Below are 41,034 nucleotides of genomic sequence, written 5' to 3'. Positions count from 1 at the left end.
AGAGGGTGAGCAGCGGAAGCCGCCACCACCAGCCGAGGGCACGCGGCGGGGCCGCCAGCGAGGCGCTCGGCGGCACGACCGAGCCAGGCGACGGGACGACCGCGCCGGGCGACAGGACGACCGCGCCGGGCGACGGGACGACCGAGCCAGGCGACGGGACGACCGCGCCGGGCGACGGGACGACCGAGCCAGGCGACGGGACGACCGAGCCAGGCGACGGGACGACCGAGCCAGGCGACGGGACGACCGAGCCAGGCGACGGGACGACCGAGGCAGGCGCCGGGCGGGATGGTGGGGCGACCGTGGCCGCGGGCGGGGTGGCGGTCAGCAGGCGGGCGGATTTTGACCAGGCCAGGAAGGCGTCGCCTATCGGGAGCAGGCCCAGGGCGTAGCGGCGGGTGTGCCAGGTGTCGATCGGGACGCCGGCCACCTCGCCGAAGTTGGCCAGGCCGGCAGCCAGGGAGCTGTCGCCCTCTACTCGGGCCGCGCCGAGAGTTACCACCGTGGCGGAGAGGGAGATGCCCAGTGGGAGTGGGCCCGAGTCGACGTCGGCGGGGCCGTCGGTGCCATGCGGGTACTCGCGGATGGCGGGACCCAGGCCCAGCGGGCGGGCCAGGAAGTGGGAGCGGAAGGCCAGATACTGCCCGCGGGCGAAATCCGGGTCGATCTCCGGCAGGAAGCGCTCGATGATGCTCTGGGACGAGCCCCTTGCGCCCGAGGTGGGGGCGCCGGTGTCTACGTCGGTGGTGTGCGGGATCAAACCCGTCGCCGGGTCGAGGTTGACTCGGGCGCCGGCGAGCCAGCGGGTGATCGTGGCGCCATAGCGCGGGGTGGAGAGCTTGTCGTGCAGGGACAGGGAGGCTATGGCCACGGTCGAGTCGACGGGCCACGCCTGGCCGGGGTAGGCGGGCAGGAAGGGCACTGGTGACTGATCGAAGGCGGCGGCCAGCTCGGCCGAGTCGCGCTCGAAGGCCGGGTCGTGGGTGCCGGGCGGCTCCAGCGAAAGGATTCCGCCGCGCAGCCAGTTGAGCCAACCCCGATAGAAGATGCCGTACGCGGGGGACAGCTCGGCGGCGAAGGGAGCGCGGGCCTCGGCCGACTCCAGGAAACCGAGCGCCCAGCGTGCCTCGTCGGCCTCACCCAGGTTGACCGCGGTCAGACCGTACAGGGCGTACAGGAAGAAATACCCCTCGGGGAACTGACTTTGCGCCTCCGCGGCGGCGCCGTCGTTCAGCTCGGAGCGCAGGAACGTCAGCTGACGTCGTACGGACGACGGGGTTTGTGCGGGACCGACCAGCCGGACGGCGCCGATCAGCGCAAGCACGCTGATCATCACGGCGGCGGTGAGCCGCGCCACCCGGCGCATGCGTCGATCTTAGGAAGTACGCCCCACCAGCCTCAGAGCCAGCATCGGGCAGCGGCTCACGGCGTGCGCGGCCGCGTTCTCCAGCGGCGCCGGGACGGCCGGCTCGGCGGAACCGTCGCGGGCCAGCGGGAAGCCCCAGTCGTCCTCGGCCAGCATCTCCTCGAGCAGCTCGGTGCAGAGACCGCGACCGTCGCAGAGCGTCCAGTCGATGTGCAAGCGGGTCATCGCCTACCTCCCGTGGCCAGGCAGCGGCCCGCCAGGTGGGCCGCGACGTCCGCTTCGAAAGTGCGCATGGCGCTGACGATCAGGCGGGCCGTGCCGTCCGGATGCCGGCAGGCGCCCCGGCCGGTGACCAGCGCGGCCAGGCGGGCGACCTCGCCGGGCAGGCCGGGGCGGGGTCGGCGCGCGGCCAGGTCGGCCAGCGTCCAGGCCATCCGGGGCAGGCCGTTGACGCAGGGGCCGCACTGTCCGGAGACCTGGTCGGCGAGGTAACCGGCGATCTTCGCGGTCTCGGCCAGGCCGCACGCGTGGGCCGGGAGCGCGAGCACCACCCCGGCGCCGGGCGAGGCACCGAACGGCGCGAGCGCGGACTGGCTGACCGGCAGCGACAGGTCGGCCGGGACCCAGCCGCCGTGATAGCCGCCGACCAGCACCGCCTGCAGCTCGAAGGTTGGGCCGCCGGCGGCGGCGATCAGCTCGCCCAGCGGCACGCCGTACTCGGCCTCGACCACGCTCGGCCGGGCCACCGCGCCGCTGACCGTGGCGAGGAACGTGCCCGCGGAGAGGAACCAGCCGGGGCCGTGGCGGGCGATCAGGGCCAGGTGGGCGAGCGTCTCGACGTTCTGCACGAGCGTGCCGGTCTCAACCACCCGCACGCGCTTGTCGCTGGGGACCGCGCCGCGGCCGGCGACCGCGGAGGCCGCCGCCGACTCCTCCCCCGCGACGAACGCGTCGGGCGCCACGGTCGGCGTGACCGGCAGCGGGTCGAGGCCTGCGCCGCGCCGATCGGCCAGCACCTTCCGCAGGCCGGGCAGCAACTTGGCGGGCGCGTAGAGATGAGCGGCACGAGCGCCGACGGCGCGCGCGACCAGCTGCAGGCCGTCGAGCACCAGGTGGGGCTGGCGGGTGAGCAGCACGCGGTCCTTGCCGCTGAGCGGCTCGCCCTCGGCGCCGTTGGCGATCACCACCGGCGGCCGGCCCGAGGCGGCGACCGCGCCGAGCTTGCGCCACATCGGGAAGCCGGCGCCGCCGCGGCCGGTGAGGCTCGCGTCCCGGGCCATCCCGATGATCTGGCTGCCGTCCAGCAGCGGGAGGCGGCCGTGCCGGGCCAGGTGGTGATCAAGGGTGCCGTCGCCGGACAACAGCCGGCTCGGCGCCTCGGTCGCGGAGATCATCGGGAAGCCTCCTCGAGGTGGGGGCGCAGGCGGGGGGCGACACGGCGCTCGGCGCGGGCCGGGAAGCGGTCGAAGGTGGCCGACAGTCGCCAGCCGATGGCCGCGGTCACGGCGGCCGCGCAGGTCAGCGAGGTCGCCCAGAGCCACCAGGTGCCACGGTCGGCGCCGTTGCCGAGGCCGTGCAGCAGCGCGACCGGCCAGCAGAGGTAGGCCAGCCAGTGCACGGCGCGCCAGGCCCGGACGCCGAGGCGGTGCCGGAGCAGGCTCGTGATCACGATCGCGGCGAGCAGGTCGAGGCCGAGCGTGCCGAACCCCTGCCACACGGGGCGATAGTTACCGACAAACGGAACTACAACATCAAAAAACCTCAATTGGGCGTACGGGTCGAAGAGCAGACCGATCACGTGGCCGACCAGGAAGACGACGGCCAGCAGGGCCGCATTGCGGTGCACCAGGGAGACCGCGAAACGGGGCAGACCGAAGGCGGGCCGGCCGGAGCGCGCGCCGATGCCGAGCACGACCACGACCGTGAGCAGGACGAGCGCGACGACGCCGGAGCCGCGGGCGAAATACCAGAGCGCGTCCGTCACGACGGCCACCCGCCCAGGCGGAGGATGTCGAGGTCCGGGGTCACGAGCCGGCTCGGGGTGCGGCCGAGCAGATCGGAGGCGGCATGGCCGCGGACGATCGCGGCCGTGCTCAGCGTGTTGGCCCGCAGGCAGGTGAAGGCGGCCACCGAGACCGTGCGCCAGACGGTCGGCGCCGGGCGGCCGGTGCGCGGGTCGACGATGTGGTGCAGGAGCTCGCCGGGACGGCCCCAGGTGCGGCCGGCCGTGCTGGAGGTGGCCAACGCGGCGCCGGCCGGCAGGCGTACGCAATCGCCGGGATCTCCCGGACGGTCCTGAACCAGAATCTGCCAGCCCTGGTCGGTCGGGGCCGGGCCGGCGGTGGCGATGTCGCCACCCAGCGCGACCAGCACGCCCACGTCGAGCCGCTCGGCGACCCGGGCCGCGGCCCGGTCGGCGGCCATCGCCTTCGCGGTCGCGCCCAGATCGAGCAGCACACCGTCCGGCACGGTCAATTCAAGGCCGCGCAGACGCACGGCCCGCCAGTCGGGAGTGGCGAAGACGCGCACCGCCGGGGCCACCCGCCGGCCGGTCAGCGCCGCGAAATCGCGGTCGTAGCCGAGCCCGCAGAGCGCACCGCCCACCGTCGGGTCGACCGCGCCGCCGGTCTCGCGGGCCGCGTCGAGCGCGGCGCCCACGAGGTGAGCCAGCAGCGGGCTGACCGTCACCGGCTCGCCACCCGCCCGGCAGGCCCGGCGGAGCTCGGAGTCGGCGCGGAACCGGCTGCACGCGGCGTCGACCGCGGCCAGCTCGGACCTGACCAGCTCGGTCGCCTCGGGGAGGCGGGACGGGTCGGTGACCACGATCCGGGCGGTGGTGCCCCAGACCGGCCACTGCGCGGTGTCCGCGCGGATCGGCAGTGTCTCGACGAGCGGCATGTCACGACCCTCCCGAGGTGGCCTGGCTGCTGCCGCTGTCGCTGCCGCTGGAGAGCGACGGCGAGTTGTTCGTGGTCGAGGACGTCGACGAGCTGTCGGACGAGGTCGACGTCGACGTCGAGGAATCGGTTGTCGAGGAATTGGTTGTCGAATCGGCGGCGTGGGCGGCCACGCCGACCACCACCGTGCCGGCCACGCTCGCCGCTACCAAGGCGCCCGTGATCAGCGACGCGCGCCGCAGTCCGGTCTCCCGCTTCATCTGCGTGGCACCACCCTTCGTTGACGACACAACGAATCGTGCCCAGCGGGCCTCGCTCTGACCTGTGCGGATCCTTCGCGGTACCTGTGAAGGCGGGCGGTTCGCAAGATTCAACGAAGATCGCGCGGTGTGAGTCGAATGACGCTACCGGCCGGGCCCTCCGGATCCATAAGTTGAATCCCGACGCAGATGACTAAGGAGCTCCCTCATGTCCACGATTCCGCAGCACACTCTCGACGACATCGACCGGGTCAACGCGAGCGGGCTCACGCCCGTCGTCTTCATCCACGGCCTCTGGCTCCTGCCGAGCAGCTGGGACCGCTGGGCCGAGGTCTTCCAGGCGGCCGGGTACGCCCCGATCACGCCGGGCTGGCCGGACGACCCGGAGACGGTCGAGGAGGCCAAGGAGCACCCCGAGGTGTTCGCCGGCAAGACCGTCGGCCAGGTCGCCGACCACTACGCCGAGATCATCGGCAAGCTCGACAAGCAGCCCGCGGTCCTCGGGCACTCGTTCGGCGGCCTGCTCGCGCAGATCCTCGCCGGGCGTGGACTGTCCAATGTGACCGTGGCGATCGACGCGGCGCCGTTCCAGGGCGTGCTGCCGCTGCCGATCTCCGCGCTGCGGGTGGCGTCCGTGGCGCTGAAGAACCCGACCAACTACCACAAGGCGGTCCCGCTGACCTATGAGCAGTTCCGGTACGGGTTCGCGAACGCGGTCAGCGAGGAGGAGGCCCACCAGCTGTTCGAGGAGTTCGCCGTCCCCGCCCCCGGCGCGCCGCTGTTCCAGGCCGCGGCCGCGAACCTCAACCCGTGGTCCGAGGTCAAGGTCGACCACGACAACGCGTACCGCGGCCCGCTGCTGGTCATCTCCGGCGAGAAGGACCACACGGTGCCGCCGGCCATCTCCGAGTACAACTACAAGATCCAGCAGAAGAACTCCGGGGTGACCGAGTTCGCGTCGATCCCGGGCCGTGGCCACTCGCTGACCATCGACAGCGGCTGGCTCGAGGTCGCCAACACGGCCCTGGCCTTCGTGCAGCGCTTCGCCGAGCGCTGAGGGCCCGCCTACAACAAACCGTGCCGCATCGCCGTGGTCACCGCGGCGGTGCGGTCGGCCACGTCCAGCTTGTTGAAGACACGCAGCAGGTGGGTCTTCACGGTCGCCTCGGCGATGAACAGCCGCTTGCCGATCTCGGCGTTGGTCAGGCCGCTCGCCACCAGCCGCAGCACCTCCGACTCGCGCGCGGACAGCGTCGGCGGCGCGGGCTGCCGCACCTGTCGCACCAGCGTGGACGCGACGCTCGGGGCCAGCACGGTCTCGCCCCGGGCCGCGGCCCGCACCGCGTCGGCGAGCTCGGCCGGCGAGGCGTCCTTGAGCAGGTATCCGCAGGCGCCGGCCTCGATCGCGCGCAGGATGTCGCGGTCGGACTCGTACGTCGTCAGCACCATCACCCGGACGCCGGGCACGGTGGCGAGGATGCGCTCGGTGGCCGAGACGCCGTCGCCCTCGGGCATGCGCAGGTCCATCAGCACGATGTCGGGCCGTTCGGCGGCGGCGAGCGCGACGCCGGCGTCGCCCGAGCCGGCCTCGCCCACGACGGCGAGATCGGGCTCGGCGTCGAGCATGCCGCGCAGCCCGTGCCGCACGACGGGGTGGTCATCAACAAGAAGGATCCGAATCACGCCGGCACCTCCAACTCGATGGTCGTGCCCGTGTCCGGGTTGCTGCGGACGGTCAGTGTGCCGTTCACCTGGTCGGCCCGCGCGCGCATGCCGTTGAGCCCGAAGCCGTCGGCCGCGGCCGGATCGAAGCCGCACCCGTCGTCGCGCACCACGAGCCGCACCGACTCCGGCCCGTAGGCGAGCAGCACGGCCGCCTCCCGGGCGCCGGCGTGACGGCGGACGTTCGTGAGCGCCTCCTGGGCCGCCCGCAGCAGCACGACCTCCACCTTGGTCGGCAGCGCGCGTTCGTCCCCGGTCACGCGGACGACCGCCGGCGTCCCCGTCACTTCGGAAAAACGAGCGGCTTGTCGGCGTACGGAATCGGGAAGTGAGCCCTCGGACAACGCGGCCGGCGCCAGCGCGGCGACCAGGGCCCGCGACTCGGCCAGATTTTCCTTGGCCGTGCGAACGGCGAGCGCGAGGCGCTCGTCGCGCAGCGACGGGTCGGCGGCCTGGAGCAACGTGATGATGCTGGTGAACCCCTGCGCGAGCGTGTCGTGGATCTCCCCGGCCAGGCGGGCCCGCTCGGCCGCCACTCCGGCCTCGTGCGACAGGCGTGACACCTCGGCGCGGGTCGCCTCCAGGTCGGCGATGAGCTGGCCCCGCTCGACGTTCTGCTGGATCACCCGCACGATCCAGAAGCCGAGCCAGATGCCGGCGGCCGACGAGATCAGCGCGATGACAAGGTCGGTCCGGAGCATCCCGTGATCGGTGAACAGGTCGACCACCGGGGTGATCAGGTTGACCACGATGACCAGGACGATCGCGGTCCGCATCGGCGCGAGCTGGAAGATCATCGGGATCATCGCGAACAGCAGCCAGGTCGTGAACGGCGTGGCCGTCACCGCGACCGCGAACAGCGCGATCTGCACCAGCAGCAGGGCGAGGGCTCGGCCGTCCTCGGCGTCGTGCCGCACCAGATGCCGGCCGATCGTCACGTGCAGCACGATCATCACGGCGATGGCGCCGGCCGAGATCAGCCGGCGCCACAGGTCGTGACCGTCCGCGAACAGGGCGGCGACGGCGACGATCACCGCGACGATCCCGAAGTAGACGTCCCACCACTGTGAGTAGCGGATGTGAGCCTCAGGGGTCAACGATCCTTCTCGGTCCAGCGGAACGTCACCAGGCACAGCACCAATCCGATCACACACCACGCGCCGAGCACCAAGGCGGTGCGGCCCAGCTCCCATTGGCTGGCCGCCTCGTACTGCTTCATGCTGTCCGGCAGGAACACGTACCGGAAGCCCTGGCTCATCCACTTGACCGGGAACAGCGAGGCGACCGTGATCAGCCAGCTCGGCAGCTGGGTGATCGGGTGGATGAAGACGCCCGAGATGAACTGCAGGGCCACCACCGGGACGTTGAGGATCGCGCCGGCCGTGCGGGCGTGCTTCACGATCGCGCTGACCGCGATGCCGCAGGCCGTGCAGGCGAACGTCGACAGCAGGAACAGCCAGGCGAAGGTCAGCCAGTGCGCCGCGTCCGGGACCGGCATGTCGAAGATCAGGATGCCGACCAGGATCAGGATGGCCGCCTCGGCGACGCTCAGGATCAAGACCAAGATCAATTTCCCCATCACGTACGCCGTGGGCGTGATCGGCGTGCCGTGAAGGCGCTTCAGGGTGCCGTCCTCCCGATCCAGCGCGACGCCCGAGCCCATGGTCACGAAGGCGGTCGAGAGGATCCCGTACGCGATCATGCTGGCCGAGTAGACCTGGCTGGCGCTGACGCCCGTGTCGTCGTAGGAGTCCCCGAAGATCGTGCCGAACAGCAGGAGCAGCATCGCCGGGAACGCGAAGGTGAAGATGACGGCGGTGCGGTCGCGGAGGAACTGGAGGGTCTCGACCCAGCCGCGGGAAAGGCCGTTGGACACGGTCGACGGGAGGGCTACGGCGGCGGTGGTCATCGCCCGGCTCCGATCAGGTTCAGGTAGATGTCTTCGAGGGTCGGACGCGTGACGGTCAGCGTGGACAGATCGGTCTCGGCCTTGACCAGCTGCCGGATCAGGTCGGTGGGGTCGGCCACCTGCTCCTCCCGGAGCATCCCGTTCTCCCGCCAGGCGACCTTCGCACCGGCGTCGGCCCGGCCGCCGAGCGTGGCGGGAGTGCCCTCGGCGACGATCAGGCCGCCGGCCAGCACGGCGAGGCGGTCGGCGAGAGCCTCGGCCTCCTCCAGGTAGTGCGTGGTGAGCAGGATCGTGGTGCCCTCGGCGGCCAGGGCGCGGATCAGGTCCCAGAACTGGCGGCGGGCCGCCGGGTCGAAGCCCGTGGTCGGCTCGTCGAGGAAGAGCAGCTCGGGGCGGCCGACGATGCCGAGCGCCACGTCCAGCCGGCGGCGCTGGCCGCCGGAGAGCGCGCGGATCTTGCTTTTGTGTTTGTCGGTGAGGCCGACCAGGTCGAGCACCTCGGCGGCCGGGCGCGGGCCGGGGTAGAGGCTCGCCACGTGCCGGACCATCTCGGTCACCGTCAGGTCGGCGGCGTCGTCCGTGTCCTGCAGCACCACGCCGATGCGGGCCCGCCAGGCGCGTCCGGCCGTGCCGGGGTCCTCGCCGAGCACCCGGGCGACGCCGTCGGTGCGGCGGCGGTGGCCCTCGAGGATCTCCACGGTCGTGGTCTTGCCGGCCCCGTTCGGGCCGAGCAGCGCGAACACCTCGCCGCGGGTGACGGTGAGGTCGATGCCCCGCACCGCCTCGTGTCCCTTGTAGGTCTTGCGAAGTCCCCTGACTTCAATGGCGTCCATGGATCTGATCGTGCTCGCCGGGGGTGGGCGCGCGCGACGACCGGGCGGCGGTCACCGGCTGTCAACCGTTCGGTGGACGCGGCGCGGGGAGGCGGCCCGCTCAGCCGGCGCGGCCCACTCCGGCTCGGCGGGGGCTCACTCCCAGCGGAACTTCTTGGCCGCGGCGACCACGCAGACCGCGGCCCACACCGAGAGGCTGGCCCAGGAACCGAGCGGCACGGGCTGGTCGTGGGAGAGCGTGGCGCGCAAGGCTTCGGCGTGCGCGGCCAGCGGCAGGAACTCGGACACCCCGCCCGGCGCGGCGAACATGATGCCGCCCGCGGCCAGCATCAGGACGTAGATCAGCGTCGCCAGGCCGGTCGTCGTCTCGGGCTTGAGCACGCTGGCCAGCAGCAGGGCCAGGCCGCTGTACGCCGTGGTCGCCAGCACGGTCACGCCGAGCGCCGGGAGGATCTGGGTCACGTGCGGGTGCCAGCCGACCGCCACGCCGACCGCGGCCAGCACGACCAGTTGCAGGACGATCAGGGCCAGCACCGCGGCGGTCTTGGCGAAGAGCAGGCCGGGGCGGCTGAGCGGAGAGGCGCCGAGTCGCTTGAGGACGCCGTAGCTGCGCTCGTACCCGGTGGTGATCGCCTGCCCGGTGAAGGCGGTCGACATGACGGTCAGCGCGAGCACGCCGGGAACCACGTAGGCCAGCCGGTCGCCGCCGGGGACGTTGGTGACATGGGTGAGGCCCGCCCCGAGCAGAACCAGCAACGGCACGCCCATGGCCAGGACGACGGCCTCGCCGCGGCGGGCGGTGAGCAGCAGTTCCATGCGGATCTGGCTGCGGAGGATCGCCTTGGTGGTATTGCGCGCGGGGGCGGGGGCGAAGGTGGTCATCGGCCGGCTCCTGCCTTACCGGTCGTCAGTTGTTCCGCGGTCAGCGCCAGATAGACGTCCTCGAGCGTGCGGCGGCGGGTGTTCACGGCCGTCACCTGAGCGCCCTCGCGGGCGAACCAGGCGAGCACCGACGCGATCGCCGCCGCGTCCAGCGTTCCGGCGATCGTGTACTCCCCCGGGGTCGCCTCGGTGACTTTGAACGGGACTTCTGGTTTGAGGCCGGCTTCCGCGCGTACCTCCAAATGGTCTATGCCCGCCGCGGCCGTGAGTTGCGCGGGGGTGCCGGTTGCCGCGACCCGGCCCTCTCGCATGATCACGACGTCGTCGGCGAGGCGTTCGGCCTCGTCGAGCAGGTGGGTGGTGAGGAGGACCGAGACGCCGTCGGCCCGCAGTTCCTCGATCAGCTGCCAGGTGGTGTGGCGGGCCTCGGTGTCCATGCCGGCGGTGGGCTCGTCGAGGAAGACCAGCTCGGGGCGGCCGACCAGCGCCACCGCGAGGGACAGCCGCTGCTGCTCGCCCCCGGACAGGCGCCGGTAACGCGTCTTGGCCGTTTTGTGCAGGCCCAGACGATCCATCAGCGTGCCGGGATCGATCGGGTTGGCCGAGAAGGACGCGAAGAGGTGGAGCAGCTCGCTCGCGGTGGCCCACGGATACATACCGCCGGACTGGAGCATGATGCCGAGCCGCGGCATGAGCTCGTCGTGGTCGCGGATCGGGTCGAGGCCGAGGACGCGGCACGCTCCCTCGGAGGCCGCGCGGAAGCCCTCACAGACCTGCAGCAGGCTCGTCTTGCCGGCGCCGTTGTGCCCGAGCAGGGCGAACACCCGGCCGCGCGGCACGGTCAGCGACACGCCGTCGACCGCGGTCGTGGCGCCGTAGCGCACGACGACGTCCCTAACCTCGACCGCGTCGTCACTCACTCGAGACCCCCTTCCGCCCTGGCAACCTTACGTGCCGGTTTCTGACACCCCGCTGAGGGCGTCCCGGGGATGGCCGACCTCACTCTGCCCCGTCGGTAGGGTGCTCGCATGAGCGTGGTGGAGATCTACACCGATGGGGCGTGCGTGCCCAACCCCGGCCCCGGCGGCTGGGGTGCCGTGCTGCGTTACGGCGGCAAGGAGCGGGACATGTGCGGCGGTACGGCCGAGTCCACCACGAACAACCGCATGGAGCTGCTCGCGCCGATCAGCGCACTGGAGGCGCTGACCCGGGCGCCGATGACGGTCAAGCTGTACACGGACAGCACGTACGTGCGGAACGGCATCACCAAGTGGCTGCCGACGTGGAAGGCGAACGGCTGGCAGACCTCGGCCCGGCAACCGGTCAAGAACGTCGACCTGTGGCAACGGCTGGAAGCGGCGGTGATCCGGCACGACGTGCAGTGGCACTGGGTGAAGGGGCATGCCGGTCACCCCGAGAACGAGCGGGCCGATCGGCTGGCGGCCCGCGGGTTGCAGGAAGCGCTGGCGAAGCAGCTCACCTAGACAATTCACCCAGCGCCCGCACGAACGCCTCCCGGTCGCTCGCCTCCTGCAAGATCAGCTCCTCGGCCGCCCGGATGTCGGCCTGGATCGCCCCCTGCAGCCGGCGCCCCTCCGGCGTGAGCCCGAGCAGGCGCACCCGGCGGTCGGCGGGGTCGGGATCGCGCTCGATGAGCCCGCGTTTCTGCAGGTCGTCGAGGATCGGGATGAGGCGCGTCTTGTCGGCGCCGATCGCGGCGGCCAGCGTGGCCTGAGCACGGGCCGGCCCGTCGCGCAGGCCCGTGAGCACGACGTAGGCCCACATGGTCACCCCGTGCCGCTCCAGGATCGGCTGCTCCATGGCGAGCAGGCGGCGCCCCAGCCGCATCACCATGGCCCCCAGATCGGCCCGCTCGGTCTCCGCCACATCCGGCATCTTCCTCCGCTTGCCAAGTCGTAAGCACATGTAGATGATAAGCACATGCATACAGATCTGATCGCCCTGGACGCCATCGCCGTGCGCGAGACGGTCCGGCTGTCCGCCGGCCTGACCGCGGACGATCTCGAACGACCCACCCCCTGCGCCGGGTGGGACCTGCGCATGCTGCTCACGCACATGACGGTCCAGCACCGCGGCTTCGCCGCATCGGCATCCGGGCAGGGTGCCGACCTCAGCTTGTGGGATCTGCCGCCGGCCGAGGAGATTTCCGATCCCGTACGTGGATACGCCGCCTCCGCCGAGCTCGTCCTCGCCGCCTTCTCCGTCCCGGGTGTCCTCGATCGGGAGTTCGCGCTCCCCGAGATCAGCACCTCCCGGACGTTCCCCGGCCGGGTGGCGATCGCGTTCCACCTGGTCGACTACGTCGTGCACGGCTGGGATGTGGCCACCGCCGCGGGCCTGCCGTTCGCCCTGCCGGAGGCGGTGATGGCCGCCGCCTTGCCGATCGCCCGAGCCGTCCCCGACGGCCCGGACCGGCTCGCGCCCGGTGCCGCCTTCGCTCCCGCGCTCCCCGTACCGCCGGCGGCCGATCCGCTCTCCGAGATCCTTCTGCTGCTCGGCCGAAAAACTGTCGGAGGGTCCTGATAGCAAGGACCCATGACTCTGAAGTTCGGTGTGATCCTTCCGGGCGGCACCGCGCGCGAGCAGCTCGACCAGGCCGTTCTCGCCGAGCGCGCGGGGTGGGACGGCGTCTTCGTGTGGGAGGCGGCCTACGGCGTCGACGCCTGGTCGCTGCTCGCCGCGATGGCCGCCCGCACCACCCGCGTCCGCCTCGGCACCATGCTGACGCCGCTGCCCTGGCGACGACCGTGGAAAGTGGCGAGCCAGGTCGCCACCGTCGACCAGCTCTCCGGCGGGCGCGTCGTGCTGGGCATCGGCGTCGGCGCGCTGACCACCGACCTGCCGCTGACCGGCGAGCAGACCGGCCTGCGCGAGCGGGCCGCCATGATGGACGAGGGCATCGACCTGATGCGGGCCCTGTGGTCGGGTGAGCGGTCATATCACGGCGCCCACTACGACTACGAGACCGACCGCGACGACCTGTCCGACGTGGTTCGCCCGGTGCAGGAGCGCATCCCCATCTGGGTCGTCGCCATCTGGCCCCGCCTCAAATCCATGCGGCGAGTCCTCCGCTGCGACGGCGTGATCCCCGGCCACGAGCCCAGCACCGAGGCCGTCCGCGAGATGCGCGCCTGGCTCTCGGCACAGGGCGCCCCGCCCACTCTGGACGTCCTGGCCGAGGGCGAGACCCCGGCCGACGACGGCGCCCGGGCCACGGCGCTGGTCGAGCCCTGGGCCGAGGCCGGCTGCACGTGGTGGATGGAGACGCGCTGGGAGATGCCACACCACTCCCCCGACCGCATGGCCGAGATCCGGGCCCGCATAGCCGCCGGCCCACCCGCCCTGTCCGGGAGCCGATCGTGATCAGCCCGTTCGAGGTGCGCATCGACGCGGAGGTGATCGCCGATCTACGGGCCCGGCTGCATCGCACACGGTGGCCCGAGGAAGCCACGACGCCGGGTTGGGAGCAAGGCACACCATTGGCGTACGCGAAGGGTCTGTGCTCGTACTGGGCCGACGGCTACGACTTCGCGGCCGCGCAGGAGCGCCTCAATCGGCATCCGCAGTTCCGCACGGTGATCGACGAGCTGGGCGTCCACTTCGTTCACGTGCGCTCGGCCCGCTCCGACGCGACACCCCTGCTCCTCACGCACGGCTGGCCCGGGTCGGTGGCCGAGTTCGCCGAGGTGATCGGGCCGCTCGCCGATCCGTCCGCGGGTGAGCCGGCCTTTCACGTGGTGTGCCCCTCGTTGCCGGGCTACGGGTTCAGCGACAAGCCGGCCGGTCCGGGGTGGACGGTGCACCGCATCGCCGACGCGTGGGCCGAGCTGATGACCCGGCTCGGTTATCGGCGCTTCATCGCACAGGGACACGACTGGGGCACCAGCGTCAGCACCGCCCTGGCCGTCCGGCACCCGGCCCGGCTGATCGGCATCCACCTCATGCCACCGCTGGTCGCGCCCGACCCCGCCACCCTCGACGATCTCACCGAGGCCGAGCGCGCGGCGATCGCCGATCTGGCCGAGGCCGCCTCCGGCGACGGCTACTCGTTCGAGCAGTCCACGCGGCCGCAGACGATCGGCTACGCCCTGGTCGACTCGCCCGCCGCCCTCTGCACCTGGATAGCCGAGAAATTCCACGCATGGAGCGACGGCGACGTCGACCGCGACCGATTCCTCGACAACCTGATGCTCTACTGGGTGCCCGCCACCGGAGCGTCCGCCGCCCGGCTCTATCGCGAGAGCTTCCCCGAGGTGCAGGCGCTGTTCCGCGACGGCGCCACCGACGTCATCCGGGTGCCGACCGCCTGCTCGGTCTTCCCCAAGGAAAACCCACGCCCGTCGCGCCGGTGGGCGGCCCGCCGCTTCCCCGACATCCGCTATTGGAACGAGCCGGCCCGGGGAGGCCACTTCGCCGCGTTCGAACAGCCCACGCTCTTCGTCGCCGAGATACGGGCCGCCTGGCGACCCGCGCCGCCGTGACGTGCTCAGGCCTGCTGGCGTACCCAGGCGGCGCAGTATTTGTCCACCACGCGGAAGGGCTGGTGGTAGGCCTCCTGGGCCGCGGCGTCGTAGCTTTCGTCGCGCAGGAGCACCAGGCGTACGAAGCGGAACATGTTGGCCTGGCCGTACTTCTTGGCCATGCAGTCGACCGCGAAGTGGCTCAGCCCGTAGTAGGCGTCGCCCTCACGCAGGGAGGCGTCGTCGCCGGGCGCCACCGGGATCATCGACGTGGGCTGCTTGCGGCGGATCGCCCACTCGACGCTGGGGCGGCGGTAACTCTGCGTCGCGTGCTTCGGCGACCATCCGATGTACTCGGCCACGCCCTCGCTCAGCCATTGGTTGCGCAGGTGGAAGGTCTCCGAGCCGGTCAGCGTGATCACGTGGCCCAGCTCGTGCTGCAACGTCACACGGAGTTCCTCGGGCGACTTCAGCTCGCGCACCCGCACCACGACGTCGTAACCGGACTGGCTGATCGGGACCGCGTAGCCGACCGCCCAGTCCTCCATGCCGCCGAACCAGCTGTTCCACTGCTTCTCGCCGGCCAGGTAGATCCGGTACTTCGCCTGCTTGGCGAGCAGCATCGTGGCGAACGGCTCGTCCGCGGCCGCGGCCTGCTCCGCGATCGGCAGCACGGTGGGCAGGAAGGACGCCTCGCTCTGGTCGGCGCCGAGGATGACGTGCCGCCCCGGCGCGAGCACGAGCTTGCCGTCCTGCCACGGGGTGGGCTCGGCGTTGTTCGAGTCGGGCTTGTCGGCCACGGCGGTGATCACGAACTTCCCGCCGATCGCCTTCATGGTCAGCGCCTGGTTGATCGACGGCGGGTACCCCACGGAGCAGGTGTCGCCCCCGAAGCAGTAGTCGGTGCGAACCGGGAACGTGATCGCCGCCGGATCCTTCTTGTCCGCCGCGCTGATGCCCGGCGTGTAGGTGTACCGCGTGACGCCCATGGTCCGCATCAGCCGATAGATCGCCTTGTAGCGCGCCACGAGCTGCGCGTTGCCCGGATCGACGGCCGCCATCCACCCGCCTTCGTCGCCGTCGACGAGCGCCCCCGCGTGCAGCTTGAGCGCCATGATCGCCCGGTCGAACGGCGCATCCGAGGCGGCCGGATAGCTGTAGACGCTGGCCGAGGGCGTCGGCTTCTCCATCACCTGTACGCCGCCCCCACCCCCACGCCGCGCGTCCTGCCCACGCTGCGCCACCGCAACCAGCAGCGCCGCAAACGTAACCACCAAAATCACGACAAACGCCACAATCCGCCGCCCCCGCCCCCGCGACGCGTCCGCAGGAAGCGCCGGCGGCCAGGTGCCGCCCCAACCGGGGTAAGGGCCGCCGTATCCCCCGGCCGGCACACCAAATCCGCTGGCCGGCGCACCAAATCCGCTGCCCGGCCCACCAAATCCGCTGCCCGGCACACCAAATCCGCTGCCCGGCACACCAAATCCGCTGGTCGGGGCGGCATATCCGCCGGCCGGCACGCTCGGCCCGCCCGCAGGCCACCCACCCTGGCGAACCGGCCAGCCGCCCTGCGGCAGAGGCCACCCAGGCGGCGCGCTCGGCCCTGCCGCCGCGACGGTCTGCGCTGGCAACGCGGGCGCGCTCGAGCCGGCCGCCGCCGTCACGCTCGGGCCGACCAGCGCCGCCGACCCCGGGCCGACCGCTGCCGTCACGCTCGGGCCGACCAGCACCGCCGACCCCGGGCCGACCGCCGCCGTCACGCTCGGGCCGACCAGCGCCGCCGCGCTTGGGCCGACCGGTGCCGCCGCCGCGTTGTGCGGGTCTGGGGACGCGGTGAGTTGGTCGGCCGCCTCTCGGGGGGCCGGGATCGTCGGCTTGGTTTTAACGTCTTTGTCGTCCCGCAACGTTCTCCCCCGGCGGAGCCGTGCCTGGGCCGCTGCCAGGCGGCCGCCGGTTCGTTCCCGGCCACGGGACAGTACACGCGTTTCGGGTCGGGGGAATCATCACCTCCGGTGGGGTCAGAGGGCGGTCCAGGGGCGGAGTTTCTCGGGGTTGCGGACTGCCCAGATCTGGGTGATGTGGTCGTCGACGATTTCGAAGGCCATGACCGTTCCGGTGACGCCGCCCTGCTGGAGGACGAGGCCGGGCTGGCCGTTGACCGTGCGCTCGAGCATCGTCAGGCCGGGGGCCTTGGAGGCGACCTCGATCAGGCCGCGCACGATCGCCTCGGCGCCGACGATCGGGACCAGCGTCGCCTGGACCATGCCGCCGCCGTCGGCCGTCGCGGTGGCGTTCGGGTCGAGCAGGGCGATCAGGCCGTTGATGTCGCCGGCCTCCCACGCATGCTTGAACTCGCGGACGACGGCGCCGCTGCGGCTCGACGGTGCGGTCGGCGGCGGCGCCGCGCCCACTCGGCGCCGGGCCGAGGAGGCCAGCTGACGGCACGCGGCGGGGCTGCGCCCGACGATCTCGGCGACTTCGGCGAACGAGTACCGGAAGACGTCGTGCAGGATGAACGCGACCCGCTCGGCCGAGGTCATCGACTCGAGGACGACGAGGAAGGCCATGTTGACCGACTCGTCCAGCGTGACGCGGTCGGCGGGGTCGGCGGGGGCGCTCGCGGTGGCCCACTCCGAGTGTTCGGGAAGCGGTTCGGGGATCCACTCGCCGACGTAGCGCTCGCGTCTCTTGCGGGCCGACCCGAGCAGGTCGAGGCAGATGCGGCTGGCGACCGTGGTCATCCAGGCGTCCGGGTTCTCGATGGCGTCGCGTTGCGCCGGGGCAAGGGCATACCAGCGGGCGTACGTCTCCTGCACCACGTCCTCGGCGTCCGCGAGGGACCCGAGAAGGCGGTACGCCACGTTGATCAGCTGCCGTCGTTCGCTCATGACCTCTTCCACACCGGTTCGACGAAACGCCACCCCGACTTGTGAGGCGGCGGCACGCACCACAAATCTGCCGCCCGCCTCACAATCCGGAGCCCTGTCTCGTCGGGGTTCGCATGAACATCGCTCTGTGGATCATCGCCGCCGTCCTCGCCGTGCTGTTTCTGGCCAGCGGCCTGCAAAAACTGACGCAGCCGTACGAGAAGCTGGCCAAGACCATGCGCTGGGCGGACAAGCTCGGGGCCACGGCCGTGAAGGCGATCGGCGTGCTGGAGGTCCTGGCCGCGGTCGGCCTGATTTTGCCCGCCGCGCTCGGCATCGCCCCGGTGCTGGTGCCACTGGCCGCCACCGGTCTCGTGCTGCTGATGGCCGGCGCGATCATCACGCACCTGCGCCTCGGCGAGACACAACCGCTGGCCATGAACATCGCCCTGCTGGTCTTGGCAGCGGTGGTCGTGTGGGGGCGTTTCGGCCCATACTCGTTCACCTCCTGACAACTCTCCCGCAGACTCAGGCCAGGCGTGGCAGGTAGGCCGACCAGACCTTTTTGGGGACGCACATGCGCCAGGCGTCGAGGACCAGCTCGGTCATCTGATCTTCGTCTAGCTCGGACATCCACGCCTGAACCCAGTTGAAGCGCATGTCGGACTGGCGGGGCAGATGGAAGGTGCCCGGGTCGGCGGTGACCAGGGCGAGGCGCTCCTCCTTGGGGAAACCGAAGCCCATCACGGTCTCGTCGCGGGAGAACGCGACATAGACAATCTTGCCGACCCGGAACTTGATGCGGTCTCGGATCAGATGCTCCTCGCTGCGCGGCAGATCGCGGCAGACCGCGCGCACATCATCGACGGTGACCATGCCCGAAACCTACGCCGGGGGTACGACACTTTCCGGCCGATGATCAGGACTGACGCGGCTTGGGAAGCGAGACGCGGGTGGCCGGATCGTCGGGCAGCGCGGGAGTGTCGCGCACCTTGGCCCGGAAGACCCGGTCGGGCGGCAGCCGATAGGTGGGCGCCTGCACGAGCTCGTCGGGAACGGTGTGCTTGCCGGTCACGTCCGGCCCGGCCGCGGGAGCAGAGGCAGGAGGGGAAGCAGGTGCCGGAGGGGAAACAGGCGTAGGAGGGGAAGCAGCGGCGGAGGGTGGGAAAGCACGCCGATGCAGGGAATCGGGCGCGGTCGAGGGCCGGATCGGGCGCGGAATGTGAATCGAGCCCCGGTCGGCAGGAAGTGGCTCGGCACTGCCGACCAGCCTCGGGTCGGGAAACGGCCGGTAGACCACGCCGCCGTATGCGGCCGGCTCTCCGATGATCTGAGGCGGTGCCGGCGGTGGCACAGGGAAGCCGAGCGACGTCGCCTCGCTCTCCGACGGCGGCGCCGAGCGGCGGCCGATCGGCGCCGGATCGGCACGGCGCAACTCCGGGGCGGGCGGTCCGGACCAGGCCGGATCGCTCACGGCCGAATCGGACGAGTCCGCAACGGGCGGGGGCGAGAGTGCGCCGGCGGGCAGGGCAGAAGGCTCTTCCACCAGGGCGCCGTCCACGAACGGCGGGGCCGACGGGCGGGCCCCCCGGCGCGGGCCGATCAGGCGGGCGGCCAGGCTGAAGATGCTCCGGGTGGCGGTGTCGTAGCCGTCCCGGTAGGCCTCCTCCCGGTCCTGCTCCATCTGACTGCGCTGGTGGAGCCGGCCCACGGCGTAGGCCGTGCAGGCCACGAAGACGGCCAGCAGGATGAAGACCAGAGCGGAGTTGCCGGGGGCGGTCATGGCCTCGATTGTGGCCAAGTTGATCGACAAACAGCTATGGCCCGTTTGACGTACCCCGATCGAATGAGGTCGCTGCTCAGGACAGGCCCGCGACCCAGGCGGCGATCTGGGTACGGCGGGAAACACCGAGCTTGGTGCGGATGTGCTCGACGTGCGCGGCCGCCGTCTTGGGGGCGATGGTCAGCTCGGCCGCGATCTCCCGGTTGGTCATCCCGGCCGCGACCAGGCGGGCCACCTCGAGCTCGCGCGCCGACAAACTCGCCGGCGCGGAAGGCGAAGAGGGCAGCGCGGGAAATACCGGCCGGGAAAGGGGCACGACGGCCTCCCGGGGCAGGAGGTTCGCGGGCACGGGCGCGCCTGCCGAGGCGTACACCTCCTTGGTCTTGATCTGGAATGCCGTGGCCTCGGCCGGTTTGCGACTGCGCAGGGCGCAACGCGCCTGGTCGGCGAGCGCGGCCGTGCCCTCCCAGAAACGCCGCCGGCCGCTCCAGAACGCGGCCGCCGTCGCCAACTCGTCGCGGGCCTTGCCGGTCTGTCCCTCGTGGAGGTGCACCAGGCCACGCCCGTGCACCAGGGCGCCGAGCGTGCCGGGAATGCCCCGTTCGCCGACCAGCTCACCGCTGCGCGTCAGCCACTCGCGGGCCGCCGTGCTCCCGGATCGCGCGAGGTGGGCGCGTACGCCGGTGATGACGTACGGATAGAGGTAGGCGGCGTCGCGCACCCGGGCCGACGCCTCATAACCCTCCTCGCAGCGGGCGATCGCCGTGTCCAGGTCACCGCACTGCAGCGCCACCTCTGCCAGGCCCCACCAGGCCGGCGACAGGCGCTGCAGCTCGCGCATGCCGGCCGCGAGCGACGCCGCCTCGGTCAGGTGCTCCACCGCGGTGGCCGGAGCGCCACGGCCCATCGCCACATAGCCGAGCACGTGCAGAGCCGTGATGCGGGTGGTGATGCTACCGCCGTCGGCCAGGGCCTGGCGGGCCGCCGACTCCGCGCCGGACCAGTCGCCGACGGCCCACAGCACGTGCCCGAGATGAGCGATCAGATAGTTGCGATCGTTGAACTGTTCAACCCTTTCCGCGTACGCGATGCCGTCGCGCAACCACCGGAGGGCCTGCTCGTACTCGACCAGCATGGACAGGCTCGAGGCGAGCATGCGGTAACCGCGCGCGGTCTGACCTTCGAAACGCCAGGCCGACGCCCGTTCGATCGAGCCCTCGAGCAGTGCCCGGCCCTCGTCGATGCGGCCCGCGAAGAGGAACACCGCGCCGAGCGTGGCGTCCAGATTGCACCGCATGGCCCGGTCGCAGTCCTCGACGGCGATCGAGCGGGCGAACTCCCCGTCCTCGATCGCCTCGGCCAGCCGACGATCCAGCATGTACGCCGCCGCCAGCGCCGCGTGGATGTTGGCCCGGACCTCCTTCGCCGGGTCGTCCGTGCGGAACGCGATCAGCGGCAGCGCGCCCCGCAGCATCGCTGCCCGCTCGTCCAGGCCGGCGCCGAGCAGGTGCCGCGCGGCCACCCAGTCGGGCACGAGCGCCGCGGCGGCCAGCGGATCGTCGAGCTGGAGGCGCAGCCGGTAGGCCGCCTCGTAGCAGGACGCCGCGCTCGCGTTGTCGTCGACCGCCGCCAGCTCGGCGGCGAGTGCCGTGAGCAGCGCCGCCCGGTCGGCCGGCGGAAGCGTCGCCGGCGCGGTGCGCTCGGCCCGCCGGTACAGCTCGACGGCCTCGCGATGGGCCGACATGCCGGCCGCCTCGACGGCGGCGGTCATCGCGTGGCCGAAGGCCGGCTCGGGCAGCTCGGCCCGCTCGAACTGGTCGCTCACGAAGGCCGCCGGGAAGGAGGCGGATACGGCGGCCGCGGCGGCTCGCGCGTGCAATTCCCTTCGACGGTACGGGGTCAGGTCGGCGTAGAGCGCATCCCGGATCAGCGCGTGCCGGAAGTCGAATGTGGACCGGTCCGGATGCGGCTGCACGAAGAACCGATCGGCCAGTTCCCGCAGCCCGTCGTCGACGGCGGCCGGACCGTCGCCGGTGATGGCGGCGAGCAGATCCAGATCGAACGACCGCCCGAGTACGGATGCCACACCGGCCAGTTCCCGCGCGGGCGGCGACAGTTGCTCGGCTCGGGACAGCACCGCGTCGGCCAGCGTGTCGGGCACGCTCTCCCGCGCCGCCAGGAACTCCTCGACGTGCAGCGGGATGCCGTCACTGCGCGCGAACACCGCACCCGTGACGGCGCCCGGCAGCGCACTCCCGGTGATGGCCGACGCCATCGCGGCCGTGTCCTCGATGCTGAGCCGGCCGAGCCGGACCTCCTCCGCGTGGCGCTGCGTCAACAGCCGGCTGCGCCAGGCCCGCATCGGCACCCGCGGATAGAGCTCGTCGCTGCGGTACGTGCCGACCAGCAGCAACGGCAGCGTCGACGCCCGCCGGCCGAGCCGCCCGAGCACGTCGAGCGTCACGTCGTCGGCCCAGTGCAGGTCCTCGATCGCCACGAGCAGTGGTCCCGACGCCGCGGCCGCGATCATGTCGGTCAGGTCGGACACCAACAGCCGGCGCTGACGCTCGGCATCACCGTCCGCGAACTCCCGCAGCCGTCGCGCGACGCGGGCGCCCACCTCCGCGATCGCCGCGCACCGCCGCAGCTCGGACCCCAGATCGGCCAGCAGCCCGCCGGCCACCTCGGCATCGCCCGGAGACGCCCCGGCGGTGATCACGGTGAAGCCCTCGGCCCGCCGCACGATCTCCGCGAGCAGCCGCGTCTTGCCGATCCCCGCCTCGCCGGCCAGGAACAACAGCTCGCCGCGCCCCTCGGCCGCGGACGCCAGCCGACGCTCGGCGAGCGCGACCAGATCGTCGCGCCCGACGAGGATCGGACTGCTCAGCGCGCTGTCCACGCCGCGACTTTAGGTCACCGCACCGCCTCTTCCTAGGTGCAATGACCGATGTCCGACTGCTCCGGCCCGGGCAGTCTTCCCCTGTCAGGACCAGCGCAAACAGAGGAGCCAGCCATGGCCAGGTTCATGGACGTACACAGCGGATTCATCGGCGTCACTCCCGAGCAGCTCGCCGAGGCGCACGAGGCCGACCTGAAGATCGAGGGCGACGAGGGCGTGCACTTCGAACGAGCGTGGCTCGACCCGGAGGCCGGCAAGGTTTTCTGCCTCAGCACGGGCCCGAGCAAGGAAGCGATCATGCGGATCCACGAGCGGGCGGGACACCCGACGACCGAGGTCTACGAGGTGACCGCCGAGGTCTGATCAACGACCGCCGGCCGGCCCGGACTTTGGCGGAAGTCCGGGCCGGCCGGGTTGCCCTCAGGAGAACGGCCACCACCAGTGCCGGTGCTTCTTCTTTTTGGGCTTGGGGGCGGCGGTGGTCGGTTTCGCGGTGACCGAGGGGGACACCGTCGCCGACGCCGACGCCGAGGGTGCACCAGATGGGGGCGTGCCAACCGGAAGGCGGGGTTCCGCCGCTCTCCTCGGTGCCGGACGGGTCGATGGCAACGGTCAGGTCACCTGGATGCCGCGCAGGAAGTTCTGGTCGGTGATCCCCGTCGAGTACAGCGAGTAGTTGCCGTCGCGGAGTCAGGATCCGGCATGCGAGCCTCCCAGGTCGGGGTATCGACCTGGAGCGAACCAACGGGGACGAGCCACCACTGTCGTGACGCTGTGCGAAACATAAGGATGCGTAAATGGGTTTGTCACCCACCGAGATGGTGGCGCCACTTGCCGGATAGGCAAAAGCGACATCGATGTCATACTGTGAGCCGATCCCGACCGACGAGACCTCGGAGAGCCATGTCCGCCGACGATGCCAACGTCCGCCGGCCGACGTTGACCGAGGTGGCCGCGCTGGCGGGGGTCAGCCTAAAGACGGCCTCCCGCGCGCTGAACCGCGAGCCGAACGTCGCGCCGTCGACCGGGCGCCGGGTGCGCGATGCCGCCGACATGCTCGGGTACCGGCTCAACGGGATCGCCCGCGAGCTGCGCCGGGGCGCGACCAGCTCGCTGGTGGGGCTGGTCAGCGGCGACCTGGCCAACCCGTTCTACTCGGCCGTGGCCAGCGGCATCGAGCGTGAGCTGCGCCAGCACGGCCTGCTGCTGATCACGGCGAACAACGACGAGGACGCCGAGCTCGAGCGCAGCCTGGTCGACGCGTTCCTGGAGCGCCGGGTGCGCGCCCTGCTGGTGATACCGAGCGGCGACGACCACGAGTACCTGGCCATCGAGGGCAACCGGGGCGTGCCGTTCGTCTTCCTGGACCGGCCGCCGGACGGGCTGGCCGCCGACGCCGTGCTGATCGACAACGCGGGCGGCGCCCGCTCGGCCGGCGAGCACCTGCTGGCCGGCGGCCACCGGCGGATCGCCCTGGTGGCCGACCTGGCCCGGATGGCACCGCAGCGCGGCCGGATCGACGGGTTCGTCAGCGCGATGCACGCCGCCGGCAACGAGGCGTGGGAGCCGTACGTGCGCACCGATGTTCACGATGTGCGCCACGCCGAGCGGACCGTCCGCGAGCTCGTCGTCCTCGATCCGGCCCCGACGGCCATCTTCACGACCAACAACCGGCTCACCACCGGCGCCCTGCGCGCCCTGCGTGACCTGGACACACCCCCGGCGCTGGTGGGATTCGACGACTTCGATCTCGCCGACGTGCTCGGCACGACGGTGGTCGCGCACGACATGACCGCGATCGGGCGGGAGGCGGCGCGGCTCGCGTACGAGCGCATAAGCGGGCATACTGGCCCGGCTCGTACGATCGTCATCTCGACGTCGATCATTGCCCGCGGCTCTGGTGAACGCTCACCACGGTGAGCCCGGGGCAGTGTGAACGTTCACCACCGTGACCACAAAGGTTCGCACGTAACGACACGGAAACAGGCGTTGACACGTGTGCGGTTGAGGCGGCACGGTACTCCCCGACGTATTTGACAACGATGTCAATCTCTCGATGGGAGATAATCATGCGCTTCACCCGACGTGCCGCAGTGGCCGTTGTTGGTGTCGCCGCGCTGCTGGCGGCCTCGGCCTGCGGGTCGAGCGACGGCAGCAGCGGCGGGGGCTCCGGCTCCAAGAAGGTGGAAGTCTTCACGTGGTGGGCCGACGGCGGCGAGAAGGCCGGCCTCGACGGTCTCGTCGCGCAGTTCGGCAAGGACTGTGCCGGCCAGGAGTTCGTGAACGGTGCGGTCGCCGGTGGCGCCGGCGCCAACGCGAAGAACGTGCTCGCTTCCCGGCTCCAGCAGAGCGACCCGCCGGACACGTTCCAGGCGCACGCCGGCGCTGAGCTGCAGGACTACATCAAGGCCGGCCAGGTCGAGGACCTCAGCGCCGACTACGACACCTGGGGCCTCAAGACCGCCTTCCCGGCCGGTCTGATCCAGAACCTCACGGTCGACGGCAAGATCTACTCGGTTCCGGCGAACATCCACCGGGCCAACGTGGTGTGGACCAACAAGAAGGTCGTGGCCGACGCCGGCATCACCGACGACCCGAAGGACATGGCGTCCTTCATCGCCGACCTCGACAAGCTCAAGGCCAAGGGCATCAAGACCCCGCTGGCGGTCGGCAAGGACTGGACGATGCTGATGCTGCTCGAGTCGGTGCTGATCACCGACCTGGGCGCGGACAAGTTCACCGGTCTGTGGAACGGCACGACCGACTGGAACGGCGCGGACGTCACGAAGGGCATCAACGACTTCAAGACGCTGCTGACCTACACCAACACCGACCGCGACGCCCTGGACTGGACCGACGCGGAGAAGCTGGTCATGGACGGCAAGGCCGCGTACCAGCTGATGGGTGACTGGGAAGCCGCCGACATGGACGCGAAGAAGTTCGCCGACTACGGCTGGTTCACCTTCCCGGGCAACGGCGACACCTACCAGTGGCTGGCCGACTCGTTCGTGCTGCCGAAGGGCGCCAAGAACGTCGACGGCACCAAGTGCTGGCTGAAGACCGTCGGCTCGGCGGACGGCCAGAAGGCGTTCAACACCAAGAAGGGCTCGATCCCGGCCCGCATCGACGCCTCGCCGGCCGACTACCCGAAGTACCAGCAGGCCGCGATGGCCGACTGGAAGACCTTCAAGCAGGTTCCGTCCTGCGCCCACGGCTCGGGGTGCTCGCAGGGCTTCCAGGGTGCGGCCAACTCCGCGCTCGGCGCGTTCTCCACCAACCAGGACGTGGCCGGCCTGCAGAAGGCCATGGCCACCGCCGCCTCGCAGTTCGCGGCCAAGTAAGTCCTTTGTTCCAGCTCTCGGGCGGGGCGGCGCACAGCCGTCCCGCCCGGGGTGCATTTCAAGAGGAGCCCTGATGCGCCGACTGAGGCACTGGGGACCGGGCCTGCTCCTGCTCTCCCCCTCGCTCATCCTGCTCGCGATCTTCGTATACGGCCTGATCGCCTGGACCACGAAGATGTCCGTCTCCGATCAGCACACCGCGCTGAAGTCGAACGGCTTCGTCGGGCTCGACAACTACAAGAACCTGTTCACCAACGACATCCAGGACCGGTTCGTCCACTCGCTGAGGAACCTGCTGATCTTCACGGTGGTCTTCCTGGTCGGCGCCATGCTGTTCGGCCTGATCTGGGCCCTCATCCTGGAGCGGGGCGTACGCGCCGAGGGCTTCTTCCGCACGATCTACCTGTTCCCGATGGCGGTCAGCTTCGTGGCCTCCGGCGTCGTCTGGCGCTGGCTGATGAACCCGGTCGTCGGCGACGGCGCCGGCGGCATCAACGCGCTCTTCGCCTCGCTGCACCTGGACTTCCTCCAGAACAAGTGGTGGACGAATCCGACCTGGGGCATGGCGGCGATGGCCATGCCGGCCATCTGGCAGCTGTCCGGGTACGTGATGGCGCTCTTCCTGGCCGGGTTCCGCGGCATTCCGCAGGAGCTGCGCGAGGCGGCCGCGATGGACGGCGCGAGCACCTATCGCCTGTACCGGAACGTGATCTTCCCGCAGCTGACCCCGGTCGCGCTCTCCGCGCTGATCATCCTGGGCCACATGTCGATGAAGATGTTCGACCTGATCATGAGCGTCTCGGGCCCGCAGTGGCTCACCGAGGTACCCGCCGTCTACGTCTGGCAGACGCTGCTGACCAGTGACTACGCCAAGGCCGCGGCGATCTCGATCGTGCTGCTCCTGCTGGTCGCCGTCGTCATCGTCCCCTACCTGATCTACACGAACCGGGCGGAGAAGAACTCATGACCACGGTTGCCGTACCGCCCGCCGCGGTCGAGTCGCTCGCGCCCCGGCGCAAGGCCAAGCGCCCCTTCGGGCCGGCTTCCATCGTCAAGTACGCCCTGGCGATCCTGTTCCTGCTGATCGTGCTGATGCCGCTGTACGTGCTGATCGTGACGAGCTTCAAGTCCGGCGGCGACATCGGCGTCACCAGCCAGTGGAACCTGCCCGAGCACTGGACGACGGCGTCCTGGGTCAAGGCGTGGTCGTCGCTGCGGGACTCGTTCTTCCGTACGTTCCAGCTGGCCATCCCGGTCGCGGTGATCTCCTCGCTGATCGGCGCGGCCAACGGCTTCGTGCTGTCCCGCTGGCGCTTCCCCGGCGCCGACGTCGTGTTCACGCTGATCCTGTTCGGCATGTTCATCCCGTACCAGGCGGTCATGATCCCGCTGCGGGAGATCGTCACCACGCTGGGCATCCCGCCGGGCATCCCCACCCTGGTGTTCGTGCACTGCATCTACGGCATCCCGATCTGCACGCTGATCTTCCGGAACTACTACGCGACCACGGTCCCCGAGGAACTCGTCGAGGCGGCCCGGGTCGACGGCGCGGGCCTGCTGCGCACGTTCGGGTGGATCATCCTGCCGATCTCGATCCCCGGCTTCGTCGTCACGATCATCTGGCAGTTCACCTCGGCCTGGAACGACTACTTATTCGCGATCTTCCTGTCCAACACCCGGAACGGGCCGATCACGATCGCCCTCAATGCCCTGGCCGGCGCCCAGTCCCCCGACTACGCGGCGTCCATGGCCGGCGCGCTGATCACGTCGCTGCCGACTCTGATCGTGTACGTGCTGCTGGGCCGCTGGTTCATCGGCGGTCTCATGGCCGGCTCGGTCAAGAGCTGATAACGACTTCCCGGCACGTCGGCAACGGCGTGCCGGGAAGGGTGAATTGTCCGCTCCGGATGAGGCGGCCGCCGCCCCGGACCAATAGGGTCAAGGGGTGACCACCGAGCACCAGCCGGCCGAGGGTTTCGCCGCACGGATGGCCTTCGCCCGGCAGAAAGATCCGCTCGAGCCCGCCCGCCGTACCCACCTGCATCTGAAGCTGATCGCGGTCACCCTGGCCTGGCTGGTAGCCGTTCCGCTGCTGCTCGTCTACGGCCTGATCGGCCCGCGCCGCGCCCACGACGTCCTCGACCTCGCGGCCTTCGTCACCCTGCTCGGCCCGTTCGTGGCCGCGGTCATGGCCACCAAGAACCGCCGCTTCGGCCTCGGCGGCGGCTACATCGTGCTGACCCTGCTCATGGTGCTTCCGGCCGTGGTGCTCACCCGCCTCTGAGCGCCACCTCGATCTCCGCGCGGTGATCGGTCCACCAGCGCAGGTACTCGCCGCGACGGGTGAACAGGTGGTCGCAGCTGCGGTCGCCGTGCTCGTAGTGCCGCTCCAGCTGCCACGTCTCGGTGAGCAGCGTCCACCACCGCCGGTGCGCCGCGTCGGCTAGCCGGTCGTCGGTGATCGGGATCCGCGCACGATAACCGCGGGCGAAGGCGGCGATCCGGTCGAGATCACGTCCGAAGGTGATCGTGGCGGTGCGAACAACCTCGAGACCGTACGGGCGGACGCCGAGCCGATCCCAATCGAGGATGCCGGTGATCCGCCCGTCGCCCGGGTCGATCAGCAGGTTGAACGGCTGGAGATCGCCGTGTGTCCAGCCGCACGGTTCCACGTCGGCGTCCGCGGGCCGTCGATCGGCGAGCCGGGCCAGGTGCTCGCGCCGCCACGCGATCTCGTCGACGGCGTGACGGTCGAACTCGTCCGCCGGCGGTCTCCCGGCGTACCGCTCAAGAAGGGAAATCGCCGGCCCGGCGCGGTCGGGAATGTCGGGAAGCCGGCGCTTCGCCGGCGGACAGACGTCGCTCAGCGCGACATGCAGCCGCGCGACCAGGTCACCCAGGGTGGTCGCACCGGCCAGGGTCAGATCAAAACCTTGCGGATGTACGCCGTTCAGCCAGGTCGATGCGGCATACCACGGCCCGTCGACGCGCACCGGCCCGCCGACCGGCGCCGGCACCGGAAACCCGAGGGCGGCCAGCCGGGGCAGAAGGTCGTGCGCGACCCGGACCTCCTCGGGCGACCGGTCCCGGAGCTGCTTGACCGCGAAGATCCCGGCGTCGGTGGTCAGGCACCAGGTCAGGTTCATGACGCCGTCGGTCAACTGCCGGCACGCAAGCACCCGCCCCAGCCCGAACGAGTCCGCCACCCGCTGCGCCGACTCCACGCCGCCATCCTCTCCCCGCGTTCACCCCCAGTCCACGACTCGGCGACCTGCTCCAATCGAGCAGGCGCGTCGGGAGGCCGTAGTGCTGCATCAGGCTCAGCCAGCTCGCGTGCGCGTCGTAGCCGGGCGCCGGGCTGTATCTGATCGCGGCGCGCGACCGGAACCGGTTGGTGAGGTTGCGCTCGTCCAGTCCGCGACGCAGTGCACGACAAGCGGTTGGCGGCCCTCGACCTGCATCGCGAATCATAGGGCCCGCGTCGGAACTCGGCCGAGCGCTCGGGCGGTGGCGGATCGGCGTAACGTCCCGGGTCGTGGCGTCCGGACTGCAGGTTGGTGGCTTCGCGCCGGAGTTGGACCGGGTTGAGGCAGGCTGATCTCGGCATGACGGCGACGTTGTGGTTTGTGGGGGTGTCGACCGGGCGATCGCTGATCAACGATGCGTTTCCGCTATGGATGAGCGACGTCGGTCGGGACATCCGGCTGGTCGGGCGGGATCTGCCGGTCGGTGCGGCGGCGGAAAGCTACCGCGCTCTGGTCTCCGAGCTGAAGGCCGCCGCCGACGTGCTCGGGGCGGTGATCACCTCGCACAAGGTGGCGGTGGTGCGGGCGGCCGACGACCTCATCGACTCGCTCGATCCGGTGGCGGTCGAGTGCGGCGAGGTCAACGCGCTGCGGCGGGAGGGCACGTTCCTGCGGGGGTTCGCGCGGGATCCGATGTCGGTCGGGCGGGTGGTCGACGAGATCTGGCCGCGCGGGGAGCACGTGGTCTGCCTGGGTGCGGGCGGCAGCGCGATCGCGCTCGGGCGGCACCTGCTGTCTCGCCCGGAACCGCCGTCTTTGGTGTTCGCCGACCGGAGTGCGGCGGCGGCTGCGCATCTCGAGTCGGTCCTCGCGTCCCGCACTGGCGTGCGGTCGGACGGCTCGGGCTCGGTCGAAGCGGCATCGGCGGTCGTGCACGTCGGGCCGGGGCCGTGGGACGAGCTGGTCGCGGGGAGTCCGCCGGGCACGCTCGTGGTCAACGCGACGGGGCTCGGCAAGGACCGTCCGGGCAGTCCGCTCTCCGCGGAGGCCGATTTTCCGCGCGATGCGGTCCTCTGGGAACTGAACTATCGCGGTGATCTGGCGCTGCTGCGGCAGGCCGAGCGGCAGGGGGTGGAGCGGCACGACGGCTGGCAACTGTTCTGCCATGGGTGGGCGGCCGCGCTCGGGCCGATCCTGGACCTGCCGGACGAGGCGGCGACGGCGCGCCGGTTCGCCGAGCTCGCGGCTCCGCTGCGGCCCCGGACGGGCGGGCAATAGCCTTTGCTGATGATCCCCGAGTGGCTCGTTTCCTGGTGCCGCACTCACCTCGGCGCCGTGCCGGCCGAGGTGCTTTACGAGACCGCGCACATGTCCGAGGTCTACGGTCTGCGCCTCACCGACGGGCGCGACGTGGCCGTGAAGTCGCGGCCGGACCAGAGCGGGCGGGAGGCCACCTGCGTCGAGGTGCAGCGCTTCGTGGTCCTCAACGGATTTCCGGCGGCCGCGCCGCTCACCGGCGTCACGCTGCACGCGGGCAAGGCCGTGCACGCCGAGGAGTGGCGGCCGGGCGGAGAGGCCAAGCTCGGTGACGACGCCGCGACCGCACGGCTGTTCGCGGCGCCGCTGGCCCGGCTCGTCGACCTGGCCGAGGACGTCGAGGTGGGCGGGACCGAGCCGGGGGCCGTCGAACCGCCGCTGCCGAACCCGGAGTGGACCCGCTGGGACCACGACGATCCGGGCGTCTGGCCGCGCATCCCCTACCTGGACGGGCACGACGAGTCCCGCGTCCCGCCGTTCGTGGTCGAGGCGGGCGAGCGGCTGCGGGACCGGCTCTCCGGCATCTACCTGCCGCGGGTGCTGGGCCACGCCGACTGGGAGTCGCAGAACATCCGCTGGTACGGCGACGAACTGTGGGCCGTGCACGACTGGGACAGCCTGGCCTGGCTGCCCGAGGCCGCGATCGCGGGCGCCGCGTCGGGCGCGTTCGCCAGCCATGCCGAGCCGACGCTCGCGCCGATCGCGTCGTCGGCCGCCTTCCTCGAGGCGTATCAGGAGGTGCGCCGGCCGTTCAGCGCCGACGAGATCGAGGTGGCGTGGGCCGCGAGTCTGTGGCTGGCGCTGCACAACGCCCGCTCCGAGGCATTGCACGGCCGCACGCCGATCGCACTGAACGCGGTCGCCTCGCAGGGCACCGAGCGCCTGCACCTGGCCGGCGCCTGAACCGCGCGCTACGCCTGGTCGGCGCCGGGGGTGCGGTCGGGGAGGCCGGCCAGCCAGCGCTCGACCTCCCGCGGCGAGCGCAGCAGCACGATCTCCGCGGGGAAGCTGGGGTCGGCGTGCCAGGCGCGCAAGCGGCGCCGCTTGCGCTTGAACGACTTGAAATGCCAGACCAGGATCGATTCGGTGGAGAGGAACGAGGCGCGCCACGTCTCGTGGTTGCCGTTGCAGAGCGGGCGCTGCCGGACGACGTTGACCAACGTGCGCCGCAGCAGGCGGCCGAACGATCGCCAGCGCGGCAGATCAAGACCAACCACCAGGTCGGTACGGGCCAGCGGGATGTCACGCCATATCCCGTACGCGGAATCGATCACCCAGTCGTCGGTGGCGCACACGTCGCGTACCCGATCGCGTTGCAGCTCCTCGCCCACCGGGACCCATCCGGGGTCCCAGGTGAGGTCGTCCATCGAGTGGTAGGGGAGGCCGAGGCGAACGCCGAGGCGGGCCGCCAGCGTCGACTTGCCGGAGCCGGTCACCCCGTAGACCAGAATCCGTCGCACCCGGCCACCTTACGATTCTGGTGTGCTCACCGTTGTCCACGCCTGCCTCCGGGACGGCCGGGGCGGCAGCCCGACCGCCGTGCTCGACGAGTCGCCGATGCCGGATGCGGAGCGCCGCCTGGTGCCGGGGCGCGCGGGCGCGTCGCACGCGGTCTTCCTCGCCGCGGATGGGGGCGTGCGGTTCTTCACCGCGGAAGGGGAGCTGCCGGCTTGCGGGCACGGCACGGTGGCGGCGCTGGCGGTGCTCGCTCATCGCACTGGGCGGCCCGAGCACCTGTTGCGCGTCAGCGGGCGCACCTTCTGGGGGCGTGCTCACGCCGTACGGGAAAAGGTCTTTGACGTTGCCTTTGATCCGGGGCCGATCACCGTGCGCCCGGCCGATGAATCAGAAATATCCGAAATATCGCAGGCGATCGGCGTGGGCGGTGCGACGACGGGCGCCTGCGTCGCGACTCTCGGCCGGCCGCGGATGTTGCTTCCGGTCGCCGATCGGGACGTGCTCGCCGGGATGACGCCCGACCTCGAAATGCTGCGCGCGGCGACCGACCGGCTCGGGTTTCTGGGCTGCTATGTCTACACCGTGCCGGACGTCGGTGGACGGGCCGCGGCCAGGATGTTCGCGCCCTCGATCGGCGTGCCCGAGGACATCGCGAACGCGAACAGCACCGCCTGCCTCGCCGCCCACCTCGGCATCGACCTGCGGGTCGACATGGGCGATTCGCTGGGCAGCCCGGCCACCGTCACCGCGGTCCAGCAGCCCGGCGACGGCGTCCTGGTCGGCGGCGAGGCCGCGCTCCCGCCATGACCCAGGCCGCGCTCCCCCAATGACCCGGGCCGCGCTCCCGCAATGGCCCAGGCCGCGCTCCCGCCATGACCCAGGCCGCGCTCCCGCCATGACCCGGGCCGCGCTCAGGACGTGACCAGGCCGTCCTCGAAGGCGATGATCACGAGCTGGACCCGGTCGCGGACGCCCAGTTTCGCGATCGCGCGGGTGATGTGCGTCTTCGCGGTCAGCGGGCTGATGACCAGCTCGCGGGCGATCTCCTCGTTGGACAGACCCGTGGCGACCAGGCGCACCACCTCGCGCTCCCGCTCGGTCAGCACGGCCAGGCGGTCGCCGCCCGACGTGGCCGCCGGCACCGGGCGGTGCGCGAACTGGCCGACCACGCGGCGGGTCACACTCGGCGAGAGCAGCGCGTCGCCGCCGGCCACGACCCGGACCGCCTCGCGCAGGCGGTCCGGCACGATCTCCTTGGTGAGGAAGCCGCTCGCGCCGGCCGCCAGCGCCGCGAAGACGTACTCGTCGGTCTCGAACGTGGTCAGGATGATGATCCGGGTGCTGTCGAGCTCGGCCAGGATCTGCTTCGTGGCGGAGATGCCGTCCAGGCCGGGCATCCGGATGTCCATCAGGATCACGTCGGGCCGCAGCTCGCGCGCGGTGCGCACGGCCTCGTCGCCGGTGGACGCCTCGCCGACGACCACGATGTCCCGGTCGCGCCGCAGCAGGCTGCGGAAACCGGCCCGTACGAGGTGCTGGTCGTCGGCGAGGAGGACGGAGATGGTCATCGTGGTGCCCTTCAGGCCGCGATCGGGATTGTCGCGCGTACGGTGAAACCGGTCTTGCCCGGACCGGCCGTGAGAGCGCCGCCCAGCGCGGCCACCCGCTCCCGCATGCCGGAGATGCCGTGGCCATCGGCCATGGTGGCGGCGCCCGCACCGTCGTCCTGCACATCGACCACGACGCTGGCCGGCGCGTAGCGGACGGTCACGGCCACCCGGCTCGCGCCCGCGTGCCGCACCGTGTTCGTCAGCGACTCCTGCACCACGCGGTAGACGGCGGTGGCCACCGGCGCCGGCACGTCCGCCCGGTCGCCGAACTCGTTGAGCGACACCTGGACGCCGGCCGCCCGCACCTGCTCGGCGAGCCGTTCGAGCCCGTCGAGGTCGTCGATCGGCGCGCCCTCGCGCAGCACGCCGACCAGCGACTTCAGGTCGGTCATCGCCCGGCCGCGCACCTGCTGGGCGAGCCGCAGCGACTCGCGGGCCTCCTCCGGATCGGCGTCGAACGCGTCCAGCGCCACGTTCAGGTGCACGCCCACCACGGCCAGCGTGTGCGAGACGACGTCGTGCAGGTCGCGGGCGATCTCCACCCGCTCCTCCGCCTGCCGGCGTCGGGCGTCGATCTCGCGCTGGTGCTCGTCCTGCTCCAGGCGGTGCGCGACCTCGCCGCGCCAGCGCAGGGTGTTCCGGTACGCGGTCGCGGCGGCCAGCACCGCGGCCAGCCACAGCGCCTCGCCGCCGACGGGAGCGAGCGCCCAGGTGCCGCCGTGATCGGTGTCGACGAAGCCGTCCCAGCCGAGGCCGAAGAGCAGCCCGGCGCCCACCGTGATCACCGCCGTCCGCAGCCGTCCGGCGAGGGCGAGCGCGGCGGCCGCGGCGCTGGCCGGCCAGACCCAGCCCGAGCCGATCAGGTACGCGGGCCGCATGGCGATCACGGTCAGCATCGAGACGAGGAGCACGGTGAACGGCCAGCGCCGCACGAAGAGGGCGAGCACGGCCAGCCAGACGGCCAGCGTCAGGGTCATGACGGTCTGGACATTCCCGCCGGTGATCGCCAGGCCGGCCGGCACGCCGACGAGGGTGAGGAGAACAGCGATTTTCGTCATGCCCGGCACGCTAATTTCGGGCACGGCCGGCCCGCGTCGTCCCACGGCCGTCTCTGTCATCGACGCCTCCCGATTACCGCCTACTCCTTTCGGTGTAGGGCGACCTCGATAAGGTAACCGGGTGACCGCCGCGGAACTACTCGCCGCTTCCGGACGATTCCCCGTCGCCGACGGCCTCACCGATGCCGAGGCCACCGCCATCGAGCAGGAGTTCGGCTTCAGCTTCGCCGCCGACCACCGCGCGTTCCTCGCCGCCGGCGTCCCCACCGGCCGCGGCTGGCCCGACTGGCGTGCCGCCGACCGCGCCGCCCTGCGCTCGTTGCTCGCCATGCCGATCGAGGGCGTGCTCTTCGACGTCGGACAAAATTCTTTCTGGTACGAGGGCTGGGGCCCCCGGCCGGCTTCGTCGTGGGAGGCGGTGACGGCCGCACGGGGGTACCTGGTGACCGTGCCGCGGATGATTCCGCTGTACTCGCACCGCTACCTGCCGGCCGCGCTGGCGGAGCACCCCGTCCTGTCGATCTACCAGACCGATGTCGTCCAGTACGGCAACGACATCGCGGACTGGCTGTCGCGGGAGTTCGGGCTGGGCTCGCCGGCCGGGTCGGCGGCTCGTCCTACCGTCGCTTTCTGGCGGGATCTGCTCTGAGGCGCTTTTTGGCGCTTTCTACTCGTTCGGCGTGGCCTGTTCCTCGGCGCGCTTGGCGCTCTACTCCTCGGGCGCGGCCTGTTCCGAGGCGCGCTTGGCCCGGGCGCGGCGCTTGCCCTCGTGCATGGCCTGCACCCGGGCGACCGGGATCGTGTGCCCCTCCTCGACCAGGCCGGGGTCGAGCGGCTGCGGCGCCGGCATCGCCTCCGCCCACGGGTCGCCGTCCTTGAGCAGCCCCGGCGCGGTGTGGATCGTGAAGTCCTCGGGGGTGACGCTGTCGAGGTCGTCCCAGGCGACCGGGAACGAGACCCGCACGCCCGGCCGGACCCGCGGACTGTAGGCGGCGACCACCGTGGCCCCACCCGAGCGGGTCGCGTCGAGGAACACCTTGCCGTGCCGGTCCTCTTTGATGAACGCGGTCGTCGCCAGCTCCGGATCGAGTCGCTCGGCCCGCGCCGCCACCGCCCGGGTCGCCGCCGCCACCTCGTCGGCCGGCGCCTGCCCGTCGAGCGGCACGAAGACGTGCACCCCCTTGGACCCGCTGGTCTTCACCGCCCCGGCCATGCCGATGTCGTCGAGCACCCGCTTGATGAGCCGCGCCGCGTGCGCGACGCTCGCGAAGCCCGCGCCCTCCGGCGGATCCAGATCCATGATCAGGTGGGTCGGGTGGTAATCGCCGGCGTGCATCAGCGCCGGGTGATACTCGATCGCCCGCTGGTTCCCGAACCACAGCAGCGTCCGCCGATCGTTGCAGAGCGCATAGGTGACGTTCCGGTGCGACGCCTCGGCCCAGACCTCGGCGCGCGGCACCCAGTCCGGCGTGTATTTCGGCAGGTTCTTCTGCATGAAGGCGTCCTGCCCCCGCAGCAGCCGAATCACCGAGAGCGGCCGGTCCCGCAGCACGGGGAGGATCCGGCCGCTCACCGCGTCGAGGTAGTCGATCAGGTCCCGTTTGGTCGAGGCCGCGCCCTCGAACAGCTCCTGGTCGAGGTTGGTCAGGGGGACGCCGTCCCGTTGTTCGCCCTTGTCCGCCACACGACCATCCTGCCCCAGCCCGGCCCTGGCTCGCAGGTGTCACCGCTGAGGCGGCCCGGTCGACACCCCACAAACCACAGCGTCGCCGAGGACCTGGCGACCACGCCGGAGGGCGTGGACGCCGAGTTGGTCGGCCGGCTGGTCGAGCAGGCCCGTTCCGCCGAGCCGTCCGGGCCCGCGGCCACTTCCCGAACGAACAAGCCGCGTGGAAATGCCTCTACCTCGCTGTCATGGCCCTCGACCTGACCGGCACCGGACGCCGCCGCTGGATCACCCGTCCCGCGATTTCGTACGCGGACCGCGGCAGCGCGTCAGGTTCCGGCGTGTGCCGCGTCGCGCTCCGCGCGCGACGCCCTGCCGGCGCTGCTGGCGGAGCCAGCAGGCGCCGAGTTCGCCGCCGCCCTCAAGGAGGCGGCGAGCTGGTCAGCGCGGAGCCGCTTGTCCTGTCAGCGCCGTGGCAGGGCGAGAGGCAGACGCAATTCGTGCGGCAGGAGCAGACCGCGCAGCGGAAATCCGGCTGCGGCGGTAGGCACGTTCGCCCCGACCGGCCGGCATGCCGATCGGGGCGAACGTTTCGGTCAGCGGTGGCTGGTGGGGCGGAAGTAGTGGTGGCTTGACCAGTCGGCCACGTCGAGGCCGAGCGTGCGGGCCTCGGTGTCGGCCGTGCGGAAGTGGATGCCCAGCCAGATGCGGGCGTTGACCACGTCGGCGCGCAGGGCGGCGCCGTTGTCGTAGTGCCGGGTTGTGCCGGGCACCGCGGTGGAGATCAGCGTTAGGTTGAGGCGGGGGCCGACTACGTTCTCGAGGGCCCGGGAAGACGCGGCGATCACCGCGTTGTAGCCGCTCACGTAGTCGGGGTAGTTGGGCGTGGTGAGCAGCGGGGTCCAGGCCGGGTCGGCGGTGGTCGCCGGGTTGCCGTCGGTGGTCGCCAGCTGGATCGCGGTGATCGGCCGCCAGTAGGCGCGGTCCAGCTTGGTCTGCCAGGTCACGATCAGCGCGTCGAGAGTGGTCATGTTGACCGCCGCGAACATCCGGGCGGCGTCGACGATGTCGAGGCCGCGCACGGCGGCCTGGTCGCGCAGTGCCGTGTTGACCTGCACGCCGACGTTGCCGGAGAAGAACAGCGCGGTGGCGGTCTGCTCGGCCGTCCGGGTGGTGGAGGTGGCCGACCCGAGCGCCTTCACCTCGGCGAAATCGCGGGTGTACCGGCGCGAGGTGAGCTTGGGCGGAGTCGGCGGGGCGAACTGCGCCACGCCCCGGATGAGCAGGGGCGTCACGCCACCCAGCCACGGCACGGCCATCGGGGCGAACGCCGGCGGGGTGGGCCGCCATACGCCCGGCGCCGGGGCGCGCGTGTACTGCACGGGCGCGTATCGGCCGTCGTGCGCGCGCAAGTCGATCAGGTCCTGCGCCACTCGCTCGCCGTAGGCGATACCCGCGGTCTTGGCGGCGCCGTCGGGCACCTCGGCCAGCGAGCCGGCCAGCGCGTCATCCAGCGCGGCTTGCGCGTACGGCGAATAGGTCTCCAGAACTTTGTGGCCGGCGGCGGCCGCGGCGGCGGTGGCCGACGCGTGCCGGGGCGCGCGGGCATGCCGGCGATAGGGCTCGTAGCGCGGGTGGATCCCGACTACGGCGTCGTACATGGCGGCGTGCGTGAACGCCAGGTAGATGAAGATCTCTTGTGGCGCCTTGCCGGTGTCGCCCAGCAGGGTTGCCGACGCGACCGCGTTCCAATCGGAGATCACCGATGCTGTTTCCGACGGAGACGAGGCCTCCGCGGTCCCGGCGAAGACCGGGACCAGAGCGACAGCGACGGCCGCCCCAGCAATGCGGCGGACAGTACCCATGACGAACTCCCTTCCCTTGCTTGCCGTGTTCACAGCAGACGCTGCTCCGGCGTCGCGGGGAGCGCGTCGGCCGGACGGCCGTTCAACCTGGTAGATCTCCGACTGAACGACACGATCGGGGTAGTCCGGCGTGCGGGCGTGGCCTACGTTGGGATCCTGCCTGGTGGGGATATCCGGGGGTGCCGGATGGTTGGCGGTTGGCGGTTGGGTGGCTGTGCGCTGCTCCTTGCCCTTGTCGCGCCGGTGGCGGGGTGTTCGCGGGACACGCCGCTCTGCGACTACGCGGCCGGGCTGGTCAAGTCGGGGCAGTTGGCTCAGGCCGCCGACGCGTATGCCAGTGCCGGCAGCGCCGGTGAGGGCGACTGCGGCGACGACGGGCTCAACCAGGTCGGGAAGCTGCGGGCGCAGATCAGCACCTACAACGCCAAGGGACGGGCGGCCGCGCGGGCCGGCAAGGTCCCGGCGGCTCAGGCTTCGTTCCGGGCGGCGCTGGCGATCGACCACGGGGACGCCACGGCGCTGGCCGAGATGCAGCGGCTCGGGGCGAAACCGGCACCGGCGTCGACCGCGTCGACCGTGCTCGTCTCCGGGCCGCCGGGGAAGGACGCGGGGCAAGGCCTCGCGTGGGCCGCGCTCATCGTCGCGTTGCTCGCCGCGGCGGCGGGCGGCGCGCTGTGGCTGCTGCATCGGCGGCGCGAGTACGACCGGCGCATCGACGCCGTGCGCAAGGACGCCGAGGCGCAACGGCAGCGCGTCGCCGAGCTGGAGCGGGAGCTCAGCGGGCAGGTGTCGGGAGTGGACGAGGCGCTGTCGGGGCGGATCGAGCGGGAGGCGCAGGACGCCCGGCGCCGGGCCGATCAGGTGAGCGGCGAGGTGGAGGAGCTTCGCGGCGAGATGTTGCGGCTGGCTCGGGCCGGGCGGCAGTCCGGTGCGGACGTGGACGAGTGGTACGCGGGGGTGGAGGAGCAATGAGCAGCGAGATCGTCGTGACGCTCTACTGGGTTCGGGAGGACGCCGAGGGGCGGCTGGTGGCGCGGCGGCGGATGCGGGGACTCGACGAGTTCTGGGCGTCGGGCAAGGTGGCCGAGTACCGGATGGCGACGGTCGACGCCGACGCGCAGTCCACGGCGGGCTGGCGGGAGTTGCTGGCCGGGTTGCGGCTGCCGGAGTTCACCGTGACCTCGTCGCGCGGACCGGTCGCGCTTCGCCTGCTGGACACGGCGGGTCTGCGGACGACGCGCGCCGGGGAAGGCTCCGGACAGCAGGCGTCGCTGCTGGCGCGGGCCTCGATGCTGTTCACCGACGCCGGCGGCGTCCAGCTGGCCCGCCGGGGTCATCTGCGCGCCTCGAGCCGGGAGCTGGTGGCGTCGCCGCTGCTGCCGGTGCTGCGACAGGCCATGCGCGAGGCCGGCATGACGGCGGCCGCCGGCCCGCCCGGCGAGGTGCGCGCGCGAGCGGCCGAGCCCTCGCTGTGGCAGGGGCTCGACGCGGCCATCCAGCTCAGCGAGGTGCGCGGGGCTCAGATCGGCGATCACAACCTTCAGATCAATCGCTTTTTCGTACGGGGGCCGGCACAGCGCGTCGACTTCGAGCCGGTGCTGCTCGACGCCCGGGTGCGGGACGCGCAGATGGCGTTGCTGGCCGACCCGGCGAACGCGGCGTTGCGGGCCGATCTCGTCGCGGCGCTCCGGGCGTACGCGACGGACTGGACGATCACCGCCGATCCGCTCGTCCTGTCCGCGGAGACCAAGCCGCCCGGCTTCCTGGAGAGGCTGCTCACCTTCAGCGTCCAGGGCGTACAGGAAGGAAACTGGAACACGCAGCGCAACTCGTTCGAGTGCTACGCCACCGACGTTCCCGCGGTCGACCGGCTGCTGCACCAGGATCGGGCGCTGGCCACCGCGCTCGCCGACTACCTGTGCCCGGCCACCGGGCGCATCGGCGATCTCGGCGCCTTCCACAAGCAGCTGAACACGTCGATGCGCGAGGTGCCGGTCGAGGTGGCGAGCCCGCACGGCGTCAAGCTGCCGTCACCCGGGCCGAGCGGGCGGCTGTTCGTGCAGGGCGTCGACGGCCTGATCATCGGCGAGCGGAACCGGGTGCGCGAGCACGTCCACAGCAAGCTCCTGTTCGCTCCCCAGATTCCGGTGGTCCAGAAGCCGGCCGTCCCGCTCAAGGAAGCCGTGAAACAGCCGCAGCACGTGGCGGTGGAGGAGGCCGCCCGGCAGGCGGTGAGAATTCAGCTGCGCGCATAGATGGGCCGGAACCGGCAGTAAGTTCGTGACATGTCTGAAGATCTCCTCTGGGATGTCATCGCCGGCGGCAACCTCGGGACCGTGGCGACGATCAAGAAGGACGGGCGGCCTCAGCTGTCGGACGTGAGCTATCACGCGGCGGGGCGGCTCATCCGGTTCTCCACGCGGACGGCTCTCGCCAAGGTGCACAACCTGCGCCGGGACCCCCGGGTGAGCATGAAGGTGACGGCCCCGGCCGGGCGCGGCTATGCGGTGGTGGAAGGGACGGCCGAGCTCAGCCCGGTCTCCTGGGCCCTCGACGACGCGGTGGTCGAGGAGCTGATCGAGGTCTACCGGCTGATCGCCGGGAAGGAGCACCCGGACTGGGACGACTACCGGCGCGCCATGGTCGCCGACGGCCGGCTGGTCGTCCGCATCCACGTGGAGCATTTGTACGGCTGGGTCCTGGACTAGTCAGGCGCCGCCGAGCGTCATCGCGTACACGTAAAGACGTGGCTCCGACGGCAGCGTGAGCGATCGCACCCCCGCGCCCACCGGAACGGTCGCCTCGAACAGGCTGACCGGCGGACCGTCGACCCCCTGCCCCGCCTTGATGCGGTGATCCATCGCGAGCGCCACGGAGGTTCCGGCCGTGGCGCCGCCGCACCAGTCGGCGACGGTCAGCGGCACCTGCGAGATGGACCCGTCGTCGTAGCCGAGAGTGAGGGCGCCGCCGACCGGCCCGTTGTGCGAGGTCACGATCAGGTGCAGCGAGCTCGCGCCGGAGGACGGCAGCAGCAAGGACTGACCATTCGCCTGCACGAAGTTCGGCGACGTTCCGGTGGGCGACGGCGCGTCGTAGGCGATCCCGTCCCAGGTCACCGGACCGGCCGCGGGCAGCAGCGCCGCGTCGAAGCTCCACCCGCCGCCGTCGAAATTTCCCTCGGCGGGCGATTCGACGGTTGCCGTCCCGTCTCGGGTGAACTCCTGGCCGAGATCGACGGCGCATTGGTCGGAAGCAACAAAAGCACAGGTCAAGGGCTTTCTGACGACCAAGCTCGCCGTCGTCACCACCGGCTGGGCGCCACTCACTTTCACCGGGATTTCGTACGGGATGAGAGCGGCCCCGGCCGGAGAAGTGATCGACAGGGCGGCGGTCGCCGAGACCGGGCGGCCGTGGGAGACGATGGCCCCCGGTTGACGCACCGTGACGGTCCACCCGGCCGGCGCGACGGCCGAGACGTGCGGGTGCAACACGCCGGGTGCCTGCCCGACGAGGTCCACCGCCAGCGTCGCGCTGCCGCCGGGCGCGATCGCCGTCGAGGCCGGCCGCACCGAGGC

Annotated in this window: 44 protein-coding genes and 2 pseudogenes (1 of these 46 running past the window's edge); 21 read left to right on the top strand and 25 right to left on the bottom strand. The window is 71.4% G+C overall.

Annotated elements, in window-relative coordinates:
- The 5 genes from A3CQ_RS60860 to A3CQ_RS0118240 all read right to left on the bottom strand — a co-directional run.
- A partial coding sequence (locus tag A3CQ_RS60860) for a hypothetical protein (protein WP_051115276.1) occupies positions 1–1,366 on the bottom strand: 1,366 nt, incomplete at its 3' end.
- A gap of 9 nt (positions 1,367–1,375) precedes the next feature.
- A complete protein-coding gene (locus A3CQ_RS0118255) occupies positions 1,376–1,591 on the bottom strand; it encodes a ferredoxin (RefSeq protein ID WP_020512391.1) in 216 nt (71 codons plus the stop codon).
- Positions 1,588–2,760, bottom strand: a complete 1,173-nt coding sequence (locus A3CQ_RS0118250) for an NADH-ubiquinone oxidoreductase-F iron-sulfur binding region domain-containing protein (protein WP_020512390.1) — start codon at positions 2,758–2,760, stop codon at positions 1,588–1,590. Before A3CQ_RS0118250 ends, A3CQ_RS0118255 begins: the two co-directional genes overlap by 4 nt.
- The gene (locus A3CQ_RS0118245) at positions 2,757–3,350 is read right to left on the bottom strand and encodes a ferric reductase-like transmembrane domain-containing protein (RefSeq protein ID WP_211216628.1); all 594 of its coding nucleotides are present in this window, start codon (positions 3,348–3,350) and stop codon (positions 2,757–2,759) included. Before A3CQ_RS0118245 ends, A3CQ_RS0118250 begins: the two co-directional genes overlap by 4 nt.
- Positions 3,347–4,264, bottom strand: coding sequence for an FAD:protein FMN transferase (locus tag A3CQ_RS0118240; protein WP_020512388.1), 918 nt, complete (start codon positions 4,262–4,264; stop codon positions 3,347–3,349). Before A3CQ_RS0118240 ends, A3CQ_RS0118245 begins: the two co-directional genes overlap by 4 nt.
- Positions 4,265–4,281: 17 nt before the next feature.
- Here A3CQ_RS0118240 and A3CQ_RS0118235 point away from each other — a divergent pair, with 17 nt between their 5' ends.
- On the top strand, positions 4,282–4,584 hold the full coding sequence (locus tag A3CQ_RS0118235) for a hypothetical protein (protein ID WP_020512387.1): 303 nt from the start codon (positions 4,282–4,284) through the stop codon (positions 4,582–4,584).
- A gap of 147 nt (positions 4,585–4,731) precedes the next feature.
- Complete coding sequence (locus A3CQ_RS0118230; RefSeq protein ID WP_020512386.1) at positions 4,732–5,580, top strand: alpha/beta hydrolase; 849 nt, start codon at positions 4,732–4,734, stop codon at positions 5,578–5,580.
- 8 nt (positions 5,581–5,588) lie between these two features.
- Here A3CQ_RS0118230 and A3CQ_RS0118225 read toward each other — a convergent pair whose 3' ends face one another.
- The 6 genes from A3CQ_RS0118225 to A3CQ_RS0118200 form a co-directional block, all read right to left on the bottom strand.
- The gene (locus tag A3CQ_RS0118225) at positions 5,589–6,206 is read right to left on the bottom strand and encodes a response regulator (RefSeq protein ID WP_026205836.1); all 618 of its coding nucleotides are present in this window, start codon (positions 6,204–6,206) and stop codon (positions 5,589–5,591) included.
- Entirely contained in the window at positions 6,203–7,342 is a 1,140-nt protein-coding gene (locus A3CQ_RS0118220; RefSeq protein WP_020512384.1) for a sensor histidine kinase, read from the bottom strand. The genes A3CQ_RS0118225 and A3CQ_RS0118220 overlap by 4 nt, the downstream gene beginning before the upstream one ends.
- Positions 7,339–8,154: an ABC transporter permease gene (locus tag A3CQ_RS0118215; RefSeq protein WP_020512383.1), complete on the bottom strand. Its 816-nt coding sequence runs from the start codon at positions 8,152–8,154 to the stop codon at positions 7,339–7,341. The genes A3CQ_RS0118220 and A3CQ_RS0118215 overlap by 4 nt, the downstream gene beginning before the upstream one ends.
- Positions 8,151–8,987, bottom strand: coding sequence for an ABC transporter ATP-binding protein (locus A3CQ_RS0118210; protein WP_211216627.1), 837 nt, complete (start codon positions 8,985–8,987; stop codon positions 8,151–8,153). Before A3CQ_RS0118210 ends, A3CQ_RS0118215 begins: the two co-directional genes overlap by 4 nt.
- 135 nt (positions 8,988–9,122) lie before the next feature.
- Entirely contained in the window at positions 9,123–9,869 is a 747-nt protein-coding gene (locus A3CQ_RS0118205) for an ABC transporter permease (protein WP_020512381.1), read from the bottom strand.
- Positions 9,866–10,789, bottom strand: coding sequence for an ABC transporter ATP-binding protein (locus A3CQ_RS0118200; protein WP_020512380.1), 924 nt, complete (start codon positions 10,787–10,789; stop codon positions 9,866–9,868). Before A3CQ_RS0118200 ends, A3CQ_RS0118205 begins: the two co-directional genes overlap by 4 nt.
- A 108-nt stretch (positions 10,790–10,897) precedes the next feature.
- Between A3CQ_RS0118200 and rnhA the strand changes: the two genes are divergently transcribed.
- Positions 10,898–11,353, top strand: coding sequence for a ribonuclease HI (gene rnhA, locus A3CQ_RS0118195; RefSeq protein ID WP_020512379.1), 456 nt, complete (start codon positions 10,898–10,900; stop codon positions 11,351–11,353).
- Here rnhA and A3CQ_RS0118190 read toward each other — a convergent pair.
- A complete protein-coding gene (locus A3CQ_RS0118190) occupies positions 11,346–11,765 on the bottom strand; it encodes a MarR family winged helix-turn-helix transcriptional regulator (RefSeq protein ID WP_084699131.1) in 420 nt (139 codons plus the stop codon). The two genes, rnhA and A3CQ_RS0118190, sit on opposite strands and share 8 nt — an antisense overlap.
- A 45-nt stretch (positions 11,766–11,810) precedes the next feature.
- Here A3CQ_RS0118190 and A3CQ_RS0118185 point away from each other — a divergent pair, with 45 nt between their 5' ends.
- The 3 genes from A3CQ_RS0118185 to A3CQ_RS0118175 are packed head-to-tail and all read left to right on the top strand — an operon-like array spanning position 11,811 to position 14,371.
- Positions 11,811–12,413 carry a TIGR03086 family metal-binding protein gene (locus A3CQ_RS0118185; RefSeq protein ID WP_020512377.1) on the top strand — a complete coding sequence of 201 codons (603 nt, stop codon included), beginning with the start codon at positions 11,811–11,813 and terminating at the stop codon, positions 12,411–12,413.
- Positions 12,414–12,425: 12 nt separating this feature from the next.
- Complete coding sequence (locus A3CQ_RS0118180; protein WP_020512376.1) at positions 12,426–13,253, top strand: LLM class flavin-dependent oxidoreductase; 828 nt, start codon at positions 12,426–12,428, stop codon at positions 13,251–13,253.
- Entirely contained in the window at positions 13,250–14,371 is a 1,122-nt protein-coding gene (locus A3CQ_RS0118175) for an epoxide hydrolase family protein (RefSeq protein WP_020512375.1), read from the top strand. The genes A3CQ_RS0118180 and A3CQ_RS0118175 overlap by 4 nt, the downstream gene beginning before the upstream one ends.
- A 5-nt stretch (positions 14,372–14,376) precedes the next feature.
- On the opposite strand, the gene A3CQ_RS0118170 is transcribed toward A3CQ_RS0118175, so the two are convergent.
- Both A3CQ_RS0118170 and sigJ read right to left on the bottom strand, forming a co-directional pair.
- Positions 14,377–15,624 (bottom strand): hypothetical protein, encoded by a 1,248-nt coding sequence (locus A3CQ_RS0118170; RefSeq protein WP_157296032.1) that lies wholly within the window; start codon positions 15,622–15,624, stop codon positions 14,377–14,379.
- 744 nt (positions 15,625–16,368) lie between these two features.
- Positions 16,369–17,238, bottom strand: coding sequence for an RNA polymerase sigma factor SigJ (gene sigJ / locus A3CQ_RS0118165; RefSeq protein ID WP_020512373.1), 870 nt, complete (start codon positions 17,236–17,238; stop codon positions 16,369–16,371).
- Positions 17,239–17,351: 113 nt separating this feature from the next.
- Here sigJ and A3CQ_RS0118160 point away from each other — a divergent pair, with 113 nt between their 5' ends.
- Complete coding sequence (locus tag A3CQ_RS0118160; protein ID WP_020512372.1) at positions 17,352–17,729, top strand: DoxX family protein; 378 nt, start codon at positions 17,352–17,354, stop codon at positions 17,727–17,729.
- 16 nt (positions 17,730–17,745) lie between these two features.
- Here the strand turns inward: A3CQ_RS0118160 and A3CQ_RS0118155 are convergent, their stop codons facing one another.
- From A3CQ_RS0118155 to A3CQ_RS0118145, 3 genes are all read right to left on the bottom strand, one after another.
- Complete coding sequence (locus tag A3CQ_RS0118155) at positions 17,746–18,093, bottom strand: MmcQ/YjbR family DNA-binding protein (protein ID WP_020512371.1); 348 nt, start codon at positions 18,091–18,093, stop codon at positions 17,746–17,748.
- A gap of 43 nt (positions 18,094–18,136) precedes the next feature.
- Complete coding sequence (locus A3CQ_RS60175; protein WP_026205832.1) at positions 18,137–19,000, bottom strand: hypothetical protein; 864 nt, start codon at positions 18,998–19,000, stop codon at positions 18,137–18,139.
- Between the two features lie 76 nt (positions 19,001–19,076).
- Complete coding sequence (locus tag A3CQ_RS0118145; RefSeq protein ID WP_020512370.1) at positions 19,077–21,899, bottom strand: helix-turn-helix transcriptional regulator; 2,823 nt, start codon at positions 21,897–21,899, stop codon at positions 19,077–19,079.
- Between the two features lie 114 nt (positions 21,900–22,013).
- On the opposite strand from A3CQ_RS0118145, the gene A3CQ_RS0118140 reads away from it, so the two are divergent.
- From A3CQ_RS0118140 to A3CQ_RS0118110, 6 genes are all read left to right on the top strand, one after another.
- The gene (locus tag A3CQ_RS0118140; protein ID WP_026205831.1) at positions 22,014–22,262 is read left to right on the top strand and encodes an SCO4226 family nickel-binding protein; all 249 of its coding nucleotides are present in this window, start codon (positions 22,014–22,016) and stop codon (positions 22,260–22,262) included.
- 540 nt (positions 22,263–22,802) lie between these two features.
- Entirely contained in the window at positions 22,803–23,819 is a 1,017-nt protein-coding gene (locus tag A3CQ_RS0118130; protein WP_020512367.1) for a LacI family DNA-binding transcriptional regulator, read from the top strand.
- 149 nt (positions 23,820–23,968) lie between these two features.
- The gene (locus A3CQ_RS0118125; RefSeq protein WP_026205830.1) at positions 23,969–25,240 is read left to right on the top strand and encodes an ABC transporter substrate-binding protein; all 1,272 of its coding nucleotides are present in this window, start codon (positions 23,969–23,971) and stop codon (positions 25,238–25,240) included.
- Between the two features lie 139 nt (positions 25,241–25,379).
- The gene (locus tag A3CQ_RS0118120; protein WP_370657613.1) at positions 25,380–26,207 is read left to right on the top strand and encodes a carbohydrate ABC transporter permease; all 828 of its coding nucleotides are present in this window, start codon (positions 25,380–25,382) and stop codon (positions 26,205–26,207) included.
- A complete protein-coding gene (locus A3CQ_RS0118115) occupies positions 26,204–27,088 on the top strand; it encodes a carbohydrate ABC transporter permease (RefSeq protein ID WP_020512364.1) in 885 nt (294 codons plus the stop codon). Before A3CQ_RS0118120 ends, A3CQ_RS0118115 begins: the two co-directional genes overlap by 4 nt.
- Positions 27,089–27,185: 97 nt before the next feature.
- The gene (locus A3CQ_RS0118110; RefSeq protein WP_020512363.1) at positions 27,186–27,524 is read left to right on the top strand and encodes a hypothetical protein; all 339 of its coding nucleotides are present in this window, start codon (positions 27,186–27,188) and stop codon (positions 27,522–27,524) included.
- On the opposite strand, the gene A3CQ_RS62120 is transcribed toward A3CQ_RS0118110, so the two are convergent.
- Positions 27,511–28,464: a phosphotransferase gene (locus A3CQ_RS62120; protein ID WP_020512362.1), complete on the bottom strand. Its 954-nt coding sequence runs from the start codon at positions 28,462–28,464 to the stop codon at positions 27,511–27,513. The genes A3CQ_RS0118110 and A3CQ_RS62120 overlap by 14 nt on opposite strands.
- 52 nt (positions 28,465–28,516) lie before the next feature.
- Positions 28,517–28,711 (bottom strand): annotated as a pseudogene (locus tag A3CQ_RS64030) (FRG domain-containing protein); the annotation flags it as partial.
- A 206-nt stretch (positions 28,712–28,917) separates the two neighbouring features.
- Between A3CQ_RS64030 and A3CQ_RS53285 the strand changes: the two are divergent.
- Together A3CQ_RS53285 and A3CQ_RS0118095 are read left to right on the top strand one after the other, a co-directional pair.
- Positions 28,918–29,763, top strand: a complete 846-nt coding sequence (locus A3CQ_RS53285) for a shikimate dehydrogenase family protein (RefSeq protein WP_020512361.1) — start codon at positions 28,918–28,920, stop codon at positions 29,761–29,763.
- A 9-nt stretch (positions 29,764–29,772) separates the two neighbouring features.
- Entirely contained in the window at positions 29,773–30,705 is a 933-nt protein-coding gene (locus A3CQ_RS0118095) for an aminoglycoside phosphotransferase/kinase family protein (protein WP_026205828.1), read from the top strand.
- A gap of 8 nt (positions 30,706–30,713) precedes the next feature.
- Here A3CQ_RS0118095 and A3CQ_RS53280 read toward each other — a convergent pair whose 3' ends face one another.
- Entirely contained in the window at positions 30,714–31,262 is a 549-nt protein-coding gene (locus tag A3CQ_RS53280) for a P-loop NTPase family protein (protein ID WP_020512359.1), read from the bottom strand.
- A 22-nt stretch (positions 31,263–31,284) separates the two neighbouring features.
- Between A3CQ_RS53280 and A3CQ_RS0118085 the strand changes: the two genes are divergently transcribed.
- Positions 31,285–32,067 carry a PhzF family phenazine biosynthesis protein gene (locus tag A3CQ_RS0118085; protein ID WP_020512358.1) on the top strand — a complete coding sequence of 261 codons (783 nt, stop codon included), beginning with the start codon at positions 31,285–31,287 and terminating at the stop codon, positions 32,065–32,067.
- Positions 32,068–32,171: 104 nt separating this feature from the next.
- On the opposite strand, the gene A3CQ_RS0118080 is transcribed toward A3CQ_RS0118085, so the two are convergent.
- Positions 32,172–32,828, bottom strand: coding sequence for a response regulator (locus A3CQ_RS0118080; RefSeq protein ID WP_020512357.1), 657 nt, complete (start codon positions 32,826–32,828; stop codon positions 32,172–32,174).
- Positions 32,829–32,839: 11 nt separating this feature from the next.
- Entirely contained in the window at positions 32,840–33,928 is a 1,089-nt protein-coding gene (locus A3CQ_RS0118075) for a sensor histidine kinase (protein ID WP_020512356.1), read from the bottom strand.
- Positions 33,929–34,049: 121 nt separating this feature from the next.
- Between A3CQ_RS0118075 and A3CQ_RS0118070 the strand changes: the two genes are divergently transcribed.
- Positions 34,050–34,577 carry a hypothetical protein gene (locus A3CQ_RS0118070; RefSeq protein ID WP_020512355.1) on the top strand — a complete coding sequence of 176 codons (528 nt, stop codon included), beginning with the start codon at positions 34,050–34,052 and terminating at the stop codon, positions 34,575–34,577.
- Between the two features lie 60 nt (positions 34,578–34,637).
- Here the strand turns inward: A3CQ_RS0118070 and ligD are convergent, their stop codons facing one another.
- Positions 34,638–35,612 (bottom strand): non-homologous end-joining DNA ligase, encoded by a 975-nt coding sequence (gene ligD, locus A3CQ_RS0118065; RefSeq protein WP_020512354.1) that lies wholly within the window; start codon positions 35,610–35,612, stop codon positions 34,638–34,640.
- Between the two features lie 158 nt (positions 35,613–35,770).
- On the opposite strand from ligD, the pseudogene A3CQ_RS62810 reads away from it, so the two are divergent.
- Positions 35,771–35,911: pseudogene (locus A3CQ_RS62810) on the top strand (IS256 family transposase); the annotation flags it as partial.
- A gap of 279 nt (positions 35,912–36,190) precedes the next feature.
- Here A3CQ_RS62810 and A3CQ_RS53275 read toward each other — a convergent pair.
- A complete protein-coding gene (locus tag A3CQ_RS53275) occupies positions 36,191–37,459 on the bottom strand; it encodes a vanadium-dependent haloperoxidase (protein ID WP_040432549.1) in 1,269 nt (422 codons plus the stop codon).
- A gap of 186 nt (positions 37,460–37,645) precedes the next feature.
- On the opposite strand from A3CQ_RS53275, the gene A3CQ_RS0118055 reads away from it, so the two are divergent.
- The 3 genes from A3CQ_RS0118055 to A3CQ_RS0118045 are packed head-to-tail and all read left to right on the top strand — an operon-like array spanning position 37,646 to position 40,167.
- Positions 37,646–38,431, top strand: a complete 786-nt coding sequence (locus A3CQ_RS0118055; RefSeq protein WP_157296024.1) for a hypothetical protein — start codon at positions 37,646–37,648, stop codon at positions 38,429–38,431.
- Positions 38,428–39,714: a hypothetical protein gene (locus A3CQ_RS0118050; protein ID WP_020512351.1), complete on the top strand. Its 1,287-nt coding sequence runs from the start codon at positions 38,428–38,430 to the stop codon at positions 39,712–39,714. The genes A3CQ_RS0118055 and A3CQ_RS0118050 overlap by 4 nt, the downstream gene beginning before the upstream one ends.
- A 30-nt stretch (positions 39,715–39,744) precedes the next feature.
- Complete coding sequence (locus A3CQ_RS0118045; RefSeq protein WP_020512350.1) at positions 39,745–40,167, top strand: PPOX class F420-dependent oxidoreductase; 423 nt, start codon at positions 39,745–39,747, stop codon at positions 40,165–40,167.
- Here A3CQ_RS0118045 and A3CQ_RS0118040 read toward each other — a convergent pair whose 3' ends face one another.
- A protein-coding gene (locus tag A3CQ_RS0118040; RefSeq protein ID WP_051115280.1) for a GH92 family glycosyl hydrolase crosses the window boundary here: on the bottom strand, positions 40,168–41,034 show its 3' portion. 2,301 nt of this gene lie beyond the right edge of the window; 867 of the gene's 3,168 nt are visible here — the last part of the coding sequence; its start codon lies off the right edge, out of view; it ends in the stop codon at positions 40,168–40,170.

The organism is Paractinoplanes globisporus DSM 43857 (assembly GCF_000379645.1).
In the GTDB taxonomy this organism is placed as follows: domain Bacteria; phylum Actinomycetota; class Actinomycetes; order Mycobacteriales; family Micromonosporaceae; genus Actinoplanes; species Actinoplanes globisporus.
This window is presented reverse-complemented; position numbering and strand designations above follow the sequence as displayed.

Excerpts from the sequence above, each read along its gene's own strand:
- A3CQ_RS0118080 (WP_020512357.1), bottom strand. The coding sequence starts at position 32,828 with ATGACCATCTCCGTCCTCCTCGCCGACGACCAGCACCTCGTACGGGCC.
- A3CQ_RS0118130 (WP_020512367.1), top strand. The coding sequence starts at position 22,803 with ATGTCCGCCGACGATGCCAACGTCCGCCGGCCGACGTTGACCGAGGTG.
- A3CQ_RS0118240 (WP_020512388.1), bottom strand. The coding sequence starts at position 4,264 with ATGCCGCTCGTCGAGACACTGCCGATCCGCGCGGACACCGCGCAGTGG.
- A3CQ_RS60175 (WP_026205832.1), bottom strand. The coding sequence starts at position 19,000 with ATGACCGCCCCCGGCAACTCCGCTCTGGTCTTCATCCTGCTGGCCGTC.
- A3CQ_RS0118185 (WP_020512377.1), top strand. The coding sequence starts at position 11,811 with ATGCATACAGATCTGATCGCCCTGGACGCCATCGCCGTGCGCGAGACG.
- A3CQ_RS0118075 (WP_020512356.1), bottom strand. The coding sequence starts at position 33,928 with ATGACGAAAATCGCTGTTCTCCTCACCCTCGTCGGCGTGCCGGCCGGC.
- A3CQ_RS0118255 (WP_020512391.1), bottom strand. The coding sequence starts at position 1,591 with ATGACCCGCTTGCACATCGACTGGACGCTCTGCGACGGTCGCGGTCTC.
- A3CQ_RS0118190 (WP_084699131.1), bottom strand. The coding sequence starts at position 11,765 with ATGCCGGATGTGGCGGAGACCGAGCGGGCCGATCTGGGGGCCATGGTG.
- A3CQ_RS0118160 (WP_020512372.1), top strand. The coding sequence starts at position 17,352 with ATGAACATCGCTCTGTGGATCATCGCCGCCGTCCTCGCCGTGCTGTTT.
- A3CQ_RS53285 (WP_020512361.1), top strand. The coding sequence starts at position 28,918 with ATGAGCGACGTCGGTCGGGACATCCGGCTGGTCGGGCGGGATCTGCCG.
- A3CQ_RS0118155 (WP_020512371.1), bottom strand. The coding sequence starts at position 18,093 with ATGGTCACCGTCGATGATGTGCGCGCGGTCTGCCGCGATCTGCCGCGC.
- A3CQ_RS0118055 (WP_157296024.1), top strand. The coding sequence starts at position 37,646 with ATGGTTGGCGGTTGGCGGTTGGGTGGCTGTGCGCTGCTCCTTGCCCTT.
- A3CQ_RS0118230 (WP_020512386.1), top strand. The coding sequence starts at position 4,732 with ATGTCCACGATTCCGCAGCACACTCTCGACGACATCGACCGGGTCAAC.
- A3CQ_RS0118205 (WP_020512381.1), bottom strand. The coding sequence starts at position 9,869 with ATGACCACCTTCGCCCCCGCCCCCGCGCGCAATACCACCAAGGCGATC.
- A3CQ_RS0118180 (WP_020512376.1), top strand. The coding sequence starts at position 12,426 with ATGACTCTGAAGTTCGGTGTGATCCTTCCGGGCGGCACCGCGCGCGAG.
- A3CQ_RS0118095 (WP_026205828.1), top strand. The coding sequence starts at position 29,773 with ATGATCCCCGAGTGGCTCGTTTCCTGGTGCCGCACTCACCTCGGCGCC.
- A3CQ_RS0118050 (WP_020512351.1), top strand. The coding sequence starts at position 38,428 with ATGAGCAGCGAGATCGTCGTGACGCTCTACTGGGTTCGGGAGGACGCC.
- A3CQ_RS0118215 (WP_020512383.1), bottom strand. The coding sequence starts at position 8,154 with ATGACCACCGCCGCCGTAGCCCTCCCGTCGACCGTGTCCAACGGCCTT.
- A3CQ_RS0118250 (WP_020512390.1), bottom strand. The coding sequence starts at position 2,760 with ATGATCTCCGCGACCGAGGCGCCGAGCCGGCTGTTGTCCGGCGACGGC.
- sigJ (WP_020512373.1), bottom strand. The coding sequence starts at position 17,238 with ATGAGCGAACGACGGCAGCTGATCAACGTGGCGTACCGCCTTCTCGGG.
- A3CQ_RS53275 (WP_040432549.1), bottom strand. The coding sequence starts at position 37,459 with ATGGGTACTGTCCGCCGCATTGCTGGGGCGGCCGTCGCTGTCGCTCTG.
- A3CQ_RS0118125 (WP_026205830.1), top strand. The coding sequence starts at position 23,969 with ATGCGCTTCACCCGACGTGCCGCAGTGGCCGTTGTTGGTGTCGCCGCG.
- A3CQ_RS0118140 (WP_026205831.1), top strand. The coding sequence starts at position 22,014 with ATGGCCAGGTTCATGGACGTACACAGCGGATTCATCGGCGTCACTCCC.
- A3CQ_RS0118045 (WP_020512350.1), top strand. The coding sequence starts at position 39,745 with ATGTCTGAAGATCTCCTCTGGGATGTCATCGCCGGCGGCAACCTCGGG.
- rnhA (WP_020512379.1), top strand. The coding sequence starts at position 10,898 with ATGAGCGTGGTGGAGATCTACACCGATGGGGCGTGCGTGCCCAACCCC.
- A3CQ_RS0118115 (WP_020512364.1), top strand. The coding sequence starts at position 26,204 with ATGACCACGGTTGCCGTACCGCCCGCCGCGGTCGAGTCGCTCGCGCCC.
- A3CQ_RS0118210 (WP_211216627.1), bottom strand. The coding sequence starts at position 8,987 with ATGGACGCCATTGAAGTCAGGGGACTTCGCAAGACCTACAAGGGACAC.